This window comes from Streptomyces sp. a15, from assembly GCF_059026085.1.
On sequence record NZ_JBWLKM010000008.1, the window covers coordinates 111131 to 167981 of the forward strand.

Sequence of the window (56851 nt, forward strand, 5' to 3'; positions counted from 1 at the left end):
CGCGATGATCGGTCTGCTCATCCCGGTGGTGGGGCTGGGCGTTCCGCCCACCGTGATCGCCCTGACGCTGTACGGGCTGCTGCCGATCGTGCGGAACTCGATCGTCGGCCTGCGCGGGGTCGACCCCTCCCTGGTGGACGCGGCGACGGGCATCGGGATGTCCCGGGTGATGCGGATGGTGCGGGTCGAGCTGCCGCTGGCCTGGCCGCCGATCCTGACCGGGATCCGGGTCTCCACGCAGATGCTGATGGGCATCGCGGCGATCGCCGCCTACGCCTCCGGACCGGGCCTCGGCAATGTGATCTTCCGCGGTCTCGGCTCCCTGGGCAGCAAGAACGCCCTCAACCAGGTGCTCGCGGGCACGCTCGGGATCGTCATCCTGGCGCTGCTGTTCGACGCCGCGTACGTCCTGATCGGACGGCTGACCATTCCCAGGGGGATCCGTGTCTGAGACATCCACGAACGGGGCGACACCCACGAGCGGGTCGACATCCACGAGCGGGGCGACGACCGGCGCCACCATCGAGCTGGAGAACCTCACCAAGCGGTACCCGGGCAATCCCAGCCCCGCCGTCGACAACGTCAGCATGGAGATCAAGGCGGGCGAGATCGTGATCTTCGTCGGCCCGTCGGGGTGCGGCAAGTCCACGACGCTCAAGATGATCAACAGGCTGATCGAACCGACCGGCGGCCGTATCCGCATCAACGGCGAGGACGTCACCGACATGGACCCGGTGAAGCTGCGCCGGAAGGTCGGGTACGCGATCCAGGCCTCCGGCCTCTTCCCGCACATGACCGTCGCCCAGAACATCGCACTCGTACCGAGGATGATCGGCTGGCCGAAGGCGCGGATCAGGAACCGGGTCGAGGAGATGCTCGACCTGGTCGGACTCGACCCCGGCGAGTTCCACGGCCGCTACCCCCGCCAGCTCTCCGGCGGCCAGCAGCAACGCGTGGGCGTGGCCCGGGCGCTGGCCGCCGATCCTCCCGTGCTGCTGATGGACGAACCGTTCGGCGCGGTCGACCCGATCACCCGCGATCACCTCCAGGACGAGCTGATCCGGCTCCAGCACGAACTGCACAAGACGATCGTCTTCGTCACGCACGACTTCGACGAGGCGATCAAGCTCGGTGACCGGATCGCCGTCCTGCGCGAACACTCGCACATCGCTCAGTTCGACACCCCGGAGGCGATCCTCACCAACCCGGCGGACGATTTCGTCTCGGGGTTCGTCGGGGCCGGGGCGGCGCTGAAGCGGCTCAACCTCACCCGCGTACGGGACGTGGAGATCACCGGCTACCCGACGGTGACCGTCGACGACTCGCTCCAGGAGATCTTCAACAAGCTCCGCTCCAGCGGCACCAACGAGATCCTGCTCCTCGACAAGCGGGGCCGCCCCTACAAGTGGCTCAGGCGCGGCGACCTGATGCGCGCCAAGGGCTCGCTGGCCCGGGCCGGAACGCTGGTGAGCGACACGGTGACCCGGGACGCCACCCTGCGGGACGCGCTGGAGGCGGTGCTCATGGACAGCTCGGGGCGGGTCGCGGTGACCGGGCGGCGCGGCGAGTACACGGGGGTGGTCGACGTGGAGACGCTGATGAACTCGGTGCACGAGCTGCTGGAGGCCGACCGGCTGGAGGCGATGGCCCACCGGCACGACCTGGAGGAGCTGCGGGCCGCCCAGACGCACGCCGAGCAGGAGGGCGTCGGAGAGGTCGTCGAAGGGGGCGTCGGAGGGGTGAAGAAGGCGTGACCACCCCCGAGCTGGAGGAACCGGAACGGCTGGGACGGCTGGAGCAACTGCGCCGGAGAGACCGGGAAGAGATCGAAGGCGAAGCCCCGCCGCCACCGCCGGGCCCCCTGAAGCCGCGCATCACCTGGCAGAAGCTGACCCTCCTGCCCGCCGTCCTCATCGCCGTGCTGCTGGCGACCTGGCTGTGGTTCGAGCAGGCGGACCTCGACCCGCTCACCGAGAACGCGCTGTCGGGCGGCCAGGTCTCGAAGGCGCTGTGGCAGCACATCGAGCTCACGGCGATCTCGACGTTCTTCGTGCTGATCATCGCGATCCCGCTGGGGATCCTCCTGACGCGGCGGGCGTTCCGCAAGGCGGCCCCGGTGGCGATGACGTTCGCCAACACGGGCCAGGCGACCCCGGCGATCGGCCTGCTCGCCCTGCTGGTCATCTGGCTCGGCACGGGGCAGAAGGCGGCCCTCATCGGCATCATCATCTACGCCGTGCTCCCGGTGCTGTCGAACACGATCACCGGCCTGAACGCGAACGACCCGACGCTGCTGGAGGCGGCCCGCGGCATCGGCATGTCCCCCACGGGGGTGCTCACGAAGGTGGAACTGCCGCTCGCCGTCCCGCTGATCCTCGCGGGCGTCCGCACGGCCCTGGTCCTCAACGTCGGTACGGCGACCCTCGCGACCTTCGGCGGGGGCGGCGGCCTGGGCGTCCTGATCACCACCGGCATCACCAACCAGCGGATGCCCGTGCTGGTGCTCGGCTCGATCCTCACCGTCGCCCTGGCCCTGCTGGTCGACTGGCTGGCCTCGCTGGCCGAACTGCTGCTGCGGCCGCGGGGCTTGGAGACGGGGACATGAGACGGCGTACGTTTCTGCTGCTGGCCGGCGTGCTGGTGTCGGCGAGTGCGTGCGGCCTGACCAGCGGATCCCCGATGGTCGACGACGTGCGGCCGGGCTCGATCGGCAAAGGAGAACCCCTCGAGGGCGCCGACCTCACCGTGACGTCCAAGGAGTTCACCGAGCAGCTCATCCTCGGCGCGATCATGGGCATCGCCTTCGAGGCGGCCGGCGCGGACGTGCTCGACCGCACCGGCATCCAGGGTTCCATCGGCGCCCGCGAGGCGGTCAAGTCCGGTGACGCGGACGGCATGTACGAGTACACCGGCACCGCCTGGATCACGTACCTCGGCAACAGCGAGCCCATCGCCGACCCGCAGGAACAATGGCAGGCGGTGCGCGACGCCGACCTGGAGAACGGCCTGACCTGGCTGCCCCCGGCGCCGCTCAACAACACCTACGCCCTCGCGATGAACCAGGCCAACTTCAAGAAGTACGGCACGAAGACCCTCTCGGACGTGGCCGCGCTCTCCAAGAAGGACCCCGGCGCGGTCACCCTGTGCGTGGAGAGCGAGTTCGCCAACCGCGCGGACGGGCTGCCGGGCATGCAGAAGGCGTACGGCATGAGCGTGCCCGCCGGGAACGTCACGCAGATGGACACCGGGATCATCTACACCCAGGCCGCGAAGGGCAGTTGCGTGTTCGGGGAGGTCTTCACCACCGACGGGCGCATCAAGTCCATGAACCTCGCGGTGATGCGGGACGACAGGAAGTTCTTCCCCAACTACAACGCGGCCCCCGAGATCAACACGAAGGCCCTGAAGAAGTGGCCGGCCATCGCGGACGTCCTCGCCCCGATCACGAAGAAGCTGGACAACGCCGTGGCCCAGGAGCTGAACGCGAAGGTGGACGTCGCCGGGGAGGATCCGCATCAGGTGGCGCTGGACTGGCTGAAGGAGGAGGGGTTCGTCAAGGAGGGGTGAGCTTGGGGTGAGCTTCCAGCCCTTCAGCAGCTCGGTACGGAGCCCTTCCCGCTCTCCAGCGCCGTCAGCGCGTTCACCGCGCCCTTCAGTGTGGTCACCGGGATCAGCCGCAGGCCCTTGGGGAGTTCGGACTTCGCGTCCGAGCACTCGTCCTTCGGCACCAGGAACACCGTCGCCCCGTCCCGCCGCGCCGCCTGCGTCTTCAGGGCCACTCCCCCGACCGCGCCGACCTCGCCGTTCGCGTCGATCGTGCCGGTGCCGGCGATGGTACGGCCGCCGGTGAGGTCGCCGCCGCTGCCGTCGCCCTCGAGCTTGTCGATGATGCCGAGGGTGAAGAGCAGGCCGGCGCTGGGGCCGCCGACGTCGGCGAGTTTCAGGGTGACCTTGATGTCCTTGTCGGACAGGTCCAGGTAGTTCAGGGCGGCCGTGGTCGCGGCGTCCTGGGACTCCTGCATCTGCTCGGTGTTGTGCTGCTCGATCTCCTTGACACTCTGGCCGCTCGGGTAGACCGCGTCGCGCGGCATGACCGCCTGGTCCGTGGCGAACCAGGCGTCGAGCACGTCACCGAGGGAGACGTGGGTGTCCGGGTTGGTCGCCTCGATGGTCGTCATACGGAGCTGGCCGGTCGTGTCGCGGGTCGGGGCGCCGGAGACCGTGATCACCGGGGTGTCCTTGTTCTCGCCGAGGACATTCGCCGTGAGCCCCGGCCGCGTCAGTGAGAACGGCAGCGGCGCGAAGGCCGCCGTGGCGAGCAGAGCCACGACAGGAACAGCGCAGACGGCGACGGCCCGGGGGCGTGTGAGGCGAGAGAGCACGGGATCAATCTAACGCGACGCCCACATCCGGCCACGTCCCGGCCAGGCTCCTGCGCAGCCGCCGTGACCGCGGCAGTCGTACCCGCCGCAGCTGCCGGAGTCGCGCGCCGCAGCCAAGGCCAGTGGTAGCCACCGAAGCCACGCGCCACAGCCGAGCCCAGTCGTAGCGGCCGCAGCTGCGGGCAGTCGTGCCGCAGCCGAGCCCACTCACAGCCGCCGCAGCCACCGAAGCCACGCGCCACAGCCGAGCCCAGTCGTAGCGGCCGCAGCTGCGGGCAGTCGTGCCACAGCCGAGCCCACTCGTACCCGCCGCAGCCACCGAAGCCACGCGCCACAGCCGAGTCCACTCGCAGCCGCCGTAGCCACGCCCCGCAGCCGAGCCCAGTCGCAGCCGCCGCAGCTGCGGGCAGTCGTGCCGCTGGGGCGGCACGGGTGGGCGCAGCGGCACCCCGCAAGCGCCGGGCCGCGCGACCCACCCCCGCCCAGCCCCGACGCCGGCGCCGAAATCACCGCACCTCAGCCCGGGCCGGCGCACGTCAGTGCAGGACAGCCCGCGTCAGCGCAACGCCTCCGCAACCTCCCGAGCCGCATCCACCACCCGCGGCCCCACCCGCTCCGGCACCGCATCGGCCAGCATCACGACACCAACACTGCCCTCGACCCCCGTAACCCCGATCAACGGCGCGGCCGCCCCACTGGCCCCCGCCTCCAACTCCCCATGCGTCAAGGTGTACCCGGCATCGTCCACGGCCTGCTGCCGCGCGGCGAGAATCGCCCGCCCCGCAGCCCCGCGGTCCAACGGATGCCGGAACCCCGCCCGATATGCCACGTGATAGTCCGTCCACGTCGGCTCGACCACCGCAACGGCCAAGGCCTCCGCCCCGTCCACCAGCGTGAGATGCGCGGTCGCTCCTATGTCCTCCGCCAGCGACCGCAAGGCCGGCAACGCCGCCTCACGTACCAGCGGATGCACCTGGCGGCCCAGCCGCAGCACGCCGAGGCCGACCCGGGCACGTCCGCCCAGGTCACGCCGTACGAGCGCGTGCTGCTCCAGCGTGGCGAGCAACCGGTACACAACGGTCCGGTTCACGCCCAGTTTGTTGGACAGCTCGGTGACGGTCAGCCCGTGGTCCGTATCGGCCAGCAGCTTGAGGACCCGAAGTCCCCGGTCGAGCGTCTGAGAGGTCTCCGCGGTCACGACGCCCACTCCTCCAAGTGGTGAGGTCGGCAGCCCCCTCGCGGCAGATGCGTCACCGAGTCCCGTCGGCGACGCGCTTCAGAGGCCGCCGATCGGCCGGCGGCCCGGCCTGTTGCCGGACCGCGTCGCTTCACGGCTGCGCTCCGCGGCGGCGCTGCCACGGGGCGTGTGCGTAGCCGGACATTAGCGAAGCAGGTTCGCTGAGCGGAAGGCTACGTCCAGAATCCGGGCATCACCCCGTACCGACCGCTCCCTTTTGTCCGCAAACGTACGGCGCGCAGCACCCCGCGTGCACCACACCCGCACAGAGCGCACACGCCCCAGCACACGCCCCGCCTCACCGCCCCCTCCGACGGCGGGCGTCACCGCATCCGCGTGGCCCACTCCTGCACCTTGGCGATCCGCTGCCGCAACTGCCCGGCCGTGGCCTCGGCGCTCGGCGGCCCGCCGCACACCCGCCGCAGCTCGGTGTGGATGACCCCGTGCGGCTTGCCGCTCTGATGGACGTACGCACCGACCATCGTGTTGAGCTGCTTGCGCAGCTCCATCATCTCCTTGTGCGAGACCACCGGCCGCCGCTCGGCGGGCAGTTCGAGCAGGTCGGCCTCCTCGTCCGGCTTCTTGCGGCTGTGCGCGATCTGCCGGGCCTGCCGCTTCTGGAGGAGCATCTGCACCTGGTCGGGTTCGAGCAGCCCCGGGATCCCGAGGTAGTCCTGCTCCTCCTCGCTCCCCGGGTGGGCCTGCATGCCGAACTCGGCACCGTCGTAGAGCACCCGGTCGAAGACGGCCTCGGACTCCAGCGCCTCGAAGGCGAACTGCTCCTGCTCGCCGGTGTCTGCGTCTTCTTCGTCCCGCTCCTTGTTCGCCTCCTCCATCTCCTTCTCGGACTCGGCGTACGGGTCCTCCTCGCCCTCCTTCTTCGGCTTGTCGAGGGCGTGGTCCCGCTCCACCTCCATCTCGTTGGCGAAGGTGAGCAGGTCGGGGACGGTCGGCAGGAAGACGGAGGCGGTCTCGCCGCGCCGCCGGGACCGTACGAAACGCCCGACGGCCTGCGCGAAGAAGAGCGGAGTGGAGATGGTCGTGGCGTACACCCCGACGGCGAGCCGCGGGACGTCGACGCCCTCGGACACCATCCGCACCGCGACCATCCACCGGTCGTTGCTGCTGCTGAACTCGTCGATCCTGTTGGACGCCCCGGCGTCGTCGGACAGCACGAGTGTCGCCTTGCTGCCGGTGATCTCCCGGATGAGCTTGGCGTAGGCGCGCGCCGAGTCCTGGTCGGAGGCGATGACGAGCGCCCCGGCGTCCGGGATGCCCTTCCTGACCTCGGTCAGCCGCTGGTCGGCGGCCCGCAGCACGCTCGGCATCCACTCACCGCGCGGATCCAGCGCCGTACGCCACGCCTGGCTGATCGCGTCCTTGGTCATCGGCTCGCCGAGCCGGGCGGCGATCTCGTCGCCGGCCTTGGTCCGCCACCGCATGTTGCCGCTGTAGGAGAGGAAGATGACGGGCCGGACGACCCCGTCGGACAGGGCGGACCCGTATCCGTACGTGTAGTCGGCGGCGGACCGCCGAATCCCGTCGTTCCCCTCCTCGTACGTCACGAAGGGAATGGGGTTGGTGTCGGACCGGAAGGGCGTACCGGTGAGCGCGAGGCGGCGGGTGGCCGGCTCGAAGGCCTCGAGACACGCCTCGCCCCAGGACTTCGAGTCACCGGCGTGGTGGATCTCGTCGAGGATGACAAGGGTCTTGCGCTGCTCGACCCGGTTGCGGTGCAGCATGGGCCGCACGCCCACACCCGCGTACGTCACGGCGACACCCTGGTAGTCCTTGCCGAGCGGACCCGCGCTGTACTCGGGGTCCAGCTTGATCCCTATCCGGGCGGCCGCCTCGGCCCACTGCTTCTTCAGGTGCTCGGTCGGCGCGACGACGGTCACCTGCTGCACGACATGGTGGTGCAGCAGCCAGGAGGCCAGCGTCAGCGCGAACGTCGTCTTCCCGGCGCCGGGTGTCGCGACGGCGAGGAAGTCACGCGGCTGCTCCTGGACGTATCTCTCCATCGCGCCCTGCTGCCAGGCACGCAGCTTGCTGGCGGTACCCCAGGGGGCACGGCCGGGGAAGGCGGGGGAAAGGTGGTGGGAGGAGGCGGCGGTGGTAGTCACGGTCTCCGTTTGGTGGTCGGGCGGCTCGGCGAACGATGCGGACAGCTGGGCTACGTATGACAACCGGGCCACCCTACCGGCGGCCGGATGGTGTCAACGCGCGGACAAGCCCGGCTCGCCCGTGGGTGGGACCCACGTCACAACCGCCGCAGCCGCCCCGCGATCGCCCCGATGTCCCCCTCCGCTCCGGACGCCACATCGATGACCAGCGCGTACGCCGTGTCCTGGTCCACGCCGGCGAGATCGACACCGTTGAGCGCGAGAAAGGTCGCCGCGGCGAGCCAGGCGGTGCGCTTGTTCCCGTCGACGAAGGGGTGGTTGGCGGCGATGCCGTGGAGGAGGGCGGCGGCCTGCTCGTGGAGGTCCTCGTACGCCGCCGTACCGAACATACGGGCGCGCGGCCGGTGCACGGCGGAGACGAGCAGCCCGGGTGCCCTGGCCTCGGGCGCCCGCCCACCGAATGCGACCTCGGCGAGCGCGGTGACCTCCGCGACGGTGAGGTGCCGCGTCATTCCCCGAGCCTCCGCAACAGCCCGGCGTGCGCAGAGGCGAGCCGCTCCCCGACGGAGCGCACGCCCCGGGCCTCTTCGTCCAGATATCGCCGTACGGCCTCCCGCGCGATGTCCTCGGGCAGACGACCGCACGCATCGGCGAGGTCGTCGAGGGCCCGGCCGTCGGACGGATCGAGGCGAAGCGTGAGCTCGTGCATGGACGGAGGCTAAGCCCCGCGATCAGCCCGCCACGACCGGTTTACGGTTCACCGCTCCCGCAACCGCGTGGTCACCCAGGCTCCCACCAACGCCACCCCCGCCATCGGCAGGAACACCGCGGCGAAGGCAGCCGGATGAGACCCGGACGCCTCGGTGGCCGCATGGGTCACCGTGCCGCCTCCCAGCGCGGCGAACGCGGCGCCGCCCATCGCCAGCAGGATGACGTTGGACAGGCCGTCGGAGATCTGAAGGGCGGCGGAGTTGGTGCCGGCCTCGTCGGGGGCGGAGAGGTGGAGGAGCAGGACGCTGGTGGAGGAGATCACCAGGCCCATCCCGAAGCACCCGAAGCCCCAGGCGACCGCGAGGGTCCAGGCGGGCACGGCCTCGATCAGCACACTCGGCGCGGCGGCGATCGCGGCGGCGACCAGCACCATCCCCACCGTCATCAGACGGTCCCGGTACGGCCCCACCCGCGGCCGCGCCTGCACCCACGACCCCAGCGCCCACGTGACCCCGCCCGCCGCGAGCGAGAACCCGGCCAGCGTCGGCGACAGCCCCCGCTGGGTGACCAGCATCAGCGGCACGAACGACTCGGCGGCGACGAAGGACCCCGCCGCAACGCCCCGCAGCAGCACGACGGAGGGCAGCCCGCGCGCCGCCCGGTACGTCCCGCGCGGAAGCAGCCCGAGTACGGCGGGCACCAGCAGCGCGACGCCGGCGGCGGCCGGGAGGAGCGAGAGGGGGCGCAGATCCTGGGCCGCGTACTGCAGCAGACCGGCACCGAGGGAGATCCCGAGGGCGAGCCGGATCCGGCGCCGGTCGATCGACCCGCTCCCCTCGGCCCGCTCCACCGCCCCCGCCGCCCGCCGCCGTATCTGCGGCAGCGCGAGCGCCAGCGGGAACACGACCAGCACCGGAATCCCGACGAACACCCACCGCCACCCCAGATGTTCGGTCACCGCCCCCGAGGCGAGCGGCCCGACGATCGACGGCACGACCCAACTGGCCGCGAACGCCGCCATGATCGCCGGCCGCAACCGCTCGGGATACACCCGCCCCACCACGACGTACAGCGCCACGATCACCAGCCCGCCGCCGAGCCCCTGCACGGCCCGCCCGAGAATGAACAGCCACATGACCCCCGCGGTCCCGGACAGCAACAGCCCCGCGGCGAAGGCCCCGATCCCGGCGGTCAGCGGCCCGAGCGGCCCCCGCCGGTCCGACCACTGCCCGGAGAGCACCATCCCGAACAGCGAGGTCGTGAAGTACCCCGAGAACGCGAACGCGTACAACGAGACCCCGTCCAGCTCCCGCGCCGCGACCGGCATCGCCGTACCGACCGCGGTCGCCTCGAAGGCGATGAGCAGCACGACGGACACAATCCCGACGCTGAGCGCCCGATACGGCCGACTCAGCACACTCTCGTCGACGGAGGGCAGGTCGGAGGCGGTGTCCGCGACGCCGGTGTCGCGTGGGTCCAGAGCGGTCATGGTCGCCAGCGTAAGGGCCACGGGCCCGCTTGACCCCTGTCGAGAGAAGGGCCTGCCCCTGGACCTTGGTCGTACGACCACCCACACGCACCGCCCTTTCATGAACGGCGTATGGCAGTCCCGTTGCAGGGCCGGCGATTCCCTTGAGCCCCTTCCCGACCGGGCCGTACGGTCAACTCAGTGAGTTACACGGCCGTATGCCCGAGTGGTTCAGGGGCTCGCCTGCGCTGCATCCATCAGCGAGCTCCGCTCGCGGGGAGTTACGTGGGTTCGCATCCCGCCACGGCTGTGGATACTCGACCGATTGATCACGGCCGTATGCCCGAGTGGTTCAGGGGCTCGCCTGCAAAGCGAGTTACGCGGGTTCGATTCCCGCCACGGCCTCTACTGTCTGACCAGGCAAAAGGAAAGGGCGGCACCCCGGAAGGGTGCCGCCCTTTTGGTCCTCCGTCTCAGTTGCCGTCTCAGTTGGCCGGTACGAGGGCGCCGGCCGCGCCGTCGTCGTCCTCGTCCGGCCGGTCCGTCTCGGGCTTCCAGATCAGGCCGTCCACCTGTTTCGCGATGTCCGTCCGCACGGCATCGACCATGTGCTGATACCTCGCGGCCATGGCCGTGGTGGACCACCCCATGAGCCCCATGACGGCCCGCTCGGGGACACCGAGGATGAGTAGGACCGTGGCGGCCGTGTGGCGCGCGTCGTGCAGCCGACCGTCCCGCACCTTCGCCTCAGCCAAGAGATCCTTCCATTCAGTCCAGTCCCGACGATGGGACGGACTACGGCCGTGCTCATCTGGGAAGACCAGCCCGTTCTCCTCCCACCGCTTCCCGGCCGCTTCCCGCTCGGCTTCCTGCGCCTTGAGGTGCGCACGGAGTAGGTCAACGAGCTGTTCGGGGAGACCGACCGCGCGGCGGCCGGCGCGCGACTTGGTGACGGTCAACTCCGGGTTGGTCCGTCGCTTCTGCGGGCAGTACCCGGCGGCCTTGCGTCCGCAGGGCTCGGAGCACCCATGGGCGTACTGCGGCCGGTGGCGGCTACGGCGGACCATGAGGAACCCGCCGTCAAGGTCCACGTCCACCCACTGCAAGCCCAGCACCTCCCCCTGGCGCAAACCGAGCGCGAGGGCGACAGCCCACCGTGCGGAGTTGCGGTGCTGGTCAGCGGTCTTCAACAGCCGCTGCACCTCTTGGACGGTGTAGGGCTCTACCTCGTGGTCCCCCGTCTTGGGCGCCTTAGCCAACAGCACCGGGTTCTTGCCGAGATGGCCGCGCCGTACAGCCTCGTTGAGCGCGGCGCGGAAGGTCCGGTGCACCTGGTGAGCGGTCGCGGGCTTGCTGCCGTTGGCCTGCATCTTGGCGTAGAACACCTCGATGTGCTCAGGCTTCAGCTTGTCGAGACGGTGAGCGCCCAAGCCGGGGATGAGGTGCTTCCGCACGGCCACGCCGTACCCGACCATCGTGTTGTCGTTCACGGCGAGGGGCGCGACGTTCTCAATCCAGTGGGTCAGCCACGCCTTGACCGTCCATGCCTTGCCGGGCTTCCGTACGGTCTTGGCGTCTCGCTGCTTCTCCAACTCGCTCACGGCGGCCGTCACTTCAGCGCGAGTCTTGCGCTCGACATGACGGCGGTCCGGGGTGCCGTCGTCGCGAACGCCCACGGTCACGCGGCCGTGCCATTTGCCATCCTTGCCGAAGTAGATCGAGCTTCGGCCGTTCGGCTGTCGGGTGCGCTTCTTCTTGTCCTCTGCCACAGGCAGGCTCCTGTTTCTTGCGTGTCGGGATGGAGCCGGGGCGGCGGGTTGTCCTGTCCGGGAGAGCCGCCACCCCGGGTGTCGTCAAGCGGCGTGTGGGGCGGTTCGGAGACTGGCCACATAGGCGGCCGGTGCGTCAACGGGGACGCGGCGCAGACCGCCGACCATGACAGATTCGAGTGCGCCAGCGCGGATGAGTGCGAAGCACGTGGTGCGGCCGATGCGGAGTCGGCGGGCAGCTTCTTCAACCTTGAGGAGTACGAGGGTCGCGTCGTCGTCGGGGGTGGCGAGGGTGCCGTGTTCGTCCAAGAGGCTCACTCCGATGAGATGAGTTCTGGCAAGGGGCGCCGCCACAGAAACCACGAAATACACAGAAACCCTGGATCGCGGCACTGACCTGCACTGATGCCGGGCGGTGGTCTCTGCCACAGAAATCAACGAAGGTTCCACAGAAATAAGGGGGCCGGTCCTGCGGGGCCGGTCGGGCTTATTTCTGTGGCTTCTCTGCGAGATTCTGTGACGGAGCGCCGCGAGCTCCAGCGGGATGGTCTGTACAGGTCAGGGGCTTGCGGCGGGTGTTTCTGTGATTCTGTGGTTTCTGTGGGCGGGCTCAGGGGGTGGGGTCGGTCAGCCGGGGGTGGACCAGGTAGCGCGGCGAGGGCGGCCGTCCGCGTCCGCCGGTGCGGGCTACAGGCAGCGCGCGCATGTAGCCGTGGTCTTCAAGGAGGTTGAGGGCCGGGTCGAGATCCGCGACAGCCGGGAACTCGGTGCGGGAGAGTTTGACCATGAGGTCGCGTTTGCTGACCTCGCCCCATCCGTTCGTGCGCAGTGTTTCGAGGATGGTGCGGGCGCGGCCGGTGGTGGGGTCGGCGCCCATGGCGTCGAACACGGCGAGGGCGTGGGCGGTGTAGTACTCCCCCAGCTCGATGGCCGCGCGCATGGTCGCCTCGGTGACGGGGTGGGCGTAGCCGCCTCCGCCGTGTTCGGCGAGGTGCAGCAGCGCGGCCATGCGGGCGGTCGCCCCGGCGAGTTTCCCGGCCCAGTTGGAGATGTGGCCCAGCTTCCCGCCGCGCGCCTTGAGCTGCGGTTCGATGTGCTGCTGATAGGCGATCAGGGCCGCGTCCGCCTCCGGGGTGAGCTGGATGACGGCCGGGTCGGTCCACTCCGCCAGGGACAGGGTGAGGTCAATGACCTTCGCGCTGTAGGTGGCGGCCGTGTCCTCGGGGACCGGGGCGGTGATGATCTCGCGTTCGCCGACCGTGGACGCCGGGAGGGAGTACAGGAAGCGGGCCAGCAGTCCGCGTCCCTCGAATCCCTTCACCTTCCCGATGTCCCGCAGGACGTCCGGCTGTACGGCGAGGCCGACCGTGAGGGCGGGGTGGTCGATGTACTCGCGGCGGGTCTGCCGGTTGACCCTGAGCCGGTCCCCGGCGTGCCCCTTGAGGAAGACTTCCATGTTGGGGGCGCCGCTGGAGTAGCGTCCGGCGATGATGTCGAAGATGCCGCCCTCCGCGCTCATCACCGAGAGCCGTCCGCCCTGTTCGGCCATGAGCGAGGTGACCGTCTCGACTGTCGAGTCGTCGGCCAGCAGTACCGGTTCGGCGGGGACGGTGAGCGTGTCGGCGGTCTGCGCGAGGCCCACGGCGGTGGCCACCATGTCGTCGCGCTTGTCGCCGTCGGCGGACGCGGCCTTGGTCGCGGCCTTGTCGGCTGCTTCCTTGGCCAGACGCGCGGTCAGTTCCGCTTCGACGATGACCGGCTTCATCGCCGTCTTGAGCTGCTTCTCCGCCTCATAGAGGGGGTTGGTCAGCAGCGCGAAGACGGCGGACTTGCGGTTGGCGGGCGGGAGCGCGACCACGGTGTAGAGGTTGGTGGGCTCGCGCCAGTTGCCGCGTACGTGGACCACGGACCGGCCGCCGGCCGCCGTGGCGAGCACCGCGAGGGCGATCGATCCGGCGAGGTCCACCGGGGTCTGCGTCTCCTGAGCGACAGCCGCCACGAACTCCCCCAGCCAGGCGGGGAGGACATGGGCGGGGAACGGCGGGCGCTCGCGGCGGCCGGTGAGGGGAATGGGGTCCTCCCACACCTCGGGGGCTGTGTCGTCCTCGCCGGGCGGGTCTTGCAGGGCGGGCAGTCCGGCCCACAGGTCGGGGCTGTCCACAGGCTGTGGAGTCATGAGGCTGTCCTCCCTTCGGCGGTGGCGGTGTGCGGGTCAGGACTAACAGCGATATGGACGCCCTTGCGGGCGGCGACGTCCGGTTCGCCCAACGGCCGCCGTGGCGAACGCTGTACGGCACCCTGAGGGCCGTTCGCGGGGGTTCGGGATGTTTTGTTCATGCCGCGCGCTCCACAGCCGTCTCAAGGCCGTTGGCGACCGCGCGGCGCGCGTAGCCCTCGGGGACGCCGACCAAGACGGCGGCGGTGACGATCTCCTCGCCGATCGCCGCGAGGCCGCACGGCCCGGGGCAGGCGGTGTGCTGTGCGGCGAGGAAGCGGGCCACGCCGAACGCCTGCGATCCGGCGCCGGATTCGGTGCGCGAGCGTACGAGGGCGAGGCCGCGTTCCAGGCCGGTACGGACGTAACCCTCGGTGTGGCGGCACCCGGTGGCCACGCTCCGGTCCCACGGGGCGCGGGCGGGGAGAGAAGAGGCCACCCCGCGCCGGGCGGGGGTGGCCTCTTCCTTCACGACCAGGGCGCGCACGGCCGCCGGGAGGACGCCCATGCGGCCGGTGCCGGGACCGAGCCAACGGGCGTACTGCATGCGGGACTTGACGTCGACACCCGGCCGCACCGCGTTCGCCGACGGCATGACGCCCTGGTAGAGCCAGTGTTCGCCGCGCGGGGTCAGCACGGTCCGTGTCGCGGGCAGTGCCCCGCGGGCCCAGTCGACGGCCGCCGCGTTGTCGAGGTCGACGACCGTCAGCCCTGCCCCGCCGGGGTGGTAGGCGAGGGCCACCGCCTCGCGCCACACCGGCGCCCACGCGGGCGAGGTGAGGACGGTGGGGTCGGTGGTGGCGGCGGCCCACGCGTGGCATGGCGCGGGGCACTGGCAGGGACCGGCCGCCTTCATGTGGGGCCGTCCGCCGCACGCGTTGTCCTTGCAGGTGCGGCAGTTGCCGAACGGGACCTTGCCCGCCCGCAGGGGCAGGACGGGGACACCGGCCGCCGCGAGGGCGAGGGCGGTGTGCAGAGGGCTCCCGTCCGGGTGATTCCCGTCGAGGGGGCGCCGGGCCTTGCCGGTAGCTGTCATGCTGGAGGTCTCCTGATTCTGTTTCGTCGGGACTGGAGACCGGGGGCGGCGGGTTGTCCTTGTCCGGGAGCCGCCGCCCTCGGGTTAGCTACCTGGTGCCGCCGGCGCGGCGGATCAGGCTCGCGATGGTCGCCACAGTGGGGTAGTCCCACCCGGCGATCCAGTCGACGATCCGCCGGTCGTAGGTGCCCAGTTCGACACCCGCCCTGTCGAGTTCGGCGAGCAGTGCCTCACGCTGTGAGGTCTCGGGCGAGTAGCCGAACGGGGCCTTGTCGAGGGGGCCGTCGGCGATGGGGTCGTTGGCGCGGAAGGTCATGGGGCTCCTGTCGGTCAGAAGGGCGGTTCGTCGCTGTAGCCGCCGGGCCCCCACGGGTCACGGCCGGTGTCGCGACGGCGCAGCCACCGGGGCCGGTGCGGCAGGGGAAGCAAAAACCAGCGCAGGTTGTCGTGCCAGCACCCGCAGGGCTCCCAGTCGGTACCGGCGTACTCGCCGGTGTGGTCGCCGTAGTCGTACTCGAACCCGCCCTCGCCCTCGCAGTCGCGGCAGTCGGGGCGCGGGGTGTCGGTCAGGACCAGGGCCCGGCGAGGCCAGTGAGCGACCTGAATGCGCAGTCGGGTCACGGAGGTTGGTCTCCCTCGTTCAGCGGCGGTGGTCGTTGTGGGTGCGGGCGAACAGCCCGCGCGTGTGGGTGGTGGTGTGCTCCTGATGGACCGGCCCGGTGTAGTGGTGGTGGTGCTCATCCGGCGCGGCCTCGCCGATTCGCCTGAACAGGCGGGCGAGGGCGAGGACGGGCACGGCGACGGCGGCCGGGGCGGCGCAGATCATGCCGATGACGGCCGGGTCAGCCTCCCGGGAGGCGATCAGCACCCCGATCGCAATCAGGCCGGGCGGGACGGTGGCCAGTCCGGCGGTGAGCATGAGGCGGGAGGCGTCCACGGCCCGCTGGGACATCGGCGGCACCCCCGGCTGCACGACCGGCGGCATGTCGCCGTGCGCGGGCAGGGGGCTCGTGTCCCGGTAGGAGGTGGGGATGACGGGGGCGGGCCGGTAGGCGTCGGCGATGATGCGGGCGGCCTCGGTGGCGGCCTGGTCGTCCGTGAGCGGGACGCCGGTGCGAACCGGGGCGGGGCTGGGCTCGTTCACGGGAGCCTCTCCTTCAGTTGCCGAGGGCGGACAGGGCGTCGGCGGTCGCCTTGACGAGGCTGACGATGGGGTCGTACGCGCCGGTCCCGGCGGCGAAGAACCCGAACAGGAACAGCACGATCGCGGCACCGCCCCCGGCGGACTTGGTCTTGACGGCGAGGGCGGACGCGGCGCCGAACAGCAGCACGGCGGAGATGTCGAAGATCACGGGGTGCCTTCCGGGCGGGCGGTCAGGGGGTGTCGGTGCCCGCGCGGTAGATGCGGGCCCAGCGGTTGTAGAGCCAGCGGCCGACGCGGATGCGCTTGCCGGTGGCCTTGCAGCGGCGGCAGTCCTTGCCGCGTTTCAACCGGCCTTTGCGGTCGGTCTTGAGCTTGTGGCCCATGCCACGGCAGCGGCGGCAGTCGCCGAACGGCGAGGCCGCACACAATCCGATGTAACCGAGCGTGACCATGAGCAGGCAGGCGATAGCAAGGAGCGGGAGGGTCATGAGGTGCCCTTCCAGGCTGTTTCCGGGGGTTTCCGCAGGTGGGGTGCTATCCGCTAGATCGCAGATGGGGTGCGGTTTGGGGTACTAGCGGGGGTGCTACCGGTAGCAGGCACACCTGCTACCGGTAGCACCTTGCCGGGGCTATGCGGCGCCCGGCTTTTCGTTACGCTCCGCAATCACCTTGAGGATGTCGGCGCGGACGATGCCCCGCCGGGTGGTGCGGGTGCCGTCCTCGGTGCTGCCCGCGACGTCGCGGGTCCTGATGCCGTGCGGCTTGAGCGCGCTGGTGACGTTCTCGCCCTTCCACCCGCCGTAGACGTCCGGCCGGAGTTCGGCCAGGCGGGCGGCGATCCGCTCGTTCCACACCCGCTCTTCCGCCTCCGGCACCACCGCGACGACGTCGGCGAGCAGGTCGTAGGCGGGGCCGGTGACCGTCTCGGGGTCTTCCCCCAGGGCGAAGCCGGACAGTAGTCCGGCCTTCTGGCGGATGGTGCGGGCGCGTTCGGCGATCGCGTCGGCGCCCGGGGCGTCCACGTAGACGGAGGAGACGATGCGGGCGTCCGAGCCCTCGCCGACGAAGTAGTGAATGCCCTTGTCACCCCAGGCGAACATGGTCGCCCGCACGCCCCGCTTGTAGGCGGAGGTGCCCAGCACCATGTCGTTCTCCGTCTGGCCCATGACCTTCAGGCACCACCGGGCGGACGCGTTCGCGGAGATCCCGGTGGGCAGCGACTTGGCGTCCGGGCGCTGGGTGGCCAGCAGCATCACGATGCCGGTGGCCGGTCCGCGCTTGACCAGGTCGGTGGCGATCTCCTCGAACTCCTTGCCGTGCTCGGGGTGCTCGAACAGCACCTGGCACTCATCCACCCCGACCACGATCGGGTGCAGACCCAGCGACCGCTTGTCCGCGAGAGCGCTGGTCACCTTGTTCTCGGGGCAGATGTCCCTGGGCAGCGAGCGGATCACCTTCACGCGGCGGCGCAGTTCCTCGCGCAGGGCGCGGAAGTCACCGAGCACGTAGAGGATCGCTTCGTCGTCGTCGCCGGCGGCGTGCCGGTGGGAGACGTTGTTGCCGACCGGGTCGAGGTCGCCGGTGCCCTTCATGTCGAAGCTGTGCACCTCCGCACGCGGATCGAGCGCGGCGATCAGCAGAAGCAGCCTGAGCAGGAAGGTTTTGCCCATGCGGGGGATCGCGCCGATGACTCCGGCGATGAACATCAGGGTGATGTCGACCCAGCGTCCGCGCTGGTCGGTGCCGAACGCGACGGGCTTGAACAGGTCGACCGTGCCCGACTTGGCCAGCGGCCAGGCGGGCTTCTTCGCGGTGTTCATGTCCTGGTCGCCCACCCACAGCACCAGCCGCCCCGGGTGCTCCGGGGCGGCCTCCGGCCACACACACCCCAGCGGGCGGCGCAGCCCGGAGGCGAGGCGCTCGCGCTTCTCGATGATGTCCGTGACCGTCACGCCGTAGGGGAGTTCGCCCGTGGCCCGCCAGCCGGGCCCGTCCCGGGTGATCGGAGCGGTGAACTCGAACCCGTCCCGGCCCTTGGCCTGCGCCTGGCTGATCGCCGGAATACCCAGCGCCCCAAGCGCCCGCAGCACGATGTCACTGGTGAGCTTGGACGCCTTGGGGATCTCCACCGCGCGGTGGATGACGGGCTGGTCGGCCTTGCGGCCGTTCATGCCCAAAGCGAGCACCAGGGCGCCGACCGAGACGGCTTGCAGCCAGTCGGGGGCCAGCACGTACAGGGCGAGCGCCAGACCGAAGCCGACGAACATGCCCAGCACCATGACCAGGGTCCGCAGCCGCACCCGGCCGTCGCGCTGCCGCGACAGCTTCAGGTACTCCGCCGCGTCCTCGCGGCGCACGGCCGCCAGGCGTACGGGCTCGCCCTCGCGGTCGGCCGCCCACCGCATCGTGCCGCCCACGAACTTCGCGGCCCCCGACGGGGCTTGCATGGTGAGGCGGGCGGCGTAGACCGGGGTGCGCAGCACGTGGTACCCGGCGGTGTGGGCGTAGTGGCGGGCCACCCACGCGGACGCGGTCTTGAGTTCGGCGACCGAGCGCAGCCACAGCGGGATCACGTCGCGGCGCTTGGCGGCGGCGAGGCGACCGAGGTAGCCCGGACCGGCCGCCTTCACGGCCGGGTCGTCGACCAACCGCTGAGCGGTCGGGTCGGCCGACTCGTGGTCCGACTCACCCGGGCGGGAGTCGGCCGACGGGTCGGCGTCGGGTCGGGTGGTCGGGTCGGCCGACTCGGCACGGGCCGACCGTGCCTTGTCGAGGTCGACCACCTCGCCCCCGGAGTCGGGCCGGGCGTCGGCGCTCATCTCGGCTTCGAGTCGGTTGAAGAGTTCGTTGTCGTCGTCGGGGTGCTTCACTGAGAGTCCTTCCGAGAGGTAGGGATGACGGGGCCCGGCCGCTGTCTTGGCGGGCAAGGCCGGGCGCCCGTTCTTGAACTGCGAGACTTTCGCGGTGGAACGCTGGGGACCAGGGACAAGACCCACTACTCGGTGCCGAGTAACGGTGCCGATTGGGGCCGTAGTAGGACGCGTTGTCCTAGTCCGGTGAGCAGTTGTCCCCCAAGGGTGGCGCCGCTTCAGGGAAGGAAGTGACACAGTTTGTATCTCTCTTTTCCCTTGACACGGCGCTGCCGACTACAGGTCGAACAGACCGTCCTGTTCAGCGGTTGATGCCGCCTGCTGTTTCCATGCGAGCCGCGCGGCGGCGGCGTGGCAGTCGGGGCACCACGCGCGCAACTCGCTCGCCGCCAGACTGGCGGCGGCTACGTCGGTGGTGAGCGGGTCGACCGAGGCGGCCATCAGCCTGACCAGTCGGCCGTGCTTGCTGGTGTGGTGGTCGTGCTCGCGGGGGCACCGGCCGTCGGTCTTGCCGTGCGGGTTGCCGCACTGGCCGGTGCACTGGCAGCGGTAGCCGGCCGCCTCCATGACCGGCAGCCAGGTGCTGGCGGCGGCGAGGGGCTGTGACTTCATGCCGCCGCCCTCCCCCATGTCGCGGGCTCGCTGCGACTGAGCAGGATGCGCAGGGCGGCGACGGCTTGCGGCCAGACGACGCCGTTGCCGAGCGCGGTGAGCTGGCGGGTGCGGGACAGGCCGGGCACGGCGGTGACGTGCCCCTCGGGAACAGCCATGAGCCATTCCACGAACGGCGGGTTCAGCCGTCCCAGAGCGTCAACTGGCCCGGGGGCGGGGCGGCCGATGACCGCCTCCCACCGCCGGATCGCGTCGGCGTACTCGCCCCAATCTGGTGCGCGGCCGACGGCAGGGTCAAGTCCCCCTTGCCCCGGCGCTGATTGGGGCCGCCATTGCTGCCGTCCGTCGCACATGGCGTCGGCAACAGCCGACGGGCCGCGTCCGTCAGCGTCTCCCCGTGCCCCCACGCCGGGTTCGCTCCACTGCTGCTCTTCGCGTCCGTCGCGGTCGGCGTCGGCAGCAGACTTGCCACCTCCGCCGCCAGGCTCTTGCCGTGGGTCCCGGCCTCCTGCGACGGAGACCGCTTGGTCTGCCGGTTCTCGTTCTCCGACGCCCGCGGGGTCGGCAGCAGCGAGACGACGTGCCTCAGGTTCATCCCGCCCTGCGCCGCGTGCCCCGCCCCGGTGCTCTCCGACGTCGACGGCGTCGGCAACAGCGAGGTGACGGCCGTCGGCAACTGCCCGCGCTGCCCACCGCCGCGCCAGTCCCTCGCCGCCGGAGTCGGCAGGCCAGGCGAGGAAGAACAGCCGGTTGCGCTGGTGAGCGGCGCCGATGTCCGACGCGCGTACACAGCACCACTCCGCATCGAACCCGATGCGGGCAAGGTCACTGAGCACGGTGTCGAAGCCGAGGGAAAGGTGCCCTGCGACGTTCTCAAAGACCGCGATTCGGGGTCGTAGAACCCCAAGGGCGCGGGCGATGTGCGGCCAGAGGTGCCGGGCATCTTCAGTTCCCTTCCGTTTGCCCGCAGTACTGAACGGCTGGCACGGATAGCCCCCGGTGAGGATGTCCACCGGCTCGACGCCGTGCCAGTCCAGGGCGGTGATGTCCCCGAGGTTGGGCACCTCGGGATGGTGGTGGGCGAGGATGAGCGCGGCGCCGGGGGCGTTGTCCGCCACCCACGCCAGCTCACCGCCGAACACGTGCCGCACGGCGATGTCCAGACCGCCGTAGCCGGTGCACAGCGACCCGATCCGCAGCGCGCTCATGCCGCCGCTCCCCCGGCGTCGGGGGTGTCGACGGCGTGCAGGCCGGGTCCGTCGGCGCGCTCGGTCCTGAGGGTGTCGCGGACCTGGCGGGCGCTGGCCTGCGAGATCCGCAGGGTAGTCCGCAGCCGGTCGGCGGTCAGCTCCGCCTCGGGCCAGTCGGCGGTCACCGTACGAGCCTCGGTCAGCACCGCCTCGAACGAGCGCGGCGGGGTCTTGGCCTTGGGCGCCGGGCGGCGACGCGGGCCGGGCGCCTTGCCGGTCTCAGGAGTCGAGGGCGGCCGGGCGGGGGTGGCCTTCTCAGGTACGGCGGGGGCGCGGTCGCCCATGCGGAGCATGACCCGCTCGCGCCGGGGCGTCTTGGACCGCCAGTGCCGCCCGTAGCGCTCGCGCAACTCCGCACGGGCCAGCAGGCGTTCGCGCTCCATCTCCAGCGCGACGGCGTAGGAGGTGACCTCCCACAGCGTCATCCGCCGCCACAGCGCGAACGTCGAGGCCGGGGCGAGCAGCCAGCGCGAGACGCGGATCTTCTCCATGCGCCGTCCGATGGCGGCGCCGATCCGCACGGCGTAGACGTGCGCGCCGATCTCGGAAAAGACCACCCACAGCAGCGGCATGGTGCCGTGCGCGACCTTCGCCCACAGGTCGGCTCCGGCCGCGACGTTCAGGCCGCAGGTGATCAGGGTGAGCACCCAGGGCACGAACCGCACCCACGCAAGCGCCATGTCCATCCGGATCAGCAGCAGGTTGGCCACGGTGAACACCGGAATGGCCACGTCGATACCGACGGGGAGCATCCACGGCTCACCGAACCCCCACCGCAGCGCGGCGGCGGACACGGCGTCGAAGGAGGAGATCAGACCCAGCGCGCCGACCCCGGCGGCGGCGAGCGCCCCGAGTCCGGCAAGGCCCATCTCCGGGCGGGTCAGCGGCGGCACCCCCGAAGCGGGCACGCCGACGGCGGGGGAAGAGCTTTCGGCACTCATGCCGCTTCCCCCGTCCCGGCCCGGTGGCCGCGAGCCGAGCGCAGGAACGGCACGGTGCGGGTCAGAGCGTCGGCGTACAGGGCGTCCCAACCGGCGATCTCGTCACCGGCCGCCGCTTCCGCGACCAGGTCGGCAAGCACGTCACGGGCCGCGTCCTCGCGGGCCGCGCGCTCGCCGTCCGTCTCGAACTCCAGTGGGCCCCGGAACAGGTCGACGTCGATGCCGAGCGCCAGTTCCGCAAACTCCAGGTCGCCGAACGCCTTCTGACCGGCGACGAAAGTGCGCATACGCATGGTGGGATCTCTCCTTGATACGTCGGGAAGGGCGCGGGGCGGTCGGTTGTCCTGTCCGGGAGCGACCGCCCCGCGAAGAACGGGGGTCAGACGGTGGTGATGATGAGCGCGGCGACCAGCAGCCACAGGTGGTGGAAGGACTGGTCAAGCGCGTACGCGCCGGTGCCGATGTGCGGGTTGTCGTCGCGGCCGGCGCGCGGGGCACCGAGCCGGTAGAACTCGCCCTTGCCGGTCACCCGGGCGAGCCACGCGAGCGTGGTGCGCCGGTCGGCCCACCAGTGCGTGACCGCGTCGACGGCGAGGCCGACGACGGTGCCGGGCACCGACAGGTGCAGGCCCAACAGCGCGGCGGCCGGGATGAGCACGGCGAGTTTGGTGAGAGTGAGGGTGGCGACGTGCCGGGCGTCCGCGAGGCGGCCGACCCAGCCGGGGCGGCCCTTGTGCGCGGACTGGTGAGAGGTCTGCACCCAGTGGTCCCCCACGCTGTGGGCGACGTACAGGGCGATGAACACGGCGGCGAACGTGGCAGCCATCGGGCGACTCCTGGTCGAGGCGGAAGGGCCGGGCGATGGTTCAGCCGTTGCGGACGCGGCCGGAGACGGTGTTGGCGGACACGCTCAGGTGACGGGCGCCGGAGAGGCGGACGTCGCCGGAGACGCTGTGTGCGCTGACGTGCCCGGAGGCGCCGTTGGTGGCCTGCACCTCGATGTCTCCGGAGGTGGTGCCCAGGGTGGCGGCGCGGCCGTCGTACAGGTCGATGTCGATGTCACCCGACACCGCGTGCGCGGTGATCTGCCCGGTGACGCGGCCGACGTGGATGTCGCCGGAGGTGGTGTTGGCCCGCAGCTCGCGCACCCCGTCGGCGTCCAGGTCGCCGGAGACGGAGCGGAACTCGATCCGGTCGACGTAGCCGAAGACTTCGGCGTCGGCGGACTGCGAGACGACCGCAAGGGAGGAATGCGGGGGCAGGCACACCGTGGCCTCAACTGGGCTGACGGTCTGCATGCTGTTCATGCCGCCGGACACGACGCGGCCGTTGATGATGGTCACGCCGGTCATCGAGCCGTAGACCGTGCTGACGTTCTGCACGATGCGGTTGCCGCGACGGCTCTGCACCATCACGTTGCCGGGCATCTCCGGCACCTCGATACCGAACGCCTGCCCGTTCTGCGTGCTGCGGGCGCGGTTCACGGCGTCGGCCGCCGGGCCGGTGGTGTCGTCGGTGCGCAGCACCATGCGGGCGGTGATCAGGCTGTCGAGCACCTGGACTCGGACGCTGCCGACCGGCAGCGACAGGCCCAGCACGATGGGGCCGGAGGTCTCGGAGACGAAAACGCGCTCGGTCATGGGCTACTGCTCCTGACTGCGTCGGGAAAGGAAGACCGAGCGCGGCGGGATGTCCTTGTCCGGGAGCCGCCGCGCTCGGTAAGCAGGCCAACGCCGCACGAAGCGGCAGGCCAAGTGCCCCGGGCCCGATCCGATCGGGCGCCCTCGCGGCTGGTTGCCGGGGCCGTTGCTGAGTCGATGAAGCGCGAGGGGCTGGCCCTCGCGAAGGTGCTGCGGATTCAGATCACGCAATGCCGTCACCGCCCCGAGGGGCGGATCCGGGCAGGTCACCCGGCCCGACATGGTCGGTCGGGATGGTGACCCGCACCCATCGACCACCCGTGTTCAGGTGGCTGGGTCGGCACTCTGTTGAGTTCTCAAGGAACCGGCGCTTCCTTCGTACTGACCCCTGCGGGCTTTCCTCCGGACGCTGTGTTGCAGTACCTGTTTTACAGGTACTGCATAGGGGCCCGTCAAGTACCGCAACGGAACCTCTTGCGCTTTGCACCGGGACTTCTTGGCGCACAATCAGAATCGCCCCAGGTCAGGGGACTTGGTCACCCCCTCCGTGGACACCTCAAGGACATCCGGATACCTTCAAGAGGTCCCAAGACGTCCCACCGGGGGTGCAGATGTCCAACGAACGTTTGCGGTCTGCCCTGTTGGCGAGCGGCATGACGATTCAGACGCTGGCCGAAGAGATCGACGTAAACCCGAAGACCATCGAACGCTGGATCACGAAGGGAAAGGTTCCGTACCGGCGACACCAGTACGCGACGGCCACGGCGCTCAAGGTCGATGTCACGACGTTGTGGGACGACGACCGAGCTATTGAGAGTGCGGCGGACCTGACGAAAGCCGAGATCGTCACGGTCTACCCGCATCGGCACACGGTGCCGCCTGGCCTCTGGCGAGAGATCTACGGCCGGGCGCGGCAGAACATAGACGTGCTCGTCTACTCCGGACTCTTCCTCTCCGAGGACCCCGTGTTTCACGACCTCGCCAAGGCGAAGGTTGAGGCAGGCGCCCAAGTGCGCATCCTGCTTGGGGACCCCGACTGTGCGGCAGTACAGCAGCGCGGCATAGACGAGGGTCACCGGATCATGGACGGCAAGATTCGAAACGCCCTACTGCACTACCGCCCGCTCGTCAGGAGCCATCCTGCGATCGGACTCCGGCTGCACGATTCGACGCTCTACAACTCGATCTACCGGTCCGATGACGAGATGCTCGTGAACCCCCACGTCTACGGCATCGGCGCCTACATGGCCCCTGTCCTGCATCTGCGCCGCCTGCCCGGTGGCGGTCTGTTCGACACGTACGCGAATAGCATCGAACACACCTGGGAGAACGCCCGGGCGATCGCGGCCGAAGACATTCCGAGCATCACAGGAGCCTGACCATGGGACGCATTGACTACCTGCACGACCCCGACGCCCCGCCGGCCAACTCGGTGGTGCCGTCGGTGGTCGCGTTCGTACAGAACGACGCAGGCCAGGTGCTGATGATCCAGCGCTCGGACAACGGGCGGTGGGCACTGCCAGGCGGCGGTCACGACGTGGGCGAGTCGATCAGTGACACGGTGGTGCGCGAGGTGTGGGAAGAGACCGGTATCAAGGCGGAAGTCGTCGACATGTCCGGGATCTACACCGACCCGGGCCACGTGATGAAGTACGACGACGGCGAGGTCCGGCAGCAGTTCAGCATCTGCTTCCGCGCTCGGCCGGTCGGCGGCGAGGTACGTACGAGCAACGAGACGACACAGGTCCGATGGGTAGACCCATCGGACCTGTCGAAGTTGGACGTCCACCCCACCATGCGCCTCCGTATCGAGCACGCCATGGACCGGACCCGCCCGGCTCCCTACATCGGCTGACGCTTCGCGGCGGCAACCCGTTCGAGCACGCGGGACGTACTCGCGAGAATCTCCGGTTCGGCGCGACGGATGAACGTCCCGATCAGGCTGTCCGGACCGTAGCGACCGGTGATCTCGTTGACGCGGTCCACCGGATTTGTGGGCGTGCCGTCCGGAGTCGTGTTCATGTCGCAGTAGCAGAGCGCGTCATTGAGTTCAGCGCTCTCCCTCGGGAACTCACCCTCAAGTTCCTCGCGCAGCCCGCGGGCGTCCGCTTCCATCCACGAACAGGAGTGGTGGGCGACAAGGTGCACGACCCGCGCATCGGCGTCCGCGACATCCCGGAGGTAGCGGGCCCCGTCAAGCGGGTGGAAACCCGTCTTGGCGAGGTCCGGTGCGTAACCGATGTCGTGCAGGACCGCAGCCGCCTCCAACAGCTCGGCGTCCGCGCCGAGGATCGGCGCGATGGTGCGTGCGCGCTCGGCGACTCCGACCGAGTGCTTCCAGCGACGCGGCAACGGGTCAGCAAGCAGCGATTCGGCGAGCGGGTAGGCCCACTCCGTCAGTCCCGTCACAGTGAGGAACTCTCCTCTCGATTCGGCAGGGCCCGCACGGTCCGTGCCTTGCCCTGCCCCCCTCCGGACAGCCACCCTGCGGCTTCCAGCTTCTCCAGCGCCTTAGTCACCGTCGGACGCGAGACGTCGAACCTCTCGCACAGTGCGGAAGCGCTGGGGAAGGTTGCCCCGACCTCAAGGCCGTCATCCTCGAAAACGTCAGTGAGCCGTTCCGCGAGGGGCCGGCGGTCGGTTCGCTGTCCTTCCCTGACCACACGCCAGCGTCCGCCCGGCACCGGCTCCGCAGCGCCTTCCTGCTGAAGCACCGCGAACGCCCGGAGAACCACCCCGCGCGAGACTCCGTGATCATTCATGACCGCCGCGACCGACGGCACTTCGGCCATCTCCGGGTCCGCGTCGATCTGCGCCTTGAGTAGACGCGCGATCTTCTGAAAAGTCCCGCGCGGGCTTGCTTGCTGCGACACTCACCCTCCCTGTCCGCGTCTCCCGCCGTCAGGGTCTAGCCTGCCATGCTGAGCGTCCGGACGGAGCGCCCCGAGGGCTGAGTCTTCCGGCCCTGCGCTCCGTCCCTGAGCAGGCACGATCCCCGCCCACTCCGTCTCAGTTTCCGTCTCGTTCGTAGCCGTACGCGGCCGTTCAAAGCCGTTCGCCATGCCCCTTTGGGCCCGGCATCCGTACGGGTCTGAACACTGCCGAACGAGCCCGGATCATGCCCTGACCAGCCCGGACAAACCTGCAAAGCGAGTTACGCGGGTTCGAATCCCGCTACGGCCTCTACTGCACCGGAACGCCTACTGCACGCGGAACGTCTCCCCGTACATCTCCCACCGCAGCGGTGTCTCCAGGTCGAGGTTGCCGTCGTCGAGGAACCGCCGCTGGGTCGTGTCGACGCGGCTGGTGTCGCGCTCGGGGTCTTCGTGCTTCATCGCCTTGCGGTGGAGGTCCAGGAAGACGTCGAGGTAGGTCTTCTCGGTGCCGCCCTGGGACGGGATGTCCGCCTCGGCGATGGCTGTCTCGCGCAGGCCGTAGAAGCCGCGTGGTCCGGTGCCGGGGCCGTGCAGGACCATCGCGTCGTAATAGATGAACTGACCCAGCGTGCCGAGCCCGTCGAGCTTCGCCAGGCGCACGGCGGGGTCGAAGTAGATGCGGTCACGCTCGGTGTCCTGAGCCTTGCGGAAGGCGGCCTTCTGCGCCTCCTTCGCCCAGGCAGTGGTGAATCCCGGGTCCAGGCCCTCGTGGGAGTCGCTGCCGTCGACCTCGCGCAGGGCGGGCAGATAGCGGGCGAGGCCGTTGTCCGGGTGGCTCTTCGTGTAGCGCTCGACGAGCGCGAGCAGGTCGTGAGTGCCGGTGCAGAAGCCGACGATGCCGGCCGTGTAGCCGTTGCCGTCGCCGAGGTCCTCGATGTAGTCGTACTGGCCGCGCCAGTCGAGCGTGGAGTTCTCCGCGGTCGCCAGGATCTGCTGCGCGAGCTCCTTCTTGTCCGGGGCGCCGAGGCCGGGCGGCAGCTTGGCGATCAGGGCGTCGTCCCTCGCCCGTTCCGCCTCCGTTGTCGGTCCGGTTCCGGGCCGGCCCGCCCCGGAGGCCTGGGCTCCGTCGCTGTCCGACAAGTCCGGCAAGGGCGTCGAGCCGCAGCCGGACACCAAGAGGAAGATCGCCGCCATGGCCACCGGGGCGACGGCGCGAAGGAGTCGACGCGGACGATTCATGCCGCACAGAGTACGGGCGGTCGAAAGAGTGCTCGACCGCGGGATTCCGTATCAGGGTGTGATCATGCCGGGGCGCCTCCGCTCAGAGCACCCCGCCAGCTCAGAGCACCCCGCCCTCCTCGTCCCGGAACGCCTCGGTCCAGTAGTGCCGGCCTGCCTGTGTCGTCGTCCCCGTCGGGTCGACGGTCGACAGGACCTGGATCATCGTCGCGGCCAGTTGGTCGTGCGTGTCCGCGGTCAGGCCGTGGGAGAGGTCCTCGTCGATCGCCCGCTCGCGGCGGAGCAGCCAGAGGGCGAAGCCCAGGGTGGAGATGTCCGTGTTGAGGGGGTGGAGGGTGGCGTCGGACTCGCTCCAGTCGAGGACCGCGCCCGTCTCGCCGTCGAGCACGAGGCTGTGGTTCTCGACGAGGCCGCCCAGGCGTATCAAGTGGTCTGCCCGGAGCGGGAGTTCGGCGGAGGGGTTATCGGCGTGGTACTCGGCCAGCGTCGCCAGCGGCACGTCCGTGTCGAGGTGGAAGGGGAAGGCGTCCTCGGGCAGGCCCGTCTCGCGCAGGAAGCGGCGGGTCGCTTCGTGGGTGAGGGTGGCGGGGAAGTCGACGTCCTCGAAGCGGGCCACCTTGCCCCGGCCGAACTCCTGGTCCAGCAGACGGGCCGGAAGGTCCAGGGCGAGCCCGGACAGCGTGCCCGGTCCCGCGACCAGGGACAAGGGCCGGATCAGCGCGGCCATCTTCCAGAACGGCGGCACCTCACCGCCCGTCCCCTCCTGGAACACGGCCAGCAGTTGGCGTGACGCCTCCGCCACCGTCTTCGGGTCGAAGCGGCCGGCGTAGGAGGCGAACTGCCCTCGCAGCGAGGCCAGTTCGTCCGTGGCGTTCGCGAACCGCAGCAGCCGCTCCAGCGACGGCGCGAGCGGGCGGCGGCCCATCAGGTCGGGGCGGTCGTGGAGGAAGTACGTGGTCGAGATCTCGCCCGTCGCGCCGTTCAGCAGGACGGACTCCGTCTCCAGGCCGCGGGGGCCCACCAGTTCGCCTATGACCAGCTGGTCGCACAGGTCCGATGCCAGGCGGTCGGCGTCGCCGGTCGAGTCCGCCACCGTCCTGAGGCCCTCCCGGCTCAGTCCCGAGAAGGTGAACAGGCCGCTGTCGCCCGGGAGTCCGGGTCCCGTCAGCCAGCGGCGCGTCGACGCGTGTGTGACGTACGGATCCAGCTCGGCCTCGGTCAGCGTGATCGTCGCCGGGCCGGCGTAGGTCGTGCTCATGTGTTCCCCCGAATGTGCTTCTCTCACAGTCCCGCGCAGGGCGCGCACAGCTGCCCCGTTCCGGCGGCCGTCCCAGCCGTCCCCCACTGCTCAGAACACTACGCGGCACCACTGACAACGCCCCCGGACCCAACGCGCCCCGGCCCACCGGATCAAGCGCCCCGTCCCAGGAGACGCTCAGACCACCCTCGCGCGTTCCCTTCCGGCCAGGATCTTCGCCACGGTTTCCTCCACCGTCAGTTCCGAGGAGTCCACCCACAGCCCGATGCGCGGCGTCTTCGCCCGCAGCGCCCCGTCCAACTCCTCGACCGTCCAGGCCCCGTACCCCGTCTTCGCCCGCCCTGCCTCCCGCTCCGCGACGGCCTCCGGGCTCGGCGCCAGGACGACCACGTGCAGCGGGCGGGTGCGCACCAGTTGGACGTACGCCGTCAGGTCCGCGCCCAGCACCACGTCCTGCACCACGGCGGTGAAACCGGCTTCGGCGTATGCGTCCGCGGTCGCCGCCGACAGCCGGTACCGAAGCCGGAGTTGGGCCTCGCCCTCGCCGCCGATCTCACCCTCGCCGCCGGGCTCGTACTCCTCGCGCCCGGACACGATCATGCGCCGGAACACGTCACCGCGGACATGCGCCGCCCGCGGCAATCTCCCCCACTCTCGGCTTCGCTCGAGCGGGAGGTACCCCCATCGCCAGCGCCTGCGCGACCGTCGACTTGCCGGAGGCCATCACGCCCGTGATCAGCACGACGCCGCGCATCACACGAGGTACACGCCGCCCAGCACCACGATGATTGCCGCCAGCAGGAACAGCAGGACCCACACCGCCAACTTGCCCACGCTCGGCGCGGGTTCGTAGCGCGGTTCCTCCTCCGTCTCCGTCTCCGTCTCCGGCGTGCTCACTGTGCCGTCACCACCGCGGCCTGCGGCCGGATCGGCAGCCGGTTGACCGGGCGGCCCGTCGCGGCGCGGACCGCGGCGGCGATCGCGGCGGGCGACGTCACCACCGGCACCGCGCTGACCGCCTTCGCCCCGAAGGGGGCGACCACGTCACGCTCCTCGACCAGCTTCACGATGCGGATCTCGGGGGCGTCCAGGGCGGTCGGCAGGGCGTAGCCGGTGAGGTCGGGATGGCGGATCAGCCCGCGCGCGCTGCGCAGGTTCTCCGTGAGGGCGATGCCCAGGCCCTGGGTGACGGCGCCCTCGATACGGGCCACCAGCTGGGTCGGGTTCAGGATCCGGCCGACGTCCTGGGCGAGCGCCAGCTCCACCACCCGCACCGAGCCCAGCTCGATGTCGACGTCCACCACCGCGCGGATCGCGCAGAAGGCGAGGCCCACGAAGGCGTCGCCCTGACCGGTCTCGTTCAGGGGCTCGGTCGGGTGCGGGCGGCACTGGGCGGTCGCCCACAGTTCCTTGCCGTCCATCGCCTCGGTGACGGTGGTCGACAGGACGCCGTCGTACGACGTGATCTTGCCGTCGGTGATCTGGAGCAGCTCGGTGGACATGCCGAACTTGTGCGCCAGGGGCTGCAGAAGCTGGGTGCGGACCATCTTCGCCGCCCGCTCCACCGCGCCGCCCGACACCCAGGTGTGGCGGCCGCGGCTGCCCGGGCCGGCCGGCGGCTGGTCGGTGTCGACCGGGGCCACGTGGACCTCGTCGATACCGAGGGTCTCCTGGACGATCTGCCGGGCCAGGGTGGTGAAGCCCTGTCCCGTCTCGACCGCCGCGCACAGCACCGTCGCCACGCCGTCCTGGACCCGGACCGTGGCCGTGGAGACCTCGTCCGCGCCCTCCGCGCCCAGCATGTGCACCATGCCCAGGCCGTAGCCGACGCCCCGGCGCACCGCGCCCGGTTCGCCCGCGCCCTCGGGGCCGCCGGGCAGCAGCCACTCGTCCTCGGGGGTGTCCTTGGGGAGCGTGGGCAGCGGGAAGTCCCGTACGGCCTGGAGCAGTTCGGCGACCGGCGCCGGGCAGGTCACCGTCTGGCCGGTCGGCAGGACATCGCCGGTGGCCATGACGTTGCGCAGGCGCAGTTCCGCCGAGTCCACGCCCAGCTTCTTCGCCAGCTTGTCCATCTGCGCCTCGTAGGCGGCGCACACCTGAAGGGCGCCCTCGCCGCGTACGTGGCCGGAGGGCGGGTTGTTGGTGCGTACGGCCCAGCCCTCGATGAACGCGTTCGGGACGACGTACGGCCCGCAGGCGAACGAGACGGCGGCGGCCAGCGCCTCCGACGAGGTGTCCGCGTAGGCGCCCGCGTCGAGCAGGATCTGCGCCTCGACCTTCACCAGCTTGCCCTCGGCGTCGGCGTGGTGGCGGTATCTCAGCAGGGTGGGGTGTCTGTGGACGTGCCCCAGGAAGGACTCTTCGCGCGTCGCGGTGAGCTTGACCGGGCAGCCGGTCTTCAGCGCCAGCAGGCCCAGCGGGAGCTGGAAGCCCTGGTCCTCGCGGTCTGCGGTGGCGCCGGGGACGCCGGTGACGACGACCTTCACGCGCTCGGGTTCCAGGCCGTAGCAGGCGGCGGCCGTGTCGCGGTCGGTGTGCGGGTCGGTGGAGGCCACGTACAGCTCGACGCCGCCGTCGGGGCGCGGCACGGCGAGGCCGGCCTCGGCGCCGATCGGGGCGGGGTCCTGGCGGCCGATGCGGTAGAGGCCCTCGACGACGAACTCGCCGGCCGCGTCCGGGTCGCCGTGGCGCAGCGGGATGTGCCGGATCAGGTTGCCGTCGGGGTGCAGGGGCTCGGCCTCGAAGGCCTGCTCGGGGTCGGTGACCGGGTCGAGTACTTCGTACTCGACGATGACGGCGGCCGCCGCCATGCGCGCGGTGTCGGGGTGGTCGGCGGCGACGGCCGCGAGGGGCTCGCCGTGGTGGCGCACGACCTCGGAGGCGAACACCGGACGGTCGGCCTTGCCGCGGCCGTGGACCGGACGGCCGGGCACGTCCTCGTGGGTGACGACGGCCCGTACGCCGGGCATCTCGCGCGCGTGGCTGGTGTCGATGGACACAATGCGCGCGTGCGGGTGCGGTGAGCGCAGTACGGCCGCCCACAGCAGGCCCTCGGCCCACAGGTCGGCCGCGTAGGGGAAGGTGCCCTCGGTCTTCGCACGGGCGTCGGCGGCCGGCAGAGCGGCTCCGAGGCCGTGCGGGATCGGTTCGGGGGCGGGGGCTGCCTCCGCGGCGGTGGTCGCGGTGGCGGCTTCGTCGCTCACGCCTGGCCTCCGTCCTGTCCCTGTCCATTGCGGTACGAATGGTCGTGCCGTTCGACGGGTTCGAACGCCGACGGGTTGACGCCGCCGGCTCCCGGACCCGCCTGGTGCGGAATACGTGCCTCGTCCGCGTCCGTCTCAGTGTCCGCCGCGGAGTGTGCCTCGCGTTCCGCGACGACCTCCTTGACGGCCTCCACGACGCCCCGGTAGCCGGAGCAGCGGCACAGGTTGCCGCACAGCGCCTGGCGGGTCGCCATCTCGCTCGGCGCCGGGTTGCCCTCCAGGAGGTCGTGCAGGGTCATCGCCATGCCCGGCACGCAGAAGCCGCACTGCACGGCGCCGCACCTGGCGAGCGCCCGCTGCACGTCCGAGGGCTGTCCGTCGACGGCCAGGCCCTCGACCGTACGGACCTCGCTGCCGGCCGCGGTCACGGCGGGCACCAGGCAGGAGGCGACGAGCCGTCCGTCGACCTGCACGTTGCAGGCTCCGCACTCGCCTTGCGAACAGCCGTCCTTGGCACCGGCGAGACCGAGCCGCTCACGCAGCACGTAGAGCAGGGACTCGCCGATCCACGCGTCGGTGACGGGGCGGTCGACGCCGTTGACGCGCAGGACGTAGGAGGCGAGGGGGTGTTCCTCGCCGGAGGGCGGGGGCGCGGCCTCGCCGTCAGGGGTCCGCGCACTCTCCTCGTCGGCGTCCGTCTCCAAGGCGTGCTCGACGGGAGGCTCAGCGGCCTCCTCAACGGCCTCAGCGGCCCCCTGGGCCTCCTCGGACGCCTCGTCCGGATCTCCGGCCTCGCCGCCCCCGTGAGCGGCCTGTGAGGCGGCTACCACGGGTTCGGCGGGCGCTTCGGCGTACGGCGGCTCGGTGGGAGCTTCCGGTGCTTCGGCGTACGACGGCCGGGCGGGCGCCTCGGGCGCGTGCGACCGGGGCTGTTCGTGGTCGTGTCCGGCCGGGCCGGGCTCGACGGGTGCGTGGGTGTCCGGGGCGAACCCCTGCGGCGCGTGCGCGTCCGAGGCGAGGCCGCCTTCGCCGGGGGCGTGCGCGGCGGGCTGCTCGTGCGCGTGCCCCGCCTCCGCCGAGGGGTCGGCCGCGGGCACCTGCTGCGCCCACGGCTGTCCGGCACCCTCCGTCGCCCACGGAGCGGGCGCGCCGCCCGGGAGCGTGGCCGGCGGGGTGCCGCCCCACTGCTCGACCAGGGACGACGTGGTGAACTCGCCCGATTCGTCCGGCAGGTCACCGCCGGCGACGGGGATCGACCACTGCCCGGTCACGTCGTGACCCGGCGCCGGAGCGCCCGTCTCCTCGAAGTTCCACTGTCCCGTGGCGCCCGGGTTGTACGTGAACCGGTCGTTGCCGGCGTCCTGGGGCGCCGCGTTCGGGTCGGGCCACTGGACACCCTCGGCGGGCCTCGCCCAGGTGCCCGTCGCGTGCGGGTCGTTGCCCGCGGGGGTGGCCGGGTTGGCCGTTATCTGCGGCGGCACATAGCCGTGACCGGGTGCGGCGAGCGGGTCGGCGGAGGCGAGAAGGGCGTCGATGCCGCCTTCGGGGAGCTTCACGAAGGCGGTGGCGCCGTCGTCGTAGTCGCCCTGGGGCAGCGGGTCCCAGCGGCCCGCGCCCTGGGGCGTGCCTTCTCCGTGCTGGTCGTCGGTCACGACAGCGCCCTCCCCAGTGCTCGTCGGGCCAGCGCGGCGACGGTGCGCCGCAGGTGCAGTACGGCGGGCGGAAGCTGTTGTACGGAGCCGTCCTCGGCCGGGCCCGGTTCGGGGATGCAGGCCGCGGCGACGTACTCGCCGAAGGCGCTGAGGGCCTCCGGGACGATCGTGCGGTTGTTGTCCCAGTCGATCAGCTGGGCCACCCACTGCTCGGCGTCCAGGGGCCTGAGCGGCATCGGCGCTATGGCGCCCACCGCGCACCGGACCCCGCGGCGGGCGGGGTCGAGGACCAGGGCGACGGACGCGAGGGCCCGGCCCGGGCCGGTGCGGCCGGTCGCCTTGAGGAAGACCTGCGGGGCGTGCAGCAGGGGCACGCGCACGTAGCCGATGAGCTCGCCGGCGCGCAGCATCTCCATGCCGGCCAGCAGGTGCGACACCGGGATCTCCCGGCGGGCCCCGCCCGGGCCCGCGATGATCAGCGTCGCCTCCAGGGCGGCCAGCACCGGAAGCGCGTCCCCGGTGGGGGACGCCGAGGCGATGTTGCCGCCCAGGGTGCCCGCGTTGCGGATCTGCGGCGGGCCGGCGGCGCGCGCGGAGGCCGCGAGCGCCGGGATGAGGGCGGCGAAGTCGGGTCGGCCCATGCGCGCGTGGGTGAGTCCCGCGCCGAGCAGGGCGTGGCCGTCCTGGTACTGCCAGCCGCGGATCTCGCTGATCCGCCCGAGGCCGACCAGTGCGGCGGGCCTGAGCTGTCCGGAGTTGACGGCGGCCATCAGGTCGGTGCCGCCGGCCACGGGCACGGCGGCGGGCATGGCGGCCAGTGCCGCCACGGCCTCGTCCAGCGATGTCGGCAGCGTCACGGCCTGCGCCGCCTGCGGTGCGTGCGTGGTCAAAACCGGCTGCCCCTTCCCGCTGCCCCACCTGGTCCCACCTGTGTTGCCGTACGGTACGTGCTGACAGGGCGGACGTGGCAACTCTGGCACATCTTCGCAGGACCCGAGCGCGGGGGTCCGCTAGGAGGCATTCGCCCACCTCACCAGGGAGATGGTCCGTTTTCGCACGGCATCACCGGTGCGTACTGATTGACACTCTTCGGTAACTCTTGCGGGTTTTCTCCCTTACCTGTTCGGGGGCGGTCCGTCGATCGGCCGGCCGAGCACACCGGGCCGCCGCTGCCACGGCAGGGGCCCCGCCGGCGGCCGGTAGCCGACCCCCAGGGCGTCAAGTCGCCGGTAGTGGACGGCCATCCGCCGCTCGAAGTCGGCGAAGTCCCGTGCCGCCGGGGCGGCCAGGGGACTCCAGGCCACCTCCGCGAAGGCCGCCAGCCGGGGGAAGGTCTGGTAGTCCACACGCCCTTGGTCCTCCATCACCTCGGTCCACACGTTGGCCTGCGCGCCGAGCACGTGCCCGGCCTCCTCGGGCGTCAACTCCGGTGGAACGGGCTCGAACCGATAGACGTCCTCCAGAGTGCGGACGTAGCCGATGGGGACCGGCTCGTCCGCACCCGCGTGCTGCCGGTGGTCCAGGTACACCTGCTGCTCGGGGCACATGACGACGTCGTGTCCGGCCCGCGCGGCGGCGATCCCGCCCTGGTACCCACGCCACGAGGAAACCGCCGCCCCGTCCGCGAGACCACCCTCCAGGATCTCGTCCCAGCCGATGAGCCTGCGCCCGCGCGCGGAGAGCCACGTGTCGAAGTGTCCGATGAACCAGGACTGCAACTCGTCCTCGTCCGCGAGTCCGAGTTCCTCGATACGGGCCTGGACGAAGGGCGACTCCCGCCACTGCTCCTTGGCGCATTCGTCGCCGCCGATGTGAATGAACTCGGAAGGGAACAGCTCCAGCAGTTCCTCGAACACCCCCTCGTAGAAGCGAAGGGTGTTGTCAGTGGGTGCGAGTACGTTCAGAGAGACGCCCCAGCTGTCCCAGACCGAGAGGGAGGTCGTGTCGATGACGTCGGTGTTGCCGAGTTCCGGGTACGCGGCGATGGCCGCCTGCGAGTGGCCGGGTACGTCGATTTCGGGGACGACGGTGATATGCCGCTCGGCGGCGTAGGCGACGATCTCCCGGATGTCGTCCTGGGTGTAGTAGCCGCCGTGCGGCTTCTCCTCCCACAGCGGTGAGGCCCGGTGACCGAATTTCGTCCGCGCCCGCCAGGAGCCGGTCTCCGTCAGCTTCGGGTACCGCTTGATCTCGACGCGCCAGCCCTGGTCGTCCGTCAAGTGGAAGTGGAAGACGTTGAGTTTGTGCGCCGCCATCAGGTCGAGGTAGCGCAGGACCCCATCCTTCGGCATGAAGTGCCGGGCCACGTCGAGCATCAGGCCGCGCCAGCGGAAGCGGGGGGTGTCCTCGACGAATGTGGCGGGTACGAGCCACTGCCGGCCGGGGGCAACGGAAGCCCGCCGGAAGGCATCGGGACCGAGCAGCTGACGGAGCGTCTGCGCGCCCCAGAACACCCCGGCCGGTCCGCCGCCGTGGATGGTGATGTCGTCCCCGTTGACGTACAGCTTGTAGCCCTCCGGGCCGAGGTGGCCGGCGTCCTCGGGCTGGACGCGCAGCCGGACGGGCTCGCCGTCGTCTCCCGCGCCGGGCGGCAGCGCGAGCCCCGTCGCTGCACCGAGCACGCCGCGCAGCCAGCGGGCGGTCGCCTCGGTACCGGGACCGGCGTCGATCACGGTGGCCTCGTCGATCACGAAACCGCCCGCCGAGTCGATGTCCCTCCACGTCGCGGGCGCCGGAATCAATCCCGTCGTCAAAGTCACGTCAGTCCTTAACCGCTCCGCCCAGCCCGGAGACCAGTCGTCGCTGTACGAGTACGAAGAAGATCAGTACCGGAATGGTCATCACCGTGGAGGCGGCCATCACACCACCCCAGTCCGGGTCGTCCGGCTTGTAGAAGACGAGCAGCGCCATCGGCAGGGTCGACTGCGAGGTGTCGCTGATGATGAAGGACTTGGCGAACAGGAAGTCGTTCCAGGCCGAGATGAAGGAAAACACGCTGGTGGCCACAAGGCCGGGGAAGACCAGCGGGAAAAGGATCTGCCACAGGAATCGCGCACGGCTCGCCCCGTCGATGTACGCGGCCTCCTCCAGCGCCTCCGGTACGGCTTTCACGAAACCGCGCAGCATCCAGATCGCGAAGGGCAGCGAGAAGGCGATGTGCGGCAGGATCAGCGCGCCCAGTGTGTTCAGCTGCCCGAAGTCCCGCATGAGGAAGAACAAGGGGATCGTCAGGGCCTCCACGGGCACCATCTGCGCCACCAGAAACATGATCAGCAAGGTGGTCCGGAAGCGGAACCGGAATCGCGTCACGGCGGTCGCCGCGAGAAACGCGATCAGCGCCGAGACGATCACGACCGTGCACGCCACGACCAGGCTGTTGAGGAAGTAACGGCCGAATTCCTGCTGTCCGAAGACCCGCCGGAAGGAGTCCAGGGAGGGCGCGAGCGTCCAGGGCCGGGGCTCGGACGACTCGATCTCCCCGGCCGGTTTGAAGGCGCTGAGCACCATCCAGTAGAGGGGGAAGGCGACGACGACCGCGATCAGCAGCGCCGAGGCCTCGGCGGCCAGCCGCCACGGGCGCTGCACTCTCAGACGTAGAAGATTCACAGTTCCTCCCCCTGCCGGCGCAGCAGCCGCAGGTACACGAGCGTGGCGGCGAGCAGGAGCAGCAGCATCACCACGCCGATCGCGGAGCCGAGGCTGTACTTCGATGACGCGAAGGCCTGCTGGTAGGCGTACACGTTCAGGACGAGGTTCTGGCCGGCGATGCCGCCGCCGTTCGTCATGACGTAGATCTGGGTGAAGACCTTGAAGTCCCAGATGACCGACTGGATGGTGACGACGGTCAGGATCGGCCGGAGCATCGGCGCGAGGACCGAGCGCCAGATGCGCCACTGCGAGGCACCGTCCAGGGCGGCGGCCTCCAGCACCTCGCTCGGGACGGCGCGGATACCGGCGTACACCGTGACCATGACGAACGGGAAGGAGCACCACACCACTTCGAGCAGGACGAGGAAGAAGGCGCTGTAGCGGCCGTACGTCCACGAGTGGTCGCCGAGCCCCAGGACCCGGTTCACGGGCCCGAAGTCCGGGTCGAAGAGGAGCAGCCACACCGTGGAGCCGGTGACGGCCGGGGTCGCCCAGGCGCCCAGCGCGGCCAGCATCAGGACGAGCCGGGGCAGGGCCCGCACGCGGGTGAGCAGTACGGCGAGCGCGCAGCCGACCGCCAGCGTCGACACGACACAGGCCGCAGCGAAGAGAACCGTCGCCAGCAGCACCTGCCAGAACTGCTCGTCCCCGAACAGTTCGGCGTAGTTGCCGAATCCCTCGAAAGTGGTCGGTTCGCCGCCGCTGACCTGGGCCTGGGTGTACTGGAAGAAGGAGATCAGGCCGAGCTGGTAGATGGGGTAGACGAGCAGCCCACCGAGGACAACGAGAGCAGGGGTGAGATACAGCCAGGGTGTACTTATACGCCCCCAGGGGCGCGAGGAACTGCGCGACCAGCCACCGACAACCCGCAGCCGCCAACGATCCGCAAGCCCCGAGCTCTCAGGCACCGGCGTCACCCGGCGGAGCCGAACGCGTCGTTCATCTTGGTCGCCGCGTCCTTCGAGGCCGCCGCCACGTCCTTCTTGCCGCTGATGACCTCCTGGAACATGGTCGGCAGGACCAGCGAGGAGTCGATCTGCGACCAGGCCGGGGAGGCGGGGACGAACTTGGTGCCGGAGGTGAGGGTCTGCACGAAGGGCTTCACGAACGGCTCCTTCGCCGCGACCTGCTGGCGTACGTCCGCGAAGGTGGGCAGGAAGCCCATCGCGTCGAAGAGCTCGGTCTGCGTCTTCTTCGAGGCGAGCTGTTCCATCAGCTCGACGGCGAGCGTGCGGTGCGAGGTGCTCTTCAGTACGCCGATGTTGTTGCCGCCGGCGAACGCCGGGGCGATCGAGCCCGAGGTGACACCGGGCAGCGGCACCACCGCGTACTTGCCCTTCACCTTCCCGGCCTCGACGGCGGTGTGGCTGAAGTCGCCGCCGATCGCCATGGCCGCCTTGCCCGCGGCGAACGCGGTGATGGTGTCGTTGCCGCCCATCCCGGCGCACTTGGCGGCGGGACAGTTGTCGTCGCCGAAGAGGGACGTGTACGCCTTGATGCCCTTCTGGGCGGCCGCGCTGTCGATGGCGGAGGCGTACGACCCGCCCTTGCCGGTGGCGATCTCGCCGCCGTTGGCCCAGACGAAGGGCATCGCGCCGTACATGTAGGCGCCGCCGACGACGAGGCCGTACAGGTCGGGTCTGGCCGCGCGGATCTCGCGGGCGGTGGAGGCGAGTTCGGCCATGGTCTTCGGGAGTTCGAGTCCGAGTTCGTCGAAGACGTCGGTGCGGTAGTACAGGGCGCGGACGCCGACGTAGAAGGGCGCGCCGTAGAGCTTGCCGTCCACGGTGACCGACTGCTTCGCGGTGGGGTCGGTGTCCTTGGCCTCGCTCCAGTCGCCGAACTCCTTGGTGACGTCGAGGAGTCCGCCGTCCTTCACATAGCCGGCCGTGTCGGTGTTGCCGTACTCCATGACGTCGGGAGCGGACTTCGGGTCGTTGAAGGCGGCCTTGACGCGCTGGGCGCGGGTGTCGATCGGGATGTACTCGACGTCGACCTCGGTGCCCTTGTGGGCCTTCTCGAAGGCGGCGACGACGGAGTCGACGACCTTCTGCTTCGGGTCGTTGCCGACCTCCTGGAAGAGCCAGACGCGCAGGGTGCCGGTCTGCTCGTCCTTGTCGGAGGAGGCGTTGTCGGACGTCTGGGGGGCGCAGGCCGTGACGACGAGAGCGGCCAGGAGAAGAGCGGGGAGTCGGGGCGAGAGCTTCATGGACTGATTCCTCCGAGCGTTGCAGCATATGCAATGACGGTTTCGCTCTGCACAACACAACGGAGGCTAGGGACTACATGAACATGCCGACAAGAGGTCTCAACCACTCTGTGACCAGGTGACGCACCCCGTGCAACGACAGAACATGACAAAGGCCCCCGAGGCGCACCAAAACGCGCCTCGGGGGCCACACGGACCTCGGCCGGAAAGGACTGTCACGGCCGGAAGCACTACCCCGGCCGGACCGGCGGGACCGGCCGGGAGGGACTACTTGTCGCCGCCCTTGCCCTTGTCGTCGTCTCCACCGGCGCCCATGGACTCGTAGATCTCCTTGCACATGGGACACACCGGGTACTTCTTCGGGTCGCGGCCCGGCACCCAGACCTTGCCGCACAGCGCCACGACGGGGGTGCCGTCGAGGGCGCTCGCCATGATCTTGTCCTTCTGGACGTAGTGGGCGAAGCGCTCGTGGTCGCCGTCGCCGTGGGACACCTGCGGCGCCGGCTCTACGAGGGTTCCCGTCCCAGTACCTCGCTGCGGCTGGGGCTCAGGCTCAAGAGTGCTCATAACAGCCAGGGTACTGAAGCTCACACGCATCAGTTGAGCGAAGGGTCGTCCGGATACGTTGCCACCATCGCGAGATCGTTGCGCTGGCGGCGCAGGACCTCGCGCCAGAGTCTTTCCGGGGCCGGGGAGGAGACGTCGCCGGGTTCGGACTCGACGACGTACCAGGCGCCCTCCACCAGCTCGTCCTCCAGCTGGCCCGGGCCCCAGCCGGCGTACCCGGCGAAGATCCGCAGGCTGCCCAGCGCCGAGGCGAGCAGTTCCGGCGGGGCCTCCAGGTCGACCAGACCGATCGCGCCGTGCACCCGGCGCCAGCCCAGCGGGGCCCCGTCGACGGACGCCCCGCCCGGGATGACGGCGACCCCGAGGGCCGAGTCCAGGGAGACCGGGCCGCCCTGGAAGACCACCCCGGGTTCGCCGGCGAGCTCCGCCCAGCCCTCCAGGATGTCCTTCACGTCCACCGGGGTCGGGCGGTTGAGGACGACACCGAGGGAGCCCTCCTCGTCGTGGTCGAGAAGGAGCACCACCGCGCGGTCGAAGTTCGGGTCCGCCAGGGCGGGCGTTGCCACGAGCAACCGCCCTGTGAGCGAGGACACCTCGGTCATGCCAGACATGATCCCGCATCTTCCCCATGCGCGGGGAGGCAATGCGGGTTCGCGAGTGAATGCAGCTCAGGGCGCAACGGTGCGCCGCACGCGCACGCCTTGCGCCGGTGACCCCATGTGCCCGGCAGGGAACGGTTCGTGTTGTGACACAGCTATGACGGTCCTGGACCGTCCTTGGGCTTACAGAAGGGGGGTGCGTGGCGATTACCCTTTCCCTCCTGGCCCCTGCCCCCCCCTCATCGGAACGCGAGATACATGACCGTCAACGGCAATGACGACGTACTGCTTGTCCACGGCGGAACCCCGCTGGAGGGCGAGATCCGTGTCCGCGGTGCGAAGAACCTCGTACCCAAGGCCATGGTCGCCGCCCTGCTGGGCAGCGAGCCGAGTCGACTGCGCAATGTTCCGGACATCCGTGACGTGCGTGTCGTACGAGGACTGCTGCAACTGCACGGGGTGACGGTCCGTCCGGGTGAGGAGCCGGGCGAGCTGGTGATGGATCCGACGCACGTGGAGAGTGCGAACGTCGCCGACATCGATGCCCACGCGGGGTCGAGCCGTATCCCGATCCTCCTCTGCGGCCCGCTGTTGCACCGCCTCGGGCACGCGTTCATCCCCGGTCTCGGCGGCTGCGACATCGGCGGCCGGCCCATCGACTTCCACTTCGAGGTGCTGCGGCAGTTCGGTGCGACGATCGAGAAGCGGGCGGACGGTCAGTTCCTGGAGGCGCCGCGGCGCCTGCGGGGTACGAAGATCCGGCTGCCGTACCCGTCCGTCGGCGCGACCGAACAGGTCCTGCTGACGGCCGTCCTCGCCGAGGGTGTCACCGAGCTCTCGAACGCGGCCGTGGAGCCGGAGATCGAGGACCTCATCTGCGTCCTGCAGAAGATGGGCGCCATCATCGCGATGGACACCGACCGCACCATCCGCGTCACCGGCGTGGACCGGCTCGGCGGCTACAACCACCGCGCCCTCCCGGACCGCCTGGAGGCCGCCTCGTGGGCGTCCGCGGCGCTGGCGACCGAGGGCAACATCTACGTCCACGGCGCCCAGCAGCGCTCGATGATGACGTTCCTCAACACCTACCGGAAGGTGGGCGGCGCCTTCCAGATCGACGACGAGGGCATCCGCTTCTGGCACCCGGGCGGCCAGTTGAAGTCCATCGCCCTCGAAACGGACGTGCACCCCGGCTTCCAGACGGACTGGCAGCAGCCGCTGGTGGTGGCCCTGACCCAGGCCACGGGCCTGTCCATCATCCACGAGACGGTCTACGAGTCCCGCCTCGGCTTCACCTCCGCGCTGAACCAGATGGGCGCGCACATCCAGCTGTACCGCGAGTGCCTGGGCGCCTCCAACTGCCGCTTCGGCCAGCGCAACTTCCTGCACTCCGCGGTCGTCTCCGGCCCCACCCGCCTCCAGGGCGCCGATCTGGTCATCCCCGACCTCCGCGGCGGGTTCTCGTACCTCATCGCGGCCCTGGCAGCCCAGGGCACGTCCCGCGTCCACGGCATCGACCTCATCAACCGGGGTTACGAGAACTTCATGGAGAAGCTCGTGGCCCTGGGAGCCAAGGTGGAACTCCCGGGCAAGGCACTCGGCTGACCACAGCCCGATCACCCCGGCCCGGAGCAGCACCGGCCCCGGCCGGGGGTCCGGGGGTTGCCCCCGGGCAGACACAGCATGGAGAAGCTGGTGGCGCTGGGAGCCAAGGTGGAACTCCCGGGCAAGGCACTCGGCTGACCACAGCCCGGCAACCCCGGCCCGGAGCAGCACCGGCCCCGGCCGAGGGTCCGGGGGTCGCCCCCGGACAGACACAGCGCCCGTACATTCGCGTGTACGACGATGGGGCGGCCACCCTCACCGGGTGGCCGCCCCATTCGCGTTGCTGAGCCCCGTACGCAAGTCCCGTCGCGTACGCGAAGGCTTACTTGCCCTTGGCGGCTTCCTTGAGCTTGCTGCCGGCGGAGACCTTCACGCTGTAGCCGGCCGGGATCTGGATCGGGTCGCCGGTCTGCGGGTTGCGCGCGGTGCGAGCGGCACGGTGGGTGCGCTCGAAGGTCAGGAAGCCGGGGATGGTGACCTTCTCGTCGCCCTTGGCGACGATCTCACCGACGGTCTCGGCGAACGCGGCCAGAACGGCGTCGGCGTCCTTGCGGGTGACCTCGGCGCGGTCGGCCAGCGCGGCCACCAGCTCACTGCGGTTCATGTTGTTACTCCCGTGTTCTTCTTGCTGTTGAGGCGTGCCACGCGGCGGAGCCGCACATTGGGCACAGCGAAGTCGATGCTGCCAGGGCCCTCGGACACTACCGGGACCCGGGTCCGTCGCCGGACCCTCGCGCCCAGAGACGCATCCTGCCCCTACCTGCGGCGGGAAAGCCAATCCGGCACCCCCAGGAGTCGTGAGAACACCCTTGGGAGTCACACGAAAAGAGGGCTGAGCCTGGCCGACACGATAAACGTCGGCCAAGAGGGCCGGGTTCCACGACGCGCCGGTGTCAGGCCTGCCGTGGCAATCCTCACAACCGGGCCCGCACCCGCGCGGGATCCCTGGCGGCTACGAGGCCGCGCCCGCCGCCTTCGCGGCCTCCCGCACCGCCCCGGCGACCGCGCCCGCGACCTTCTCGTTGAAGACGCTCGGGATGATGTAGTTCGCGTTCAGCTCGTCCTCGGTCACCACGTCCGCGAGGGCCTTCGCCGCCGCGATCATCATCTCGGTGTTCACCGTGCGGGACTGCGCGTCCAGCAGACCGCGGAAGACACCCGGGAAGACCAGCACGTTGTTGATCTGGTTCGGGAAGTCGCTGCGGCCGGTGGCGACGACCGCGGCCGTCTGGCGGGCGATCGCCGGGTCGACCTCGGGGTCGGGGTTCGCGAGCGCGAAGACGATCGCGTCGTCGGCCATGCCGGCCACGTCGTCGCCGTCCAGCACGTTGGGTGCCGATACGCCGATGAAGACGTCCGCGCCCTGCACGGCCTCCTTCAGCGTGCCCGTCAGGCCCTCGGGGTTGGTGTTGTCGGCGATCCAGCGCAGCGGCGAGTCCGCGGCGGCGTCGACGAGGTCCTCGCGGCCGGCGTGCACGACGCCGTGGATGTCGGCGACGACGGAGTTCTTCACGCCCGCGGCGATCAGCAGCTTGAGAATGGCCGTACCGGCCGCGCCCGCACCGGACATGACGACCCGGATGTTCTCGATCGCCTTGCCCGCCACACGCAGGGCGTTCGTCAGGGCGGCGAGGACGACGATCGCGGTGCCGTGCTGGTCGTCGTGGAAGACGGGGATGTCGAGGGCCTCGCGCAGCCGGGCCTCGATCTCGAAGCAGCGGGGCGCGGAGATGTCCTCGAGGTTGATGCCGGCGAAGCCGGGGGCGATCGCCTTGACGATCGCGACGATCTCGTCGGTGTCCTGGGTGTCCAGGCACAGCGGCCAGGCGTCGATGTCGGCGAAGCGCTTGAAGAGGGCCGCCTTGCCCTCCATGACCGGCATGGCGGCCATCGGGCCGATGTTGCCAAGGCCCAGGACCGCCGAGCCGTCGGTCACGACCGCAACGGTGTTGCGCTTGATGGTGAGGCGGCGGGCGTCCTCGGGGTTCTCGGCGATGGCCATGCAGACGCGGGCGACACCCGGCGTGTAGATCATCGAGAGGTCGTCACGGTTGCGGATCGGATGCTTGGACTGCATCTCGATCTTGCCGCCGAGGTGCATGAGGAACGTACGGTCCGAGACCTTGCCGAGCGTGACGCCCTCGATGTCGCGCAGCTGCTCGACGATCTCGTCGGCGTGCGCGGTGGAGGTGGCCGCGATGGTGACGTCGATCCGGAGCTTCTCGTGTCCGGACGCGGTGACGTCGAGGCCGGTGACCGAGCCTCCGTGGGACTCGACGGCCCCGGTGAGCTGGGAGACCGCGGTTCCGCTCGCGGGCACCTCCAGCCGGACCGTCATCGAGTAGGAGACGCTGGGCGCCGTTGCCATGGCCGACTTCCTCTGCTTTCACCTGTGCGCTGGATGCCGTCCGATCGTCGCACCTACCGTCGAGTAGGCGTTAGCCGGGTGGGATTGCGAACGTTGTGTTCGCGGGCCCGGGGACATGAAAGAGACCCACGTCACGTGGTGACGTGGGCCTCTCCATCGTTCAGTGGCACCGACCCGCCATGCTCGCCTCGCGGCAAGTGGTCGCTCGTAGCGACGAAGGTTGGGCCCGGGGGCTTGGATCGGGCCGGTGCCACACCCAGGCTAACAAACGGATCCCGTAAGTCCCTCCCGTCGCCCGACCGCCACCCCTCAACGACGGCGCTTTGCGCCGGCACCTCCCGATTCGTCCCGAGAGTTCCTCCGGATCAGTCTCTGAGCAGGTCCGGAACTCCGTCGGCGTCCGGCGCGTCCCGCTCCGCCGACACCACCGTGAGCTGCTGCGTCGCCCGGGTCAGTGCCACGTACAGCACCCGCAGCCCGGCCGGTGACTCGTCCGCGATCTCCGCCGGGGAGACGACGACCGTCGCGTCGTACTCCAGGCCCTTCGCCTCCAGGCTGCCGAGCGCCACGACCCGGTCGCCGAGCCCGGCGAGCCACCGCCTGGCCTCTTCGCGGCGGTTCATGGCGACGACGACGCCGACCGTGCCGTCGACGAGGTCGAGCAGCCGGGCGGCCTCGGCCCGGACGGTCTTCGCGAGGGATTCCCGTGCGGGTACGGCCGCGAAGCGTGGCTGTACTCCGGTGGAGCGCACCGCCGACGGGGACTCGGCGCCCGGCATCGCCAGCGCCAGCACCTTCGCGGCCAGCTCGGCGATCTCGGCCGGGTTGCGGTAGTTCACGGTCAGCTGGAAGCGGCGGCGCGGGCGGCTGCCGAGGGCCTCGTCGCGGGCCTCGGCCGCCTCGTCGGGGTCGGACCAGGACGACTGGGCGGGGTCGCCGACGACCGTCCAGGTGGCGTGCCGACCGCGGCGGCCGATCATGCGCCACTGCATCGGCGTGAGGTCCTGGGCCTCGTCGACGATGACGTGGGCGTACTCGACGCGCTCCTGGGCGAGCCGCTCGGCCCGCTCGCGCTGCGACTCCTCGCGGACCGGCATCAGCTCCTCGAGGCCGGTGAGCAGGTCGAGCGGGTCGGCCTCGCGCCTGCGGCGGGGGCGGGCCGGGGTGCCGAGGATCGACTGGAGCTCGTCCAGCATCGCGATGTCGTGGACGGAGAGGCCGTCGCGTCTGAGGGAGCGGGCGACCCTGCGTACCTCGCCGGGGTTCAGGATCCGCCGGGCCCAGCGGCCCAGGCGCCGCTCGTCGGCCATGGCGTCGAGGACGGCCTTCGGGGTCAGCTCCGGCCACCACGCGTCCAGGAACTCGATGAAGCTGTCCTCGGCGCTGACGTCCTCGTCGAAGGAGGAGCGCAGCTCGGCGGCCAGCTCCGGGTCGGTGTGCCGGCCGCCCGCGCCGGACCGCGACCACAGGGCGTCCAGGAGCAGCTTGCGGGCGCGCGGGCGCAGCATATTCACTGGTACGGTGCCGCTGAGCACGTTCTGGCGGATGCGGTCCAGCTCGCCGGCCTCCAGCTCCAGGCGGCGCCCGAAGGCGACCACGCGGAGCCGGGTGGGCGGGCCCGTGGGGGCCTGCGGCCCCGGGTCCGGGTCGTCGAGGGTGAGCTGTCCGGCGGGGGCGTCCGCGCGCGGGGCGCTGCCCGAGCCCGCCTCCAGGGCGCCCCGCGCCGCCTTCCGCAGGACCTTGAGCATGCGGTACGACCCCTTGGCCCGGGCCACCGCCGGCGCGTCGTACAGCGTGGCCTCCGCCCCGTCGACGAGCGAGCCGATCGCGCGGATGGCGACCTGGCCCTCCTCCCCGAGGGAGGGCAGGACGCCCTCGGTGTACGCCACGAGCAGCGGGGTCGGGGAGACGATCAGGATGCCGCCCGCGTACCGCCGCCGGTCCTGGTAGAGCAGGTACGCGGCCCGGTGCAGGGCGACGGCCGTCTTGCCCGTGCCCGGGCCGCCCTCGACATACGTCACGGAGGCGGCGGGGGCGCGGATCACCATGTCCTGCTCGGCCTGGATGGACGCCACGATGTCCCGCATGGTGTGGGTGCGGGCCTGACCGAGAGCGGCCATCAGGGCACCGTCGCCGATCACGGGCAGTTCCCGGCCGTCGAGGAGGGCCTTCAGCTCGGGGCGCATCAGGTCGTCCTCGACGCCGAGCACCCGGCGCCCCTTGGAGCGGATGACGCGGCGACGGACGACCCGCCCCGGGTCGACCGGGGTGGAGCGGTAGAACGGGGCGGCGGCGGGCGCCCGCCAGTCGATGACCAGCGGGGCGTAGTCCTGGTCGAGGACGCCGATGCGGCCGATGTGCAGCGTCTCGGCGATGTCGGCGGTGTTGTCCGGGCGGACCGCGCCCTCCGCCGGATCCACGGCGGTGTAGGCGCCGTCCGGCCCCTTCTCGCCGTCCTTGCCGGGGAGCAGGTCGATACGGCCGAAGAGGAAGTCCTCGAACTCGTTGTTCAACCGGTTGAGGTGGATGCCCGCCCGGAAGACCTGCGCATCCCGCTCGGCGAGCGCGCCGGGCGTACCGACCTGGCCACGCTTGGCCGCGTCGTTCATGAGGAACTCGGCCTCGTGGATCTTCTCCTCAAGGCGCTGGTACACCCGGTCGAGGTGTTCCTGTTCGACGCTGATCTCTCGGTCGCGCACGGAATCGTGCGTGGAGTCCTGAACCGAGTCGACCGCGGTTTCCTGCTGAGCCTGAGCGGCCACCGGGCCCCCTTCTGACGTGCTGGGCAGCCGTCAACCGTACGCGAAGGGGGCCCCGAGAAGCTATGTGCGCGCCCAGTGGATCACACGTTGCCCTTGACGAGCACGTCTCCGTCGAGCGACATGACCTCGAATCCCTTCATCTCGTCCGGGGCGAAGGACGCGCCGCCGACGATGTAGAGCGGGTTCTTGGACTTTTCGGTCTTGCCGTCCGCGAGGCCGTAGCCCCAGGCCGGAACGGACCAGTTGGAGGCCGTCACCCGTTCGCCGTTCTCGCCGATGAAGATCAGGGAGCACTTGAGCGGGCCTTTGACGTTCTTGAGCTCCAGGACGGACTCGGTGCCCCAGTCCTTCTTCGCCAGGGCCACAGTCGCGCTCACGCCCGTCGACGGGTCCGTCGCCGAGACCTTGTCGTCGATGTTGTTGAACAGGTCCTTGGCCGGGGTCGCCGAGAGGATCACGCCCTCCTTGGCGCCGCCACCGCTCGAGTCGCCGCCGGTCGCGGCCGTCGCGGCGATCGGGCCGCCGACGATCAGCGCGGCCGCGGCCGCCACCATGTAGAAGCTCTTGCGGCGCTTGCGGGCGCGGCGCTCGGCGACCTCGTCGACGAGCTTGTTCACGACCCGCGGGCTGGGCTTGGCGGACAGCGACTCACCGATGGCGGGTGTGCCGGAGCCGGGCAGGTCCGCGAGGGCGGCGAGCATCGGTTCCATGCCGGCGAGCTCGTCGAGCTGCTGGGCGCACCATTCGCAGGTGGCGAGATGGGCCTCGAAAGCGGTTGCTTCGGCGTCGTCGAGGATGCCGAGGGCGTAGGCGCCGACGGTCTCGTGCTCGTTCGGACCCGGAGATCCCATCATGGGGCCAGACATACCCGCACCACCCGTACCGAATCCCTGGTTTCCCCCGTACACACTCATCACGCCGTCACCCCCCGCTCCTCCAGTGCCAGCTTCATCGACCGCAGGGCATAGAAGACCCTGGAACGCACGGTTCCACTCGGTATACCAAGCGTCTCAGCCGCTTCATTGACGGTACGCCCCTTGAAGTACGTCTCGACGAGCACCTCCCGGTGAGCCGGGGTCAGGTCGTCGAGCGCGTCGGACAACGTCATCAGCCACAGCGCCTTGTCGATCTCGTCCTCCGCGGGGATGACCTCCAGCGGCGACGGATCGACCTCCTGCGGCCGGGCCTGCCGGCTGCGGTGGCCGTCGATGACGATGCGCCGGGCGACCGTCACCAGCCAGGGGCGTACCGATCCGGTCGCTCGATTGAGCTGGCCGGCGTTCTTCCAGGCACGGATGAGCGTCTCCTGCACGACGTCCTCGGCACGTTGCCGGTCTCCCGCGACAAGGCGGAGCACATAGGCGAGCAGGGGTCCGGCGTGTTCTCTGTAGAGCGCACGCATGAGCTCCTCATCAGGTTCCGAGGGCTGGGACATGCGATGTCGGGCCCTCGATCCACGTTCATTGGCCACGACGGAATCCTTGCGCACGCCCACCTCCGATGTCCGGGGGTTCCCCCAGTCGGTCGCTCGTCCACGGGTACGGACGCGGGGAGTTGGATGTTCAACGTGGGGTGACAGTTTTCTCGTGGGTGACGTGACGAGGCCGGACATGAGCGCACATTCCTACCGCGCGATCTTTACATTTCCGCCACAAAGGCAAGATCACGCCGACTGCCCGCGGGCCGCCGAAGGTAAACGGCGTGTAATCGAAATCACTTCGACAGCCGCTCCACAGAAGGAACATAACGGTCACTCAGGCGCGGGTGACCGCCGCCCGACGCCGATGCCGGGCCACCCGCTCCCGGTTCCCGCAGACCTCACTGGAGCACCAGCGCCTCCTGCGACCCCGTGACGTATCCAGGTAGACGATCGGGCAGTTGTCCCCTTCGCACTGCCGCAGCCCGGCCCGCGCGACCGGATCCGTGAGCAGCTCCACGACGTCCCGCGCGACGGCACCGAGCAGCGCGGCGCACTCGGGCGGGCTGTCCAACTCGCGCACCAGCGTGCCGTCTTCGCAGGTCACGGCACGCGGAGCGGGCGGCGCGGCGCGGGCGATCTCATTGACGCGGGCGAGCGCGAGATCGTAGGGCAGACCTTGGGGCGCGAGCCCGCCGGGCACCAACTGGCCGATACGTTCACGCAGTTCACGGAAGCCGACGAGCCAGGACGCGTCGGCGTGCGCCAGCCCGGTGCCCGCCGGGACGAGTCCCGACCCGGCGATCCAGGCGCGCAGCACCGCGACGGAGTCGAGGCGTTCGTCGGGATGGGTGGTCGCGAGGAGGTCCAGGCAGATCCGCCCCGCATCGAACCGCAGCTCGTACGCGGCCGTGGCCGTACCCAATGCCATGTGCCTGTCACCGCCTTGGGGTCGCCCCGGTGAGGAACCGTTCCCTCTTACAGTGCCTGCCCGCTCCTGCGGCCGGAACCCCTCGTACCGGCGGTAGGCGGGCCCACCCGGCGGAACGGCACCGCCGGAGGCGCGCCGGGCGCGGCCACGGTCGCGGGTACGGGCGGCGATGTCGACGGTGGCGCCGGGGTTCCCGGCCGGGGTGCTCGTGCTGTGCGGACGCGCTCGTCCGTGCCGCGTGTCACCGACGTGCCGGGACAGCACACCTCGGGCCTGTCCGACGGATCATGCCGCCGACGCGGGTCTGGTGCGTCCAGCTGCCTACGACCTGATCCGCCGGACAGGCCCTACGCGTCGCCGTACTTCGTGTCGGCGGACGGGTCCAGGGCCAGCCGGTAGCCGCGCTTGACGACCGTCTGGATCAGCTTCGGCGCGCCCAGGGCCGTACGCAGGCGGGCCATCGCCGTCTCGACCGCGTGCTCGTCGCGGCCCGCGCCCGGCAGGGCCCGGAGCAGTTCGGAGCGGGCCACCACCCAGCCGGGGCGGCGGGACAGGGCGCGCATGAGGGACATGCCGGCCGGCGGGACGGGCTTGAGGTCGCCGTCGACCAGGACCGCGTGGCCGCGGATCTCCACCCGGTGCCCGGCGATCGGCAGGGAGCGCGCCCGGCCGGGCATCTCCTGGCACAGGAGCTGGACGAGGGGGCCGAGCCGGAAGCGTTCGGGCTGGACCGTGTCGATGCCCTGGGCCTGGAGCGGCAGCGCGGTGACCGGGCCGACGCAGGCCGGCAGGACGTCGTGGTTGAGGGCGGCGAGCAGCTCGGGCAGCAGCCGGCGGTCCTCGGCGCGGGAGAGCAGGGAGGCGGCGGCGGGTGCGCTGGTGAAGGTGACCGCGTCCAGGCCGCGCGAGACGGCCGCGTCCAGGAGACGGTCCACCGGCCCGATGTCCTCCGGGGGCATCCACCGGTACACGGGGACGCCCAGGACCTCGGCTCCCGCGGCCCGCAGCGACTCCACGAAGCCGGGCAGCGGCTCGCCGTGCAGCTGTACGGCGATACGGCGGCCGTCGACGCCCTCCTCCAGGAGCCGGTCGAGGACCTCCGCCATGGACTCGGACGACGGCGACCACTCCTCGTTGAGGCCGGCCGCCCGGATCGAGCCCTTGACCTTGGGACCGCGCGCGAGGATCTCGACCTCGCGCAGCCGGTCGAGCAGGGTCTCGCCGAGCCCCCAGCCGTCGGCGGCCTCGATCCAGCCCCGGAAGCCGATCGCGGTCGTGGCGACCACGATGTCCGGGGTCTGGTCGATGACCTCCTTGGTCGCCGCCAGCAGTTCACTGTCGTCGGAAAGTGGCACGATGCGCAGGGCAGGGGCATGCAGAACAGCGGCTCCGCGCCTCTGGAGCAGCGCGCCCAGCTCGTCGGCCCGGCGTGCGGCCGTCACTCCCACGGTGAACCCGGCGAGGGGTCCATGGTCCGGTCGCTGTACCTCGTACATAACTCTCGTTCCCGCACTCGAGTCGTCGCACCTGCCACCAGATGTGGCACCTTCATGCCGACCGAGCCTGTCAACGGCTCGTGACAGGCTCGGTTCGGCTTCATGTCGCTGGTGTTACGTCACACCTCCGCGTAGCTGAGCTGCGGCTTCGCCTCGGAGGCCGAGCTCGTGGCCTGCGACCGGGACGCCGAGCGGCGAAGGTATACGGCCCAGGTGACCACGAAGCAGGCGGCGTAGAAGGCGAGGAAGGCGACGAAGGCGCCGGTGCCGGAGCCGTAGGAGATGAAGGACTGCCGGAAGGCGAGGTTGATGCCGACGCCGCCGAGCGCGCCGACCGCGCCGATCAGACCCATGGAGGCACCGGAGAGACGACGCCCGTAGGCGGCGGCGGCTTCTCCCTCGAGGCCCTTGGCCACGGCCTTCGTCTGGAAGATGCCGGGGATCATCTTGAACGTCGAGCCGTTGCCGAGGCCGGTGAGGACGAACAGCACCACGAACGCGACGGTGAACAGGGCCAGCGACTTCTCCATGCTGGCGGCGATGAGGACGGCGGTCGCCGCGCCCATGGCGACGTAGTTGTACAGCGTGATCTTCGCGCCGCCGTACTTGTCGGCGAGCCACCCGCCGAGAGGCCGGATCAAGGAGCCGAGCAGCGGGCCGATGAAGGTGACGTACGCCGCCTCCAGCGGGGTCCGGCCGAACTGGTTGGTCAGCACCTGGCCGAAGGCGAAGCTGTATCCGATGAAGGAACCGAAGGTGCCGATGTAGAGGAAGGACATGATCCAGGTGTGCGCGTCCTTCGCGGCGTCCTTGGCGGCGCCGGTGTCGTTCTTCACGTTCTCGATGTTGTCCATGAAGAGCGCGGCGAGGACGGCGGCGACGACGATGAACGGGATGTAGATCCCGAGCAGCACCCGCGGACCGCCGCTGGCACCGATGACGGCGAGTCCGACCAGCTGGAGCACCGGCACGCCGATGTTGCCGCCGCCGGCGTTGAGGCCGAGCGCCCAGCCCTTCTTACGGAGCGGGAAGAACGCGTTGATGTTGGTCATCGACGACGCGAAGTTGCCGCCGCCGACACCGGCCAGCAGGCCGACCAGCAGGAAGGTGTTGAAGGACGTCCCCGGCTCCATCACGGTGAAGGCGGCGACGGTGGGGATGAGGAGGAGGGCGGCCGAGACGATCGTCCAGTTCCGTCCGCCGAAGATCGCGACGGCGAAGGTGTAGGGGACGCGGACGACGGCGCCGACCAGCGTCACCATCGAGGTCAGCAGGAACTTGTCGGCCGGGGTGAGCCCGTACTCCGGGCCCATGAAGAGCACCAGCACGGACCACATGGTCCAGATCGAGAACCCGATGTGCTCGGAAAGGACGGAGAAGATCAGGTTGCGGCGGGCGACCTTCTCTCCGGTTTCCTTCCAGAAGGTCTCGTCCTCCGGATCCCACTGCTGGATCCAGCGGCCGCCCCTGCTCGGGGGTGCGGGGGCTGTGCTAGGGGCTGTCATGACGCCTCCACGGTGCTCCGGGGCTCGGGTGGTTCTTAGGGAGTGGCTGAGTCCCGAAGGTAGGGAGGGCGCGTTTCCGCCCTGTGGCACACCGTGACCGGAAGGGAACTTTGCTCTCACCAAGAGTGGAGGCGGGATGAGAGGTTTCGGAACCTCATGTGACTCGGTTCATATGTGAGCGAACACGGGCAGGCCGGAACGCCGGTCACCGGTGGCTGTCCTGCCTGCCGAGTCGCCGGGACATCCCGCCCAGAGCCGGTCTCCCGAACCGGAGGGTTCAGATGCCCCGGCGCGAGGCGGCCCGGACGGTCCACTGGGTCGAGCGCCGCCGACCCGGTGCCGGTCGTCGGCACGGGGCCTGCTGCCGACCGGCACCGGGTCTCAGTGCTTCCGTCTCCGCCTCGCCCCGTCCGGCCACAGCTGCGGCCGGCGTTTCGCCGCCAGGTCCTCCGCCCACCCGAAGGCCACGACGCACCCGCCGATGAGGATCCAGACGAACACCAGGACCGGCCAGGGGCTCTCCAGGAGCCCGGGGGCGTTCTCCGAGAGGGTGTCGACGCTCCACAGGTGGTCCCAGAGGGTGGCGGCGATGAGGATGCACGTGTTGTGCCAGAGGTAGATCGTCACCGCGCGGGAGTTGAGGAGGGTGATCGGCCGTGCCCAGCGGCGCAGTCGGCTCGGCCACTCCGACCAGGACGGGCTGATGTGCAGGAGCAGCATCACCGTGGCGAAGGACCACAGGGACTGGGCGAAGGGGATGGCGTCGAGGTCGTGGCCGGTCTCGAAGCCGTGGGCCAGGGCGTACCAGAGGCCCAGGCAGGCGATCACCGGTGCGACCGAGGGGACGATGTAGCCGGGGATCCGCCGCAGGAGGCCCTCCTGGTGGGCCAGGCCCAGGATCCAGCAGGCGCCGAAGGTGCTGAAGTCGGTCAGCGCCGACGGGAACCGCTCCCCGGGCAGGGTGAGGTAGCCGAACTCGAAGGCCGCCGCCAGGACGATCGGCGACACGAGCGTCGCCCAGGGCAGCGCGCGCAGGGCCCTCAGGAGGAACGGGGACAGCAGCACGAACCAGAGGTAGGCGCGGATGTACCAGAGAGGTCCGGCCAGGTCCACGGCCCAGTCCTCGCTGAGGATGCCGTGCACCCCGGACAGGCCCTCGGCGTACGGCGGGTCACTCAGCGGCAGGATCCAGTAGGTGAGGTGGAGCCACCACCAGCCGGGGTGTCCGTCGTCGTTCGGCCCCCAGCCCTGCGCGACCATGCCGGTCACGCCGATCGCGCCCAGCAGCCACAGCGGGGGCAGCAGGCGGCGCATCCGGCCGCGTACGACCGTCAGGGCCGGGCGGCTGCCCAGGGAGCGGGCCATGAGGTTGCCGGCGAGCGCGAACATCACGCCCATCGACGGGAACACGAGCGGGAGCCAGGCCCAGCCCATGAGGTGGTAGAGGACGACCCGGAAGAGGGCGAGGGCCCTCAGGAGGTCGAAGTAGCGGTCGCGGACGGGGGCCGCCCTCTCGGGGGCCTTGGGCTCGTCCCGTGTGACGGGCTGTACGGGTGCGGTACTCATCCCACCGGCCTCTTTTCCGTGACCTGCCGGCCCTGCGCGGGCACGTTCGGCGGGGCCGACACCCCGCCCATGCGCCGCAGCTTCTGCCAGCGCAGCCGGCCGCCGGTGAGGGCGGTGATCCAGGACTGGAGCAGGACGACGTACATCAGCTGGCGGTAGAGGATCTGCTGCAGGGGCAGCGAGATCAGCGGGGTCAGCCGTTCGCGGTCCAGGATGAAGGCGTAGGTCGCGCAGGCCAGCTGGATGGCGAGGACGCCGAACCAGGCCAGGATCGTCTTCCCGGTGGGGCCGAAGACCAGGCCGTAGATGAGGAAGACGTCGATCAGCGGCGCGAGCAGCGGGGCCAGCACCATGAAGAGGGACACCAGCGGGAGCCCGACCCGGCCGAAGCGGCCCGAGGGGCCCCGGTCGAAGACGGCACGGCGGTGTTTCCAGATCGCCTGCATGGTGCCGTACGACCACCGGTAGCGCTGGGACCACAGCTGCTGGACGGACTCCGGGGCCTCGGTCCAGGCGCGGGCGTTCTCGGCGTAGACGACCTTCCAGCCGTCGCGGTGGATGGCCATGGTGATGTCGGTGTCCTCGGCGAGCGTGTCGTCGCTCATGCCGCCGACGCGTTCCAGGGCGCTGCGGCGGAAGGCTCCGACGGCGCCCGGGATGGTGGGCATGCACTGCAGGACGTCGTACATACGGCGGTCGAGGTTGAAGCCCATCACGTACTCGATGTGCTGCCAGGCACCGATGAGGGTGTCCTTGTTGCCGACCTTCGCGTTGCCGGCGACCGCGCCGACGCGGGGGTCACCGAAGGGCTGGACGAGTTCGCGGACGGTGGACGGTTCGAAGACGGTGTCGCCGTCCATCATCACGACGAGGTCGTACCGGGCGTTCGCCACGCCCCGGTTGAGGGCGGCGGGCTTGCCCGCGTTGAGCTGGCGGACGACGCGGACGCCGGGCAGGTTCAGGTTCTCCACGATGCGGGCCGTGCCGTCGCTGGAGCCGTCGTCGACGACGATGACCTCGACGGGGTGGTCACTGGCCACCAGGGAACGGACGGTGTTCTCGATGCACTTGGCCTCGTTGTACGCCGGGACCAGCACCGACACCGGTTCGGTGACCGTCGGCCCCCAGCGGAAGTCGCGGCGGCGCACCCGGCGGGCATGCAGGGCGGAGAGCAGCAGCATCAGGCCGAAGCGGGCGATGACCAGGAAGCCGATGATCGCGAGGCCGACCACCAGGACGGCCGTGATGTTGTCCGAGGCCTGGACGAGGAAGACCCACGCCTTGCCCTTCCACAGGTCGACACCGGCCACCCGGGTGTGCGCGCTGGGGGCGTCGAGGGCCTCGGTGAGGCTGTCGAACGCGTAGCCCTTGGCCTTCATCTGCGGCAGGAACCGGTCCAGCGCCTCGACCGTCTGGTGGCGGTCGCCGCCGGAGTCGTGCATCAGGACGACCGCGCCCTTGCCGCCCTTGGGCGTGACGTTGCGGATGATCCGGTCGGCGCCGGGCTTGCGCCAGTCCTGGCTGTCGACGCTGGTGACGACGGTGATGTAGCCGCGGGTGCCGATGTACTGGGTGACCGGCCAGGACTTGTTGTCCATGGAGGAGGCGAACGAGGAGTACGGCGGCCGGAACAGCGAGGTGCGGATGCCGGCGGCGCCGGTGATCGCCAACTGGTTCTGGGACAGCTCCCAGTCGATGCGCTCCCTCGACTGGAGGGAGAGGTCGGGGTGGTTGAAGGTGTGCAGACCGATCTCGTGGCCCTCGTCGACCATGCGCCGGACCAGGTCCGGATAGCGCGAGGTCATGGTGCCGGTGACGAAGAAGACGGCGTGCGCGTCGTGCTCCTTGAGGACGTCCAGGACCTTGGGGGTCCAGGTCGGGTCCGGGCCGTCGTCGAAGGTGAGGACCATGTGCCGGTCGGCCAGTTTCAGGCTGGTGGTGCGGCCGGTGCGGGTGTCGATGACCGGGCCGCCCTTGATGATCTCCTCGGGCACCTGGTCGGCGGACGACTCGGCCTGGACGCGGTGGTCCGCGAGGATCTCGCTGTGCACATAGCCGCGCAGCATCAGCATCGCCATCAGCGCGGCGAGGAACAGCACGGGCAGCAGCAGACGCATGGGCAGGCGGCGGCGCCGGGAGCCGACGGCGGCGCCGGTCGCGGCCCCGGGACGGCGGGTGCGGGTTGCCATCAGAGGTTGTGCTCCGGGGACGGGGATGCCATCGGGTGGATGTGCATCGGGAGGACGTGCACACGAGCGGGCGTGCACCGGGAATCGGGATGCGCTGCGAGGCCCCCCGCGAAGAGGACCTCGCAGCGCCGCCTCTCAGAGGACGGGCTCCGAGGAAGGCGCGGGCGCGGCTCCCGTGCCGTCCGGCTCCGTGGTGATCGGGGTCGGGTCGCTGGGGCCGTCGGCCACCGTGCCGGTGCCGGGGTCGCCGACTCCTGTGGTCTCGGTCGGGGTGGCCGTGGGTCCGGTGTCCGTCGGCGTCGGGTCGGGCGGCTCACTGGTGACCGGCGGGTCCGTCGTCGGCGTCGGGTCGGGCGGGGTCGC

Annotated in this window: 54 protein-coding genes, 2 tRNA genes and 1 pseudogene (2 of these 57 cut by a window edge); 9 read left to right on the forward strand and 48 right to left on the reverse strand. The window is 70.5% G+C overall.

All coding sequences use genetic code 11. From position 1 onward, the window contains the following. The 4 genes in view from AC5P09_RS11680 to AC5P09_RS11695 are tightly spaced (at most 47 nt apart) and all read left to right on the forward strand, a layout consistent with a single transcriptional unit that may run on beyond the window. Positions 1-451: the 3' portion of an ABC transporter permease gene (locus tag AC5P09_RS11680; protein ID WP_493873789.1), read on the forward strand. 197 nt of this gene lie to the left of the window's left edge; the window shows 451 of its 648 coding nt (coding positions 198-648); its start codon lies off the left edge, out of view; the stop codon is at positions 449-451. After that, positions 444-1754 carry an ABC transporter ATP-binding protein gene (locus AC5P09_RS11685; protein WP_493873790.1) on the forward strand — a complete coding sequence of 437 codons (1311 nt, stop codon included), beginning with the start codon at positions 444-446 and terminating at the stop codon, positions 1752-1754. The genes AC5P09_RS11680 and AC5P09_RS11685 overlap by 8 nt, the downstream gene beginning before the upstream one ends. Positions 1755-1801: 47 nt before the next feature. Continuing rightward, positions 1802-2605, forward strand: coding sequence for an ABC transporter permease (locus AC5P09_RS11690; RefSeq protein WP_493873869.1), 804 nt, complete (start codon positions 1802-1804; stop codon positions 2603-2605). Next, entirely contained in the window at positions 2602-3567 is a 966-nt protein-coding gene (locus AC5P09_RS11695) for a glycine betaine ABC transporter substrate-binding protein (protein WP_493873791.1), read from the forward strand. The genes AC5P09_RS11690 and AC5P09_RS11695 overlap by 4 nt, the downstream gene beginning before the upstream one ends. 23 nt (positions 3568-3590) lie before the next feature. Here AC5P09_RS11695 and AC5P09_RS11700 read toward each other — a convergent pair whose 3' ends face one another. The 6 genes from AC5P09_RS11700 to AC5P09_RS11725 form a co-directional block, all read right to left on the reverse strand. Beyond that, a complete protein-coding gene (locus AC5P09_RS11700; protein ID WP_493873792.1) occupies positions 3591-4382 on the reverse strand; it encodes a YlbL family protein in 792 nt (263 codons plus the stop codon). Positions 4383-4938: 556 nt separating this feature from the next. Continuing rightward, the gene (locus AC5P09_RS11705) at positions 4939-5580 is read right to left on the reverse strand and encodes an IclR family transcriptional regulator (protein ID WP_266438901.1); all 642 of its coding nucleotides are present in this window, start codon (positions 5578-5580) and stop codon (positions 4939-4941) included. A gap of 362 nt (positions 5581-5942) precedes the next feature. Beyond that, complete coding sequence (locus AC5P09_RS11710; RefSeq protein ID WP_493873793.1) at positions 5943-7742, reverse strand: DEAD/DEAH box helicase; 1800 nt, start codon at positions 7740-7742, stop codon at positions 5943-5945. A gap of 137 nt (positions 7743-7879) precedes the next feature. Beyond that, on the reverse strand, positions 7880-8254 hold the full coding sequence (locus AC5P09_RS11715; protein WP_493873794.1) for a type II toxin-antitoxin system death-on-curing family toxin: 375 nt from the start codon (positions 8252-8254) through the stop codon (positions 7880-7882). Beyond that, the gene (locus AC5P09_RS11720) at positions 8251-8451 is read right to left on the reverse strand and encodes a hypothetical protein (protein WP_345565576.1); all 201 of its coding nucleotides are present in this window, start codon (positions 8449-8451) and stop codon (positions 8251-8253) included. The genes AC5P09_RS11715 and AC5P09_RS11720 overlap by 4 nt, the downstream gene beginning before the upstream one ends. A gap of 48 nt (positions 8452-8499) precedes the next feature. Beyond that, complete coding sequence (locus AC5P09_RS11725) at positions 8500-9942, reverse strand: MFS transporter (protein ID WP_266438888.1); 1443 nt, start codon at positions 9940-9942, stop codon at positions 8500-8502. A 191-nt stretch (positions 9943-10133) separates the two neighbouring features. Here AC5P09_RS11725 and AC5P09_RS11730 point away from each other — a divergent pair. Together AC5P09_RS11730 and AC5P09_RS11735 are read left to right on the forward strand one after the other, a co-directional pair. Beyond that, positions 10134-10231: transfer RNA gene (locus tag AC5P09_RS11730), tRNA-OTHER, on the forward strand. A 23-nt stretch (positions 10232-10254) separates the two neighbouring features. Continuing rightward, positions 10255-10326: transfer RNA gene (locus AC5P09_RS11735), tRNA-Cys, on the forward strand. 80 nt (positions 10327-10406) lie between these two features. Here the strand turns inward: AC5P09_RS11735 and AC5P09_RS11740 are convergent. From AC5P09_RS11740 to AC5P09_RS11815, 16 genes are all read right to left on the reverse strand, one after another. After that, complete coding sequence (locus AC5P09_RS11740) at positions 10407-11690, reverse strand: tyrosine-type recombinase/integrase (RefSeq protein WP_493873795.1); 1284 nt, start codon at positions 11688-11690, stop codon at positions 10407-10409. 84 nt (positions 11691-11774) lie between these two features. Further along, positions 11775-11999 carry an excisionase family DNA-binding protein gene (locus tag AC5P09_RS11745; protein WP_493873870.1) on the reverse strand — a complete coding sequence of 75 codons (225 nt, stop codon included), beginning with the start codon at positions 11997-11999 and terminating at the stop codon, positions 11775-11777. 301 nt (positions 12000-12300) lie between these two features. Beyond that, positions 12301-13851 carry a YfjI family protein gene (locus AC5P09_RS11750; protein WP_493873871.1) on the reverse strand — a complete coding sequence of 517 codons (1551 nt, stop codon included), beginning with the start codon at positions 13849-13851 and terminating at the stop codon, positions 12301-12303. Between the two features lie 172 nt (positions 13852-14023). Then, positions 14024-14941: a bifunctional DNA primase/polymerase gene (locus AC5P09_RS11755; RefSeq protein WP_493873796.1), complete on the reverse strand. Its 918-nt coding sequence runs from the start codon at positions 14939-14941 to the stop codon at positions 14024-14026. An 88-nt stretch (positions 14942-15029) separates the two neighbouring features. Beyond that, entirely contained in the window at positions 15030-15257 is a 228-nt protein-coding gene (locus tag AC5P09_RS11760) for a hypothetical protein (RefSeq protein WP_493873797.1), read from the reverse strand. 14 nt (positions 15258-15271) lie between these two features. Continuing rightward, entirely contained in the window at positions 15272-15562 is a 291-nt protein-coding gene (locus AC5P09_RS11765) for a hypothetical protein (RefSeq protein ID WP_493873798.1), read from the reverse strand. Positions 15563-15581: 19 nt separating this feature from the next. Continuing rightward, positions 15582-16085, reverse strand: a complete 504-nt coding sequence (locus tag AC5P09_RS11770; RefSeq protein WP_493873799.1) for a hypothetical protein — start codon at positions 16083-16085, stop codon at positions 15582-15584. 13 nt (positions 16086-16098) lie between these two features. Further along, the gene (locus tag AC5P09_RS11775; protein ID WP_493873800.1) at positions 16099-16293 is read right to left on the reverse strand and encodes a hypothetical protein; all 195 of its coding nucleotides are present in this window, start codon (positions 16291-16293) and stop codon (positions 16099-16101) included. 22 nt (positions 16294-16315) lie between these two features. Beyond that, positions 16316-16573 (reverse strand): hypothetical protein, encoded by a 258-nt coding sequence (locus tag AC5P09_RS11780; protein ID WP_493873801.1) that lies wholly within the window; start codon positions 16571-16573, stop codon positions 16316-16318. A 141-nt stretch (positions 16574-16714) separates the two neighbouring features. Next, positions 16715-18955: a cell division protein FtsK gene (locus AC5P09_RS11785; protein ID WP_493873802.1), complete on the reverse strand. Its 2241-nt coding sequence runs from the start codon at positions 18953-18955 to the stop codon at positions 16715-16717. A 276-nt stretch (positions 18956-19231) separates the two neighbouring features. Beyond that, positions 19232-19567 (reverse strand): hypothetical protein, encoded by a 336-nt coding sequence (locus tag AC5P09_RS11790; protein ID WP_493873803.1) that lies wholly within the window; start codon positions 19565-19567, stop codon positions 19232-19234. Then, the gene (locus AC5P09_RS11795) at positions 19564-20775 is read right to left on the reverse strand and encodes a DNA cytosine methyltransferase (protein WP_493873804.1); all 1212 of its coding nucleotides are present in this window, start codon (positions 20773-20775) and stop codon (positions 19564-19566) included. Before AC5P09_RS11795 ends, AC5P09_RS11790 begins: the two co-directional genes overlap by 4 nt. After that, positions 20772-21758 carry a DUF2637 domain-containing protein gene (locus AC5P09_RS11800; RefSeq protein ID WP_493873805.1) on the reverse strand — a complete coding sequence of 329 codons (987 nt, stop codon included), beginning with the start codon at positions 21756-21758 and terminating at the stop codon, positions 20772-20774. Before AC5P09_RS11800 ends, AC5P09_RS11795 begins: the two co-directional genes overlap by 4 nt. After that, positions 21755-22045, reverse strand: coding sequence for a hypothetical protein (locus tag AC5P09_RS11805; RefSeq protein ID WP_493873872.1), 291 nt, complete (start codon positions 22043-22045; stop codon positions 21755-21757). The genes AC5P09_RS11800 and AC5P09_RS11805 overlap by 4 nt, the downstream gene beginning before the upstream one ends. Before the next feature lie 92 nt (positions 22046-22137). Continuing rightward, the gene (locus AC5P09_RS11810; RefSeq protein WP_493873806.1) at positions 22138-22584 is read right to left on the reverse strand and encodes a transcriptional regulator; all 447 of its coding nucleotides are present in this window, start codon (positions 22582-22584) and stop codon (positions 22138-22140) included. Between the two features lie 40 nt (positions 22585-22624). After that, the gene (locus AC5P09_RS11815; protein WP_493873807.1) at positions 22625-23398 is read right to left on the reverse strand and encodes a DUF4097 family beta strand repeat-containing protein; all 774 of its coding nucleotides are present in this window, start codon (positions 23396-23398) and stop codon (positions 22625-22627) included. A gap of 611 nt (positions 23399-24009) precedes the next feature. On the opposite strand from AC5P09_RS11815, the gene AC5P09_RS11820 reads away from it, so the two are divergent. Both AC5P09_RS11820 and AC5P09_RS11825 read left to right on the forward strand, forming a co-directional pair. Continuing rightward, the gene (locus tag AC5P09_RS11820; RefSeq protein WP_493873808.1) at positions 24010-24777 is read left to right on the forward strand and encodes an XRE family transcriptional regulator; all 768 of its coding nucleotides are present in this window, start codon (positions 24010-24012) and stop codon (positions 24775-24777) included. A gap of 2 nt (positions 24778-24779) precedes the next feature. Then, the gene (locus AC5P09_RS11825; protein ID WP_392775928.1) at positions 24780-25253 is read left to right on the forward strand and encodes an NUDIX domain-containing protein; all 474 of its coding nucleotides are present in this window, start codon (positions 24780-24782) and stop codon (positions 25251-25253) included. On the opposite strand, the gene AC5P09_RS11830 is transcribed toward AC5P09_RS11825, so the two are convergent. The 15 genes and pseudogenes from AC5P09_RS11830 to AC5P09_RS11900 form a co-directional block, all read right to left on the reverse strand. After that, the gene (locus AC5P09_RS11830) at positions 25241-25807 is read right to left on the reverse strand and encodes an HD domain-containing protein (RefSeq protein WP_493873809.1); all 567 of its coding nucleotides are present in this window, start codon (positions 25805-25807) and stop codon (positions 25241-25243) included. The genes AC5P09_RS11825 and AC5P09_RS11830 overlap by 13 nt on opposite strands. Beyond that, entirely contained in the window at positions 25804-26271 is a 468-nt protein-coding gene (locus AC5P09_RS11835) for a GntR family transcriptional regulator (RefSeq protein WP_493873810.1), read from the reverse strand. Before AC5P09_RS11835 ends, AC5P09_RS11830 begins: the two co-directional genes overlap by 4 nt. 327 nt (positions 26272-26598) lie before the next feature. After that, positions 26599-27513, reverse strand: coding sequence for a chitosanase (locus AC5P09_RS11840; protein ID WP_493873811.1), 915 nt, complete (start codon positions 27511-27513; stop codon positions 26599-26601). Between the two features lie 100 nt (positions 27514-27613). Further along, positions 27614-28771, reverse strand: a complete 1158-nt coding sequence (locus AC5P09_RS11845; protein WP_493873812.1) for an SUKH-4 family immunity protein — start codon at positions 28769-28771, stop codon at positions 27614-27616. 177 nt (positions 28772-28948) lie between these two features. After that, positions 28949-29525: pseudogene (locus AC5P09_RS11850) on the reverse strand (AAA family ATPase). Then, entirely contained in the window at positions 29525-29668 is a 144-nt protein-coding gene (locus tag AC5P09_RS11855) for a hypothetical protein (RefSeq protein ID WP_493873813.1), read from the reverse strand. Before AC5P09_RS11855 ends, AC5P09_RS11850 begins: the two are co-directional and overlap by 1 nt. Beyond that, positions 29665-31974, reverse strand: a complete 2310-nt coding sequence (locus tag AC5P09_RS11860; RefSeq protein ID WP_493873814.1) for a xanthine dehydrogenase family protein molybdopterin-binding subunit — start codon at positions 31972-31974, stop codon at positions 29665-29667. Before AC5P09_RS11860 ends, AC5P09_RS11855 begins: the two co-directional genes overlap by 4 nt. After that, positions 31971-33626 carry a (2Fe-2S)-binding protein gene (locus AC5P09_RS11865; RefSeq protein ID WP_493873815.1) on the reverse strand — a complete coding sequence of 552 codons (1656 nt, stop codon included), beginning with the start codon at positions 33624-33626 and terminating at the stop codon, positions 31971-31973. The genes AC5P09_RS11860 and AC5P09_RS11865 overlap by 4 nt, the downstream gene beginning before the upstream one ends. After that, a complete protein-coding gene (locus AC5P09_RS11870; protein WP_493873816.1) occupies positions 33623-34516 on the reverse strand; it encodes an FAD binding domain-containing protein in 894 nt (297 codons plus the stop codon). The genes AC5P09_RS11865 and AC5P09_RS11870 overlap by 4 nt, the downstream gene beginning before the upstream one ends. Positions 34517-34741: 225 nt before the next feature. Beyond that, positions 34742-36385, reverse strand: coding sequence for a beta-N-acetylhexosaminidase (locus AC5P09_RS11875; RefSeq protein WP_493873817.1), 1644 nt, complete (start codon positions 36383-36385; stop codon positions 34742-34744). A gap of 1 nt (position 36386) precedes the next feature. After that, the gene (locus AC5P09_RS11880) at positions 36387-37232 is read right to left on the reverse strand and encodes a carbohydrate ABC transporter permease (protein WP_493873818.1); all 846 of its coding nucleotides are present in this window, start codon (positions 37230-37232) and stop codon (positions 36387-36389) included. Further along, the gene (locus AC5P09_RS11885; RefSeq protein ID WP_493873873.1) at positions 37229-38146 is read right to left on the reverse strand and encodes a carbohydrate ABC transporter permease; all 918 of its coding nucleotides are present in this window, start codon (positions 38144-38146) and stop codon (positions 37229-37231) included. The genes AC5P09_RS11880 and AC5P09_RS11885 overlap by 4 nt, the downstream gene beginning before the upstream one ends. 41 nt (positions 38147-38187) lie before the next feature. Then, complete coding sequence (locus AC5P09_RS11890) at positions 38188-39483, reverse strand: extracellular solute-binding protein (RefSeq protein WP_493873819.1); 1296 nt, start codon at positions 39481-39483, stop codon at positions 38188-38190. Between the two features lie 267 nt (positions 39484-39750). Then, positions 39751-40050, reverse strand: a complete 300-nt coding sequence (locus AC5P09_RS11895) for a DUF3039 domain-containing protein (protein WP_266438861.1) — start codon at positions 40048-40050, stop codon at positions 39751-39753. Between the two features lie 29 nt (positions 40051-40079). Next, a complete protein-coding gene (locus tag AC5P09_RS11900; protein ID WP_493873820.1) occupies positions 40080-40652 on the reverse strand; it encodes a YqgE/AlgH family protein in 573 nt (190 codons plus the stop codon). Between the two features lie 255 nt (positions 40653-40907). On the opposite strand from AC5P09_RS11900, the gene murA reads away from it, so the two are divergent. After that, positions 40908-42254 (forward strand): UDP-N-acetylglucosamine 1-carboxyvinyltransferase, encoded by a 1347-nt coding sequence (gene murA / locus AC5P09_RS11905; protein WP_266438854.1) that lies wholly within the window; start codon positions 40908-40910, stop codon positions 42252-42254. Between the two features lie 322 nt (positions 42255-42576). On the opposite strand, the gene AC5P09_RS11910 is transcribed toward murA, so the two are convergent. From AC5P09_RS11910 to AC5P09_RS11960, 11 genes are all read right to left on the reverse strand, one after another. Next, entirely contained in the window at positions 42577-42858 is a 282-nt protein-coding gene (locus AC5P09_RS11910; RefSeq protein ID WP_007382399.1) for an HU family DNA-binding protein, read from the reverse strand. Between the two features lie 348 nt (positions 42859-43206). Further along, a complete protein-coding gene (locus tag AC5P09_RS11915; protein WP_493873821.1) occupies positions 43207-44622 on the reverse strand; it encodes an NAD-dependent malic enzyme in 1416 nt (471 codons plus the stop codon). Positions 44623-44987: 365 nt separating this feature from the next. Then, positions 44988-47384: a HelD family protein gene (locus AC5P09_RS11920; protein WP_493873822.1), complete on the reverse strand. Its 2397-nt coding sequence runs from the start codon at positions 47382-47384 to the stop codon at positions 44988-44990. An 80-nt stretch (positions 47385-47464) separates the two neighbouring features. Further along, positions 47465-48298 carry an anti-sigma factor family protein gene (locus AC5P09_RS11925; protein WP_493873823.1) on the reverse strand — a complete coding sequence of 278 codons (834 nt, stop codon included), beginning with the start codon at positions 48296-48298 and terminating at the stop codon, positions 47465-47467. Beyond that, the gene (locus AC5P09_RS11930; RefSeq protein WP_010039908.1) at positions 48298-48819 is read right to left on the reverse strand and encodes a sigma-70 family RNA polymerase sigma factor; all 522 of its coding nucleotides are present in this window, start codon (positions 48817-48819) and stop codon (positions 48298-48300) included. Before AC5P09_RS11930 ends, AC5P09_RS11925 begins: the two co-directional genes overlap by 1 nt. Before the next feature lie 319 nt (positions 48820-49138). After that, the gene (locus tag AC5P09_RS11935) at positions 49139-49732 is read right to left on the reverse strand and encodes a CGNR zinc finger domain-containing protein (protein WP_493873824.1); all 594 of its coding nucleotides are present in this window, start codon (positions 49730-49732) and stop codon (positions 49139-49141) included. Between the two features lie 347 nt (positions 49733-50079). Then, entirely contained in the window at positions 50080-51228 is a 1149-nt protein-coding gene (locus AC5P09_RS11940; RefSeq protein ID WP_493873825.1) for a uroporphyrinogen-III synthase, read from the reverse strand. Between the two features lie 119 nt (positions 51229-51347). Further along, complete coding sequence (locus AC5P09_RS11945; RefSeq protein ID WP_493873826.1) at positions 51348-52733, reverse strand: nitrate/nitrite transporter; 1386 nt, start codon at positions 52731-52733, stop codon at positions 51348-51350. Between the two features lie 381 nt (positions 52734-53114). Continuing rightward, positions 53115-54299, reverse strand: a complete 1185-nt coding sequence (locus AC5P09_RS11950) for an acyltransferase family protein (protein WP_493873827.1) — start codon at positions 54297-54299, stop codon at positions 53115-53117. Then, the gene (locus tag AC5P09_RS11955; RefSeq protein WP_493873828.1) at positions 54296-56488 is read right to left on the reverse strand and encodes a bifunctional polysaccharide deacetylase/glycosyltransferase family 2 protein; all 2193 of its coding nucleotides are present in this window, start codon (positions 56486-56488) and stop codon (positions 54296-54298) included. The genes AC5P09_RS11950 and AC5P09_RS11955 overlap by 4 nt, the downstream gene beginning before the upstream one ends. A gap of 135 nt (positions 56489-56623) precedes the next feature. Beyond that, positions 56624-56851, reverse strand: the 3' portion of a protein-coding gene (locus AC5P09_RS11960; RefSeq protein ID WP_493873829.1) for a hypothetical protein. It continues 819 nt past the right edge of the window; the window shows 228 of its 1047 coding nt (coding positions 820-1047); the start codon falls outside the window, past its right edge; its stop codon occupies positions 56624-56626.

What these genes read in the sequence shown, in the direction of transcription:
- AC5P09_RS11890 (WP_493873819.1), bottom strand. Translation starts at nt 39,483, where the DNA reads ATGAAGCTCTCGCCCCGACTCCCCGCTCTTCTCCTGGCCGCTCTCGTC.
- AC5P09_RS11790 (WP_493873803.1), bottom strand. Translation starts at nt 19,567, where the DNA reads ATGAAGTCACAGCCCCTCGCCGCCGCCAGCACCTGGCTGCCGGTCATG.
- AC5P09_RS11840 (WP_493873811.1), bottom strand. Translation starts at nt 27,513, where the DNA reads ATGAATCGTCCGCGTCGACTCCTTCGCGCCGTCGCCCCGGTGGCCATG.
- AC5P09_RS11795 (WP_493873804.1), bottom strand. Translation starts at nt 20,775, where the DNA reads ATGAGCGCGCTGCGGATCGGGTCGCTGTGCACCGGCTACGGCGGTCTG.
- AC5P09_RS11945 (WP_493873826.1), bottom strand. Translation starts at nt 52,733, where the DNA reads ATGACAGCCCCTAGCACAGCCCCCGCACCCCCGAGCAGGGGCGGCCGC.
- AC5P09_RS11725 (WP_266438888.1), bottom strand. Translation starts at nt 9,942, where the DNA reads ATGACCGCTCTGGACCCACGCGACACCGGCGTCGCGGACACCGCCTCC.
- AC5P09_RS11695 (WP_493873791.1), top strand. Translation starts at nt 2,602, where the DNA reads ATGAGACGGCGTACGTTTCTGCTGCTGGCCGGCGTGCTGGTGTCGGCG.
- AC5P09_RS11940 (WP_493873825.1), bottom strand. Translation starts at nt 51,228, where the DNA reads ATGTACGAGGTACAGCGACCGGACCATGGACCCCTCGCCGGGTTCACC.
- AC5P09_RS11955 (WP_493873828.1), bottom strand. Translation starts at nt 56,488, where the DNA reads ATGGCAACCCGCACCCGCCGTCCCGGGGCCGCGACCGGCGCCGCCGTC.
- AC5P09_RS11910 (WP_007382399.1), bottom strand. Translation starts at nt 42,858, where the DNA reads ATGAACCGCAGTGAGCTGGTGGCCGCGCTGGCCGACCGCGCCGAGGTC.
- AC5P09_RS11845 (WP_493873812.1), bottom strand. Translation starts at nt 28,771, where the DNA reads ATGAGCACGACCTACGCCGGCCCGGCGACGATCACGCTGACCGAGGCC.
- AC5P09_RS11925 (WP_493873823.1), bottom strand. Translation starts at nt 48,298, where the DNA reads ATGAGTGTGTACGGGGGAAACCAGGGATTCGGTACGGGTGGTGCGGGT.
- AC5P09_RS11805 (WP_493873872.1), bottom strand. Translation starts at nt 22,045, where the DNA reads ATGCGCACTTTCGTCGCCGGTCAGAAGGCGTTCGGCGACCTGGAGTTT.
- AC5P09_RS11915 (WP_493873821.1), bottom strand. Translation starts at nt 44,622, where the DNA reads ATGGCAACGGCGCCCAGCGTCTCCTACTCGATGACGGTCCGGCTGGAG.
- AC5P09_RS11950 (WP_493873827.1), bottom strand. Translation starts at nt 54,299, where the DNA reads ATGAGTACCGCACCCGTACAGCCCGTCACACGGGACGAGCCCAAGGCC.
- AC5P09_RS11755 (WP_493873796.1), bottom strand. Translation starts at nt 14,941, where the DNA reads ATGACAGCTACCGGCAAGGCCCGGCGCCCCCTCGACGGGAATCACCCG.
- AC5P09_RS11820 (WP_493873808.1), top strand. Translation starts at nt 24,010, where the DNA reads ATGTCCAACGAACGTTTGCGGTCTGCCCTGTTGGCGAGCGGCATGACG.
- AC5P09_RS11780 (WP_493873801.1), bottom strand. Translation starts at nt 16,573, where the DNA reads ATGACCCTCCCGCTCCTTGCTATCGCCTGCCTGCTCATGGTCACGCTC.
- AC5P09_RS11900 (WP_493873820.1), bottom strand. Translation starts at nt 40,652, where the DNA reads ATGACCGAGGTGTCCTCGCTCACAGGGCGGTTGCTCGTGGCAACGCCC.
- AC5P09_RS11815 (WP_493873807.1), bottom strand. Translation starts at nt 23,398, where the DNA reads ATGACCGAGCGCGTTTTCGTCTCCGAGACCTCCGGCCCCATCGTGCTG.
- AC5P09_RS11930 (WP_010039908.1), bottom strand. Translation starts at nt 48,819, where the DNA reads ATGTCCCAGCCCTCGGAACCTGATGAGGAGCTCATGCGTGCGCTCTAC.
- AC5P09_RS11760 (WP_493873797.1), bottom strand. Translation starts at nt 15,257, where the DNA reads ATGACCTTCCGCGCCAACGACCCCATCGCCGACGGCCCCCTCGACAAG.
- AC5P09_RS11715 (WP_493873794.1), bottom strand. Translation starts at nt 8,254, where the DNA reads ATGACGCGGCACCTCACCGTCGCGGAGGTCACCGCGCTCGCCGAGGTC.
- AC5P09_RS11935 (WP_493873824.1), bottom strand. Translation starts at nt 49,732, where the DNA reads ATGGCATTGGGTACGGCCACGGCCGCGTACGAGCTGCGGTTCGATGCG.
- AC5P09_RS11720 (WP_345565576.1), bottom strand. Translation starts at nt 8,451, where the DNA reads ATGCACGAGCTCACGCTTCGCCTCGATCCGTCCGACGGCCGGGCCCTC.
- murA (WP_266438854.1), top strand. Translation starts at nt 40,908, where the DNA reads ATGACCGTCAACGGCAATGACGACGTACTGCTTGTCCACGGCGGAACC.
- AC5P09_RS11800 (WP_493873805.1), bottom strand. Translation starts at nt 21,758, where the DNA reads ATGAGTGCCGAAAGCTCTTCCCCCGCCGTCGGCGTGCCCGCTTCGGGG.
- AC5P09_RS11810 (WP_493873806.1), bottom strand. Translation starts at nt 22,584, where the DNA reads ATGGCTGCCACGTTCGCCGCCGTGTTCATCGCCCTGTACGTCGCCCAC.
- AC5P09_RS11895 (WP_266438861.1), bottom strand. Translation starts at nt 40,050, where the DNA reads ATGAGCACTCTTGAGCCTGAGCCCCAGCCGCAGCGAGGTACTGGGACG.
- AC5P09_RS11825 (WP_392775928.1), top strand. Translation starts at nt 24,780, where the DNA reads ATGGGACGCATTGACTACCTGCACGACCCCGACGCCCCGCCGGCCAAC.